This window comes from Komagataeibacter diospyri, assembly GCF_043995075.1.
GTDB classification, from domain to species: Bacteria; Pseudomonadota; Alphaproteobacteria; order Acetobacterales; family Acetobacteraceae; genus Komagataeibacter; species Komagataeibacter diospyri.
Genome location: NZ_CP171836.1, coordinates 1 through 57,671, shown reverse-complemented (window position 1 = coordinate 57,671; position 57,671 = coordinate 1). Strand labels below are relative to the sequence as shown.

Sequence of the window (57,671 nt, the reverse complement as noted above, 5' to 3'; positions counted from 1 at the left end):
TGGTACGCAGGGCCTGCACCGCCAGCTGGAAGAACGGCTCTGCGCATTCTTCCGCCGTCGGCACGCCATGGTGTTCTCCACCGGGTATCAGGCCAATCTGGGCACGATTTCCGCTCTGGCGGGCAAGGATGACTACCTGCTGCTTGATGCGGACAGTCATGCCAGCATCTATGACGGCAGCCGCCTTGGCCATGCACAGGTCATCCGCTTCCGTCATAACGACGCCGATGACCTGCACAAACGCCTGCGCCGCCTTGATGGCACGCCCGGGGCGAAACTGGTCGTGGTTGAAGGCATCTATTCCATGATGGGCGACGTCGTGCCCATGGCGGAATTCGCGGCCGTCAAGCGGGAAACAGGCGCATGGCTGCTGGCGGATGAAGCGCATTCCGTTGGTGTAATGGGCGAACATGGCCGTGGCGTGGCGGAAGCTGATGGCGTGGAAGACGATGTCGATTTTGTTGTCGGCACCTTTTCCAAAAGCCTTGGCACGGTTGGCGGCTACTGTGTTTCCAATCATGACGGGCTGGACCTGATCCGGCTTTGCTCGCGCCCTTACATGTTTACTGCGTCCCTGCCCCCTGAAGTCATTGCTGCAACCATGGCAGCACTGACCGAACTGGAAAACAGGCCGGAACTGCGCGTGCGGTTGATGGACAATGCCCGCAGGCTACATGCCGGGCTGCAGGCCGCCGGCCTGCGTACCGGTCCGCAGGCCAGTCCTGTCGTATCCGTCATTCTGGATGATGTGGCGGTTGCCGTGGCATTCTGGAACCGGCTGCTGGACCTGGGGGTTTACGTCAACCTCAGCCTGCCGCCCGCAACGCCTGACCAGCACCCCCTGCTGCGTACCTCCGTCATGGCGACACATACGCCGGAGCAGATAGACAGGGCTGTAGAAATCTTCGCCGTTGTGGCGGGCGAGATGGGTATCAACCGCGCCGCCTGAAAAAACCTGCCTGCCGTAATTTCCACAGAAGATACGGCAGGCAGACCAGTGGATGCCGTTCCGAAAATGGCCCCAGCGGCAGTTCAATGCCGGAATGCCGCTTTATCTTCCATGCGATATAGCGTGCCCCACCTTCAAACGTGAAGGCGCCCTTGAGCAGGCGGCTGACATTCAGCACGCGCCCCAGTCGGCCACGCAGCCACCAGCCTTCGCGCATGTTCCGACGCAGTTCAGGTGTCAGCTGGGGCATCAGCTGATCTCCCTCATACCGGAACGGCAGGCCATCCGCGCGCCATACATCCGGTAGCAGGCTCCTGTATCGCCCTTCCTGTCCCTGCAGCAGGCTACGCGGCCTGCGACCGTTCTCGACACGCAGTTCCGCACCATAAGTATGGGCAAACAGGGCCAGCCAGTAGTCATCAGCCGTGCCCTGCGCCGGCCCCAGGGCTGCGGCCCAGCGACCTGCCTGCCCCACTGCACGGATAATGCAGGCCAGGATGGCATCAGCCGCCTCCGGCCCCCTGACCCATACCAGCCGCACGGGCTGACAGAAACGTGCCCAGACCGTGGTATCCAGCGTGGCGCGGCCCGTCATCCGCCGGAACTGCGCGATGGACAGGATGGCAACCTTGGCCCGGATGGTCCGTCCCTCGATGGGAATTTCATGATATTCCACATTAGGGGGCAGGATACGGTTGGCTTCGCGTGCCAGGTAGCCTGATGTCCAGTCGTCCAGACGCTCGACAATCACATAAAAATCCAGAATGCCCTCAGGATCGGGCACGCGCAGGGCGGAACCATAAAAAACCACACCCAGTGGCTGTGCCCCGCCCAGCAGGCGGGTGACAAACTGCGTGACGAAAGGGGCGACAGGCTGGACCAGATCATGCGCCAGCAGATGGGCGACCCGTCCGGCTGCGGCAGTACGGTCTGTGAGGCTGAACTGAGGCATGCTCGCCATTCCTTACGCGTGGATGAAATCTATCGGGGCGGTCGCCGACAGAATGATCCGACCGGTCGCACCGGGAGACATGACTTCCCCATCCAGCACGAAATCGGATTTCATCGTCATTTCGATACGGTCTTCGCACCCGCTGCAATAATCCGGGTTATTCTGCAGCCATGTCGGATGCCGTCCCCGCAACAGTGCCCATGCCGCGGCGGCAAGGCGGGAAGGCTGTCCTGCCACATGCAGGAAATTGATGACGTCATCACGCGCCCCACATGCTGTCCAGAACGGCCATATGCCATAGGGCAGGTGCTGGAGTGTCGTGGACAGGAAAAGGAAACAGTTGCCCTGCCGCTGGATGGTCTTGCCAGCATGCATGACCATCTGGTCACCGCGCATCCAGTCCTGCCGGGAACGCTTTGTCAGCAGATGCGCCACCGAAGACAGGAAGGAGACGATAACAGCCATTTCATGGGAATAATTATTCAGGATCGCAGGCTGATGAGCCAGTTCGATCCCCCGTGTAAATGCGGCCGCCCCATGGAACATGCCCACAACCGGTGGCGGTCCGTCGGGTTCGGGCCATTCCACCACCAGACCGCAGCGCCTGCGTACATTGCGCCGCAGCAGGCCTGACGCGTCAAGCCGCTGCAGATGTTCCAGCGCCCTGATGCCACGCAGTCCGAAGCCGACATCCCCCGCAATCAGGTTGGTATTGCCAGACGGCAGGATGGCAAGAGCAGGCAGCCTGTCGGGCGCATAGTGGCGGTGAATGGCGGTCAGCACGTCACTGACGGTGCCATCACCACCATCTATGACGATACAGTCCATGCCGCAGGATGCGAATTCCGCGATGTTGGCATCCAGACGGGAACGGTCAGCCGGATCAACGAAGTTTTCTCCCAGCAGGTTCCGGGCCGTCTGGGCGTATGCACTCCTGTCCCCCATGTTCCGCCGGCTGCGCGGGTTGTAAACAAGCGCAAAACGTCCGGTCACTGAATATTCCATCCCTGTCTGAAATTTGACTTACAGGCCATAAGCAACCATCTGCCTTCTATTGCAAGGCACGAAAAGATGGAGCGTCCTTCCGCGCGGGCAGGCATAACACATGTCCCAACCGTTCCCGGCGGGCATGAGGCAAGGAAATGAGGTCAGCTTGAACACCGTCACCATTGCGCATCTGTCTGACCCCCACCTGCCCACTGAAATGGCGCCGCCCCGCATTGGGGAACGCCTGAACAAGCGCATGTTCAGCTATTTTTCGTGGAAAGGCCGCCGCCGCTTCCTGCATCGCCCCGAAATTCTGGCCCATGTCATGGCCGACATCGCCGCCAACAGGGTCAACATGATTGCCGTCACCGGGGATCTGACCAACATGGGCCTGCCGGGGGAATGCCGACAGGCGATGCGCTGGCTGGAGCAGATGCCCGCACCCTGTACAGTCATACCGGGGAATCATGACACCCTTGTGCATGACAGATGGCATCAGACCGTAGGTCTGTGGCAGCCATGGATGGGGGCACTTCCCTTTCCCTTTATCCGCAGGGTGGGAAATGTGGCGCTGATTGGCGTCAGTTCAGCCGTGCCGACACCATGGTTCCGTGCAACCGGGACGGTTGGCGCACGACAGGCCGTACGCCTGCGTGACATACTGCGTGAAACCGCGCGTCAGGGACTGTGCCGCATTGTCATGATCCATCACCCACCTGTTCCGGATCTGGCCATACGTCGTAAGGCACTGACGGATATACAGGCTTTCGCCACCTGTATCGCACAGGACGGTGCGGAGATGATCCTGCACGGGCATATCCATACCTCGACCCTGTCCTCCCTCCCCGGCCCGCAGGGGCCGGTGCCGGTAATGGGGATCGCATCGGCTTCAGCACGATCGTGTGATCCGTTGCGCGCGGCGGGATGGAACCATATTGCGATCACCCCGCATGCCACCGGTTACAGGCTGGGTGTCACGCGTCATTTTTTCATGGAAGATGCAACGACAGGCACCAGTCAGGAAACTATTTTTGACCTTCCCTCTCCATCAGGGTGTTTTTCCGGTGTAAGCACGCCTGCATGAGTCGCATGTCCTTTTCGCACCGGATAATGAGAAAGCTCGCTCCCAGCACAATGGACCGCTACCTGCTGCGTCAGGTTGTGCCGCCATTTTCCATTGCGCTGGGTGTGGTCATGGCCGCCCTGCTGCTGGAGCGGCTGCTGGTGCTGTTCGACATGCTGGCTGCCAATGGCAGTTCGATGAAAACCTTTGTCGCGCTGCTCAGCGACCTTGTACCGCATTACCTGGGGCTGGCGTTGCCCGCAGCCATGTGCGTGAGTGTATTTTCCGTGATCCGGCGCATGAGCGCCAACCACGAAATCGACGCCCTGACCGCAAGCGGGGTCTCCATCTTCCGCATCTGCCAGCCCTTCGTCCTGACGGGCGCGGTATTCGGGCTGCTGGCCTTCTCGCTCTACGGGTTCATCCAGCCCTATGCACGTTATGATTACCGCTCGGCCTTCTATTTCGCCAGCCATGCAGGGTGGACACCCCATCTGCAATCAAAGATGTTCGCGATTTCGGACAATATCGTGCTTACGGCGGAAACGGTCGATCATGCCGGGTCCCGCCTGTGGCATGTCTTCATACGCGACCAGTCGGACAAGACCCATACACGCTATATTTCCGCCCAGAAGGGCTATCTCTATAACCCCGCCGATGGATCGCAGATACGCCTTGACCTGATAGATGGCACCATCGTGACGGACAGCGGTGACAAACAGCCTTCCGTTACGGGGTTCACCCGTACCACCCGCATGATCTCGAGCAATGGCAAGCTGGATAATGAAGCCTATAATGGTCGTGGCGAGACCGAACGCGAACTGACGGTCCCTGAACTGTATTACGGTATACGACATGGCAACCCGTCCATCAGCCACTCCTACATGATTGCCGAACTGCATTTCCGCCTGGCCCGTACGGCGGCCATTCCGTTCATCCCCATCCTGGCCTGCGCGCTGGCAGGCGTGCGCAAACGGCAGCGGGGCAATCCCGGCCTGGCCATCGCCGCGATCACGCTGGTCGGTTTTGACCATACGCTGCAGATGGGGATGAGCTTTGTCGCCAACATGCATATGTCTCCGCTGCTGGTCATCTGGCTGCCGACCGTCGCCTTTGCCATGATCTGTGTCGCCATGCTGATCCGTCAGGCAGGCGGGATCCGTATCCTCCTGACCCGTGGGCCGGCCCTTGCGCCACGCGAACTGTCAGCTGACGGCCTGCCCCGCCGTATCGTGGAAACCGGGACATGAAGCGGCGGTTATGCCTGGCCAGCGGTACGGTCCTGCTGGGCTATCTGTCGCGCGAGCTGCTGACCAAGGTCTTTACGACCACCATCATCGTGGTGGCCCTCATGGAAATCCTGGCGCTGCTGGAGCAGGTGACGGAAATCATGCACCGCAAGCTGGGCCTGACGGGGGTGCTGTACTACGCCGTGCTGCATCTGCCGCTGCTGCTCGGTAACGCCATGCCCATCGCGGTGCTGATCGGTACGCTGCTGACCCTGCTGCAACTGACCACATCAAACGAGATCTCGATAATGCGCGCAGCCGGGCTGTCAACGCCCGGGCTGATCAAACTGCTGCTGCCGACCACCGTGGCACTGGGCTTGCTGTGCGGCATCGTGGATGACCAGATCACCCCCCGTACCGAACAGGCACTGGCACAATGGTGGAACGCCACCACGCCTCATGCCGCGAAAAACAGGCATAACTACTGGATCCGTTCGGGTAACGACCTGATAAACATCATTTATCTGAGTGCTGGCGGCACGATGCTGAATACGGTGACCGTTTATCACCGCGACCAGCGAAGCCTGCTGCAGAAAGTCACGACACTGGCGGATGTCCATTACATCCATGGCCACTGGTATGGCACCCCGACACATGTACTCAGCGTCATAAGCCCCACACGCGTGGACCTGCTTGATACCCCGCCTGACCAGAGCATTCGGCTGGACTGGCCCGCATCACTGACGCCGGGATATATCATTCAGTTGACGGTCAGCTTTACACAGTCCATCAACACAATGCTGGATGAACAGCGCGGCGCGCTGCCTTCCAGCCAGTCTCCGTCCTTTTTCCTGACGGAAATACTGGGACGCATCATGTTACCCGTGACGTTCACGGTAATGCTGTTACTGGCCGTGCCGGTGGTCTATATCCCACCGCGGGCCGGAACGCGCAGCTGGCTGCCAATCTGGTGTCTGGGCGCGGGCCTGCTATTTATCGTATTCCAGGGGCTATTGCGCGCACTGGGAAATGCGGGAACATTGCCCTCGCTTATGGCGATATTCGTCGGGATCCTTATTTTCATCCTCGGCGTCATCACCGTGCTACTGAGGATCGAAGAGCGATGATTACGAATACCCTCAAAAACAGTTCCATCCGAACAGGCCGCAGCTTTGACCTGGGCAAGATGAACCTATCCCAGCTCTGGATTGCCTATCTGACCTATCCCACCATCCTGCTGTATTTCGCACTGGCATTGGTCAGTTACGCGCTGATGGTATATAATTTCGCTTCCCTCGCACCAGTGGCGATCAGCATCATATCCGTCATGCTGGTCTATCCGCTGGTATGGTACTGCATTCACCGTTTCATCCTGCATGGACGCTTTCTCTATCGCATGAAATGGACCGCCACGCTGTGGAAGCGCATCCATTTCGATCACCACCAGGATCCCCACCTGCTGGATGTGCTGTTCGGATCCCCGCTCAACACCATCCCGACCATTGCCATCGTCACCATTCCCATCGGTTACGCCATCGGCAACATAGCCGGCGCTGCGGCAGCTTTCGGTGCGGGTCTGACCATCACATGCATCTATGAATTCTTCCACTGCATCCAGCACCTGAACTACAAGCCGCGCATGGGCTGGATCCAGCGGATGAAACAGCGCCATGTGCTGCACCATTTCCATAACGAGAACGGTAATTACGGCATTACCAGCTTCGTGGCGGACCGCCTGTTCCGCAGCTATTACGTTGATGCCCGTGGCTGCCCGCGCAGCCCGACCGTGTTCAACCTTGGTTATGACGTGAACGAGGCCAAGCAGTACCCGTGGGTGATGGAGGAAACCGGTTCCCCCCCGCGTGACCGGCCCGATGGCGCGAACACCACCCGTAACGCGGCGTGACCGCACAGATGGGACTAAATGTTCTGATACTGGCGGGCAGCAGGCCGGGCCGTCCCGACCCGATGGCCCAGGCGGCGGGCATTTCGCACAAGGCCATCCTGCCGATATGCGGCGCCCCGATGATCAGCCGGGTCATCACGGCCCTGCAGGCGGTTGAAGGCATTGGCAAAATTGCCGTCTGTATCGAACAGCCCGATGTCCTTTCCGGCATCGTGCCCGACAATGTCACCTTCATTCCCCCTGCCGCCGGTCCCAGCGCCAGTGTCATGCGGGCGCTGGATACGCTGGGCACGCCCCTGCTGGTCACGACTGCCGATCATGCACTGCTGGAACCGGGCTGGATCCGTGACTTCGTACAGGGCGCGCGGAACAACGGATGTGATGTCGCGGCCGGTATCGCCATGGAGCCGGATATCCTGCGTGATGTGCCGGGTACCAAGCGCACCATGATCCGGCTGGCGGATGGTGCGTTTTCAGGCTGCAACATGTTCCTGTTCCGCACGCCCGCCGCCCGTGGCGTGATCCGGCTGTGGCAGAAACTGGAAGCCGACCGCAAGCACCCATTCAGGATGGCGCGCACACTTGGGCCGGGAGTCCTGCTGCGCTTTGTCCTGCGCCGCCTGACGCGCGCGGATGTCTGCCGCCGCATCGGGCAGTTGTCACATGCACGGGTAGCCCTGATTCCCCTGCCGAACGGACGCGCTGCAGTGGATGTAGACAAGCCTGCGGATCTTGAACTGGTGACCCGCCTGCTTTCCGCAACGCCTGCCACCTGATCGTCCTTATTCGCCCCATGCCCCGCCCGCCTGCACCGCAGATCCAGTCCGCAATCCGCACGGGTACAAGCCAGATGTGCAGGCTGCATGGCTGGACGGTGTTGCATGAATTCACCCTGCCGGGGCGCAGGCGCGCGGATATCATGGCGCTTACGCCCAGGGGCCATTTCATCTGTATCGAAATCAAGTCCGGCCTGCCCGATTTCCGTGCTGACCAGAAATGGCAGGATTACGTACCGTGGTGCGACCAGATGTATTTTGCCGTCAACCAGGATTTTCCACAGGCTGTCCTGCCAGATACCACGGGCCTGATCCTGGCCGCGACGGGTTATGGTGTGGAAGGGGGCGCAGCCTGTGTTGACTGCGCGATCCTGCGTCCATCCCCACATACCGCACTGGCCCCCGCGCGACGGCGGCAGCTTACACTCCAGTTTGCCATGCAGGCCGCAGAGCGGTTAGGCAGGATGGAAATGCCACAGGTGGAGCACGCGGTGAAAACGGCGCTCCGTGTGGAATGATATTTTCTGACCCTGAAAAAAGGTTACCCGATGACACAGGCCATTCTGACCCGTTTTGAAGCCGCCCGTTCGGTCGTACGTGATGCAGCGGCCCTTGCCATGAAAATGCGTCCTGCCCCCGGCGGCCCAAAGGGCACGCAGAAAAGCGCGCAGGACTGGCTGACGGAAACCGATGGCGCGGTGGAAGCCTTCATTTCCGAACGAATCGGCACGCTGTTCCCCGAGGATGGCTTTCAGGGCGAGGAAGAAGGTCGCACCCGCACCGGCACCCTGCGCTGGGTGGTGGACCCGATTGACGGCACGTCCAACTATGCCCGCGGTCGCAACCGCTGGTGCATCTCGCTTGGGCTGTTGGATGGCGACACACCAGTTGCCGGTATTATCGAAGCGCCCGCACTGGGTGAAACCTATACGGCGGTACGTGGGCACGGGGCGTTCCTCAATGGTCAGCGCATCCATGCATCCCCCGTTACCGATACCGCGTCTTCCCTGATCGAGATGGGATGGAGCAACCGCGTGCCTGCCGGCGTATTCCAGCAGAAGATCGATGCGATCCTGAACCTTGGCGCCATGCCGCGTTCCGGTGGTTCGGGTGCCATTGCGCTTGCGGAAGTCGCCTGTGGCCGTCAGGACGGTTATCTGGAAATCTGCATCAACCTGTGGGATGTGGCCGCGGCCCTTGTCCTGCTGGATGAAGCCGGGGCGCGGGTGTCTCCCTTCCTGCGCGATGGTGGCCTGACCGGTGGCATCCACATCCTTGCTACAGCTCCGGGCATTGCCGATGCGCTGTCCGACGCGGTGGGCGTCTCCCTTAAATAACCGCAATATATGGCTGTATCGTGCCACACGGTCTTGCCTTATGGACCATGATTCAGCCATGAAAACGGACCACTCCAAGGCACGGGCCGTTTTGGTGGATCTGCCGTTACGAATCGGAAAGGGAGCATGGGTTTGCACAAGTTTCATCTCATCAGGACATCATTCGCCACCCTGGCCCTGATGATGCCGCTACATGCCGCCATGGCTGCCAGCATGGAAGAAGAACAGAGCCTGGTGGACCGCGCCACCCTGACCGTTCGTGACATGTTTTCCACCGCAACTGCAGGCAGCAAGGTGACCCGTTACCTGGCCGAAGCGCGTGGGGTCATTGTCTGTCCGTCCGTCTTTCGCATGTCGATCGCCTTCGGCGGCGGCGGCGGTGGCTGCGTGTTCCTGACACGGGATGCCCATGGGTCATGGTCCGACCCTGCGTTCTACCGCATGTCCTCGGCCAATTTCGGTCTCCAGCTTGGCATGCAGGATGTCGAGGTCATGCTGTTTGTCATGACCGACGATGGCGTGCAGTCCCTGCTGGACAGCCAGATGAAGCTGAGTGCGGATGTCGGCACGTCCTTTGCGTCCTCCGGGTCGGGACTGGAAACCGGCACGGCGGGTGAGCACAACACGTCTATCCGGGGCGTGCAGAAATCCAAGGGACTGTTTGCCGGTGCGGCCCTTGGCGGCTCCAAGATGCGGGTAAACAGTGCCGCCAACCGTGCCTATTACAACCAGATCGTGGGACCGGAAGACATTGTGGTTTCCATGCGGGTCAACAATTCAGGCGCAGACCCGCTCCGCTCCGCCCTGAGCGAGGTCCTGACCGCAGCGCAGGCCCGCCCGGACAAGAACGGCAAAACCGGCACCACAAATACGGATACCACCACAACGCAGCAGCCGATGGCAACGGCCCCATCCGGATCGGTCAGCAGCCAGAGCCTGCCGCCACAGTAATCACCCCACCAGACATCACCGCTTTCCTCTATTTGGGGGAAGCGGCCTGTGCATGCTTCCCTGCGCGGAACGCGGACACGTTGCGGTTATGATCCCCCAGGGTCGTCGCAAAATCATGGCCGCCATGCCCGTTCGCCACAAAATACAGCTGGTCACCCCGTGCCGGATGGGCGGCAGCCTCCAGTGCCGCGGCTCCCGGTGAACAGATCGGTCCCGGCGGAAGACCCGCTATCACATACGTATTATAGGCCGTAGGCTGCATGAGGTCGGCATGGGACAGGGCATGGCCCAGTGGCCCAGCGCCCTGATTCAATCCATAGACCACAGTCGGGTCGGACTGTAGCCGCATACCCTGTTGCAGGCGGTTGAGAAACACACGCGCCACCATGGGGCGTTCAGCCGGGTTGCCCGTCTCACGCTCGATCATGGATGCCAGAACCAGCAGATCATGACGGTTCATGATGGTGGGATCCACTTCCCGCCCTTCCCATGCCTGATCCAGCGCACGGTCCATGGCACGTTGCATGCGGGCCAGCATCTGCGCGCGCGGCATACCCCATTCATAATCATAGGTCAGCGGCATGACCGCCCCTTCGGCGGGGAACGGAAAGCTGCCATCCATATACGGCGCATGTTCAAGCAGATTTGCAATCTGGATGGCGGACAGACCTTCGGGCACCGTCAGTTTATGCACTACTGGTTTGCCATGCCGCAGAACGAACAGCACCTGCTGTATGGATGCATGCGCCGGAAAAACCAGCTCGGCAGCATGAAATGCCCCATCCACACGGGTCAGGGCGGTTGCAGCTTCAAACACCTTCCGGGTCAGCAGATCAGGGTCAAGGACGCCTGCCTGCTGCAATGTCAGCAGCACCTGTTCCGCGCCACCATGCGGAATCACGACCGTGCGCTGTTCGGTCAGGGGACCGGGGGCTTCGTAATGCCGACCGCCGACGAACGCGATGCCCAGGGCAGACAGGACCAGCACCAGAAATAACAGTCCAAGTGCAGCCAGAACCCTGCGCACGCCTTCTCCTTACCCGGTTTCTGAAATGGAAAGGGCGCCCGCAGGCGCCCCGGTCTTACACGCCGCGCAGGATCACGCTGGCATTGGTCCCGCCAAACCCGAAACTGTTGGACAGGATCGTATCAATCTTGCGCTCCTGTGCCGTGTGCGCGATCCGGTCGATCACGCTTTCACGCGACGGGTTGTCCAGATTGAGCGTGGGCGGTGCCACGTTATCGCGAATGGCAAGGATGGAATAGATCGCTTCCACCGCACCCGCCGCACCCAGCAGGTGTCCCGTGGCGGACTTGGTCGATGACATGGCCAGATTACGCGCATCATCACCGAACAGGCGTTCAACTGCATCCAGTTCCAGATCATCCGCCATGGTGGATGTGCCGTGGGCGTTGACATACTGGATGTCAGCAGGGGTCAGACCCGCGCTACGCATGGCGTTCTGCATGGCGCGGAATGCACCTTCGTGCCCGGCGGCGGGCGCCGTGATGTGATGTGCATCGCCCGACATGCCGTAGCCAATAACTTCAGCATAGATCCTGGCGCCACGGGCCTTGGCATGTTCATATTCTTCCAGCACCACGATCCCGGCGCCTTCACCCATCACGAAGCCGTCACGGTCACGGTCCCACGGACGGGATGCCTTTTCCGGTTCGTCGTTGAAATGGGTAGACAGGGCCTTGGCGGAACAGAAACCCGCGATGCCCAGCGGGCATACGGCGGCTTCAGCCCCACCGGCGACCATGACATCAGCATCACCCAGCATGATCATGCGGGCCGCGTCGCCAATGGCATGCACACCCGTAGCGCAGGCCGTAACCACCGAATGGTTCGGCCCCTTGAATCCGTATTTGATGGAGACATGCCCCGAGACCAGATTGATCAGGGCAGACGGGATGAAGAAGGGCGACAGGCGGCGTGCCCGTCCTTCCTTCACCGTCACCGATGCCTCGTAAATGGTCTGGAGGCCACCGATACCCGCACCAATCATGACACCGGTGCGGCAGCGGTCTTCTTCCGATTCCGGCTTCCAGCCCGAATCCTCGACCGCCTCGGTCGCCGCCACAAGACCAAGATGGATAAAGCGATCCATCTTTTTCTGGTCCTTGACGGGTATCCAGTCCGAAAGGGTCAGGCCGCCACTTTCCGTTGGCCCTGCGGGCACTTCACCCGCAACCTGTGCCGGCAGGTCGGACGCGTCGAACGAAGAAATGCGGCCAAAGCCGTTTTCCCCGGCCACGAGACGTGACCAGTTACGCTCCACACCCAGTCCCAGAGGGCTGACAATGCCCATACCGGTTACGACAACGCGCCGCTGTCCAGACGTTAATCCGGTAGACTGCATCAACCCGTCCTGCTCCTGAAAGTAACGATACCTGACTGAATTCGTGTAAATATGATCGGAAACAGACCGATCAGGCAGCTTTCTGCTTTTCGATGTAGTCGATCGCGTCCTTCACGGTCGTGATCTTCTCGGCTGCGTCTTCGGGGATCTCGACGCTGAAAGCTTCCTCGAACGCCATGACCAGTTCCACCGTGTCCAGGCTGTCGGCGCCCAGATCATCAATGAAAGAGGCGTCGGGAGTGACCTTGCTTTCGTCCACACCAAGGTGCTCGACTACGATCTTCTTAACCTTATCGGCGATTTCGCTCATCTGTCTCTGCTTCCTGTCTGCCCCTGAAAGAAACGGGCGGTTCGAAACGTGTTCGTCCTGTAACGTCCCTGCAAACCAGTGTTTCACACCAGCCCGCTTCGGACGAAGCTGCGGGCGATTAGCACGGTTTTGATGCGATCGCCAAGGCGGCGAATGCATTTCCTGTCTGCTCGCCCCGCAATTAAGGGGACAGCGCGGCCGTCAGGACTATCTTTTTTGTCACTTCCGGCCTGCTGTCCAGCAAAATATCACATCTGTCAGACCATCGCCATGCCGCCATTGACATGGATCGTAGCCCCGGTGACCCACCCGGCCTCATCAGAAGCAAGGTAAACCACGGCCGGGGCGATGTCCGCCGCCTGCCCCATGCGGCCAAGGGGAATGGATCCCACCAGCTTTTCCTTCTGTGCATCCGGCAGCACATCGGTCATGGCGGTCTGGACAAAACCCGGGGCCACGGTGTTGACGGTCACGCCACGGCTACCGGCTTCCTGCGCCAGCGACTTGCCCATGCCGATCACCCCGGCCTTGGCGGCGGCGTAATTGGCCTGCCCCGCATTGCCTGTCACCCCCACAACGGAGGCGATGTTGACAATCCGTCCCGCCCTGCGGCGCAGCATGCCCTTCAGGGCGGCGCGACACAGGCGGAAGGGGGCGGCCAGATCAACGTCCAGCACGCGGCTCCAGTCCTCGTCCTTCATCCGAATCGCAAGCGTGTCACGCGTCAGCCCGGCATTGTTGACCAGTATGGCCAGCGGGGCACCTGCCTTTTCCTCGGCGCTGGCGACCAGCGCGTCGGCTGCAGCCGCATCCGACAGGTCGGCGGGACAGACATGCAGCCGGTCCGCGCCACCTTCCGCGCCGATGGACGCCGCCACGTCCTCCAGCACCGCCTGCCGGGTACCCGACAGCACCACGACCGCACCCTGCGCATGCAGCGCACGCGCGATCTCGCGCCCGATTCCACCTGATGCCCCGGTAACCAGAGCAACCTTTCCGTCCAGCCTGAACATGACCTGTCCGTTCCCTTCGGTATCCATCAATTCAACATGATCCCACGACTGAAGTCGTGGGACAGATGCCTGTTTCAGCGCGCGGCCAGGCAGGCCTCGATATCGGCCGGGGTCCCGACCGAACGGGTGGCCACATCGCCATTGATCCGCTTAACCAGCCCGGCCAGCACCTTGCCCGAACCGATTTCCACAAAACTGTCGACCCCCATGGCCACCATGGCGTCAACGCTTTCACGCCAGCGCACCGTGCCGGTCACCTGACGCACCAGCAGGTCGCGGATCGTGGCCGGGTCGGTGACCTTGGCCGCCGTCACATTGGCCACCACGGGCACGACCGGGGCCTTGATGTCCGTGTCAGCAAGGGCCACACGCATTTCCTGGGCGGCAGGAGCCATCATCGAGCAATGGAACGGGGCAGAAACCGGCAGCCTAAGCGCCCGCTTGACGCCCTGCGCCCTGGCCAGGGCGATGACACGGTCAATGGCCGCCGTCTCGCCCGCCACGACCACCTGGCCGCCGCCATTGTCGTTAGCGACTTCAAGCACCTGCATGTGGGCCTTGCCCGCGTCGTCGGTAAAGGTCGCGGCTTCCGCGCACAGGCTGGCGGCGCGATCCATGTCCATGCCCACGCCAATCAGGGCGGCCATGCCTCCCTCGCCCGGCGGCACGGCCTTCTGCATGGCGTTGCCGCGCAGGCGCAGCAGGCGGGCCGTCTGGGCGATCCCCAGCGCGCCTGCTGCCGCAAGGGCTGAATATTCACCCAGCGAATGTCCGGCCACCAGCGCCACGTCACGCTTCAGGTCCACGCCCCCATCACGTTCAAGTACCCGCAGCACCGCCAGCGAGACCGCCATCAGCGCGGGCTGGGCATTGTCGGTACGGGTCAGATCCTCCATCGGCCCTTCGAACATGAGCTTCGAGAGGTGCTGGCCCAGGGCATCATCCACTTCCTGGAACACTTCCCGCGCAGGGGCGAATGCCTCGGCCAGATCGCGTCCCATTCCAACAGACTGACTTCCCTGACCGGGGAAAACAAAAGCTTGCACAGGCATGACTTCCATCCACACTCATATTGTTTTTCGGTTCCACCGCGTGATGGGGGTTGCGACAGGCAGTGTCAATCACCATCCCGCCCTGCGCGCAGGCGGTACCATGCCAGCAGCAGCCCATCCCACGGCAGCGCCGCCCCTTCGCGCAGGCGCCAGAACCAGCGTCGTCCCAACCGCTGCGCGGCAGGCGCATCTGGCGGGGGCACGCGCACCACCTGCCACCCCATCATCCGCATGAGCAGCAGGCAACGCGGCAGGTGATAGGCGCTGCTGGCCACGCCAACCGGCCCCACATATCCCCGTCGCCGCAATAGTCTTGTGCACCGGATGACGGAGGCCAGCGTATCGGGGGCCGCATCCTCCATCATGATGGCATCCGACGGGACGCCCCTGCCGCGCAGCATACCGGCCATGACGGCCGCCTCCCGCCGCCCAGAGGGAAGCGAGGGGCCTCCGGTGGGCACATACACCACCTTGCCCCATTGCCCGCCAAAGGCATGGGCCGCCGCCACGCGCAGCCGCAGCGTACGCGTGGGCATGCCGTCAGGTTTCAGTTTCGCGCCGAATATGACGACCGGCAGGCCGTCGTCCCCCCACGCCTGTCCCGCCATGGTCAGTGCGGCGCGCGCAGCAGCACCCGGTTCAGCGATTCCAGCGTGGTGAAGACCTGCTCCCAGACCTTTGCGAACCGACCGGCGGACAGGCCACGCGTTTCCATGATCGCGGCGATCTCCCCCACCGTGCGCTCCCCATCGATCAGGGGCAGGATGCCGCGCGTCTGCGGCGGCACGGCGATGGCGACCTGCAACGTGCCAAAGGCGAAAGGCAGCCGGTCATCGCCACCAATCATGCGGGCCAGTTCGATACCGGGGATTTCCCGCATGATGGGCACGGCATCCGCCGCCATGGGATCTGCGCGGACTACGGGCTCGCTGATCCGGCGCACATAGGCGACATGGGTGGCCATGTTGCCTGCCACGTCCTCCGCCACCGCCTGTCGGGCACGTTCGGGCAGGGCCGCAATCCGTTCGCGCAGGCGCGGGTCGGGCAGCAGCAGGGCGGGGTCGTAACGGGCCGGTTCCATCAGGCACGCAGTCGCCAGCCCCGCGCGGTCCAGCAGGCCGTGGAAGGCAGTGATGTCATACGCCCGGTCACGCGGGTTGAGCAGCAGGTCATACAGCCCTGCATCCCCACCGGTCAGGTGATCGCCAAAATTGCCGTTCTGCCGCAGCCACGCTGTGGCCGGCAGATGCCGCATGACACGACGCGCCACGTCCAGCCGCTGCTTCGGCGCATCCGCCACCGGGGCCAGACGCTCCAGCGCGTCCTGCAGCATGTACACGCCCGTGCGCCCGTAAGGCGCATAGACCATGAGGCCCATTCCCCCACCGGGGGCCAGCACGCCCTCCAGTGCCGCAAGCCCGGCATCGGGGTCTGGCAGATGGTGCAGCACGCCACAGCAGTCGATATAGTCGAACGGTCCGGAAGCTACCGCAGCAAGGTCGGTCAGGTCACCACGCACGAAGCGCATGTTTTCCAGCCCCCGCACCTGTGCCCGCGCCCGCGCCGTTTCCAGCGCCACGGGGGAGCGGTCGAGGCAAAGCACTTCCCCTGCCCGTCCCGCGCGCGCCATGTGGGTGGCCAGCATGACCGCGCCATCGCCCGTGCCGCATCCGGCCACCAGTACCCGCAACGGCAGTGATTGCGGCCGGGTGGCCCCGAAGACCCAGTAATCGATTTCACGCAGGTGACTGGGGCTGCCGATCAGCAGGCGGCTCTTTTCCTCACGCGGGTCGCGGGCGGGATAGGGATACTGCTCGTACTGGGCCTGTAGCCCGGCGTCACGCGCATCATGGGCGGGTGGGGCATCGGTTTCATGCTGGCTCATGATATGGGCCTCAGCGCGGCAGCAGCTTGCCGCGCTGCCAGGCCTCGGCGGCTTCGTCAGCACTCATGCCATCAAAACGCATGGCGTGGTCCAGCGCGCTGACCACCTTGTTGCCCAGCGTCAGTTCATCCAGCTCATCCAGCAGATCCTGATCCATGTCGGCCCGCACGGCGGAGCGTAGCAGGATACGCGCGTCCTGTTCGGCCCCGTACGCGCCCTTCGGGTCATCCAACTGCACCAGCCGCTGCCCGTAATGCAGGAAGGAGGGCTGCCATGTCGGGATAATTTCGGGCAGGCCACCGGCGAGGATATGAGCCGCGTGGTCGTACGCTTCCGCATCGGGGCGGCTGGCGATGGTGTATCCCGCTTCCGTCAGGTTGTAGGCCGCGACAACCTGACGCACGCGGTCCAGGATGGAGTCCGGGGTCACGATCTCACGACCGATGGGGCAGCCCTCACCCGCCAGCTGGGCCACCGACGTGATTCCGGTCGCCGCCGCTTCGGGCACGCACCAGCCAAAGGCAGGGCGGTACAGCTGGCCAAATGCTTCCATGCCCAGGTCGGGGGCAAGGAAGGCGGCATCAACATCAGGCAGCCATGCGGACACGAACAGGTCCACATCGCCACGGCGCATGTGTTCCACCATTTCGGCGCGGGCGGCCACGACGTATTCGATTTCAAGTTCATAGGCTTCAAGCACGCGCGCCACGGCTGCCGCTGATGCCTGCTGCAGGGTATTGTCCAGATGACCCAGGGTCACGGTTGTCATGTAATCTCACTCCTTGATGGATGGGGCCGACCCGTCAGCCCTGCTGCTGGGGCACACGCAGGCGGCCGGTCTGGACCGGGACCTTGCGCTGGGGATGCGTGGAAGGAACGGCATAATCGAACACGAGGGTGCTGATGATGAAGGGGGCCGCGAATTTCTTGAAGGCTTCATGCGCGGGATCGAAATAGGCCGGATCGGTCACGACCGGACGGCCAACGTAGTAATTGCGATCCCCTTCGGAATTGAACGTGACGATAAAGGCCTGCTGCAATCCCTCATCCTGCCCTTCCCCGCTCATCTGCGCACCTGTCTCGATGGAGGCGACGACAGGGCTGCCATCGCTGCGCCGGGAAATCTGGCGCAGCGCCATGAAGCGACGAACGACCTCCGCGCGCTGGGCGTCGGTAATGACCGGCAGAAAGCGGAACATGACGATATGCCGCACCGTGCCCGGATGGAAACCGGGGGATGTAAAGGTCACCAGTCCCACCTGGGACGCGATCAGCCGTTCGGCATGGGCGGCGTCGCTGATCTGGGCTTCGGGCGGGGTATCCGTCCCTGCCGTGTCGGGGGCCGCTGGCGCATCCGCCCGCGCCGTGCCCGCCAGCACAAGGCAGCCTGCCGCCACAACGGCAAGATACCGCATCTTCATGTCCCGAACCTTCATTATGTCTGTCTTCATTCCTGTCTGTGGGTGGACGGCGGTCAGGCCGCCGCCATGACGCGCGCGAATTGGCGCTGGCGCATCATGAGGAGGTGGTACACCCCCCTGGCAATCAGCGCATGCAGCCGTCCGTGCGGCGTCCACCCGATTGTCTTGAGGATCATGCCCGTCACCCGCACGGCATGCCGGGGCTGGTAAAAGCGCAGCGCGCGCGACATGTAGGCCGCGATGCAGCGTTTGTGGTCATAGGGCACGGTACTGGGTTCATTGGTGGTGTGGAAGGCGGAAGCCAGCTCATCATCCTCGCTTTCCGTCACCCGGCCCAGGGCAATGCGCGTGCGCTGCCATACCCCAAGGTGCTCGCGCCGCAGGTAGCGCCGCATGTGGTCATAGAACAGCTTGAAATGACGGTATTCATCCGCCGCGATCTGCCGGCATATCGCCTTGAGCACGGGTTCGTCCGTGGCGTCGGCCAGTGCGGTGTAGAATGAGGAGGTACCCGTTTCCACCATGCAGCGCGCGATCAGTTCCCCCGTGCGCGACCCACGGATGGAAGCATCCACATCCAGATCCAGCCGGTAGGACTGCCGATACCGGTCAAACGCCGCCATGTAGTCCCATGACGGGTCTGCCAGCATGGCCCACCGGCCCAGGGCATCGCCATGCTGCACCTCTTCCTGTGCCCAGTTATCCGCCGCCTGGCTGAAATCAGGATCATCGGCGAATACATTCTTCAGATAACAGGCATAATCCAGGCCATTCCGTTCAACGACCGAAGCGGCCTTGACCAATGGGACAATGTCAGGGTCCACACGTCGCGGATCGAAACGGTCCCAGTCCATCTGTTCAATGCGCCAGTGTTTCATCGCTACCTGTTCTTCTGCATTTTCTCCATGACGGCGCGCCGCGCGTGCCATTGCTGGAGACGACATGACACATGTTTCATGTTTACGCCAATCCCGCATCCATCCCACCCCTGTCATTCCGGGGCCATATCGTGCTAGGGGCGTAGCCCGACACCGCCAATAAGAACGACAGATTGGGTCGCCAAATGAATATTCACGAATATCAGGCAAAGGCGCTTCTGCGCTCCTACGGCATGCCCGTGCCTGAAGGACGTGCCGCCACCACCGCAGCGGAAGCCGTTGATGCCGCCCGCGCCCTGAATGCGCCGGTTACGGTGGTCAAGGCACAGATCCACGCGGGTGGGCGCGGCGCCGGGCATTTCGCGGGAAAACCCGAAGGCAAGGGCGGCGTACGTCTGGCCCGCGACACGGGCGAAGTCAGCGATGCCGCCACAGCCATGCTGGGTGAAGTGCTGGTCACCAAACAGACCGGCCTGATGGGCCGGCTTGTACGCACGCTATATATCGAATCCGGCTGCGATATTGCGCGTGAACTGTATTTTTCCATGCTGGTCGATCGCGGCACGGGCCAGATCGTCATTGTGGCATCCCCCGATGGCGGTATGGAAATCGAGGACGTGGCGGCCCGCACGCCTGAACGCATCCTCAAGGAATATGTCGACCCGGCCAAGGGGCTGTGTGACTACCAGTCGCGCGACCTTGCCGTGCGCCTTGGCCTGAAGGGGCGTGAGATCAGAGCGTTCCAGAACGTCGTGCGTTCCGCCTACAACGCCTTTACCGGCCTTGACGCCGCGATCGTGGAAATCAACCCGCTGGTCGTGACCGGTTCGGGCGACCTGCTGGCGCTGGACGCCAAGATGTCGTTCGATGAAAACGCGCTGTTCCGCCACCCCGAACTGGCGAAGCTGCGTGACGTGCACGAGGAAGACCCGCGTGAGCGCGAAGCCGCCGAATACGGGCTGGCCTATGTCGGACTGGATGGCAACATCGGCTGCATGGTCAATGGCGCGGGCCTGGCGATGGCGACGATGGACATCATCAAGATGGAAGGCGAGGAGCCTGCCAACTTCCTTGATGTCGGTGGGGGCGCATCCAAGGAACGGGTGGCGGCCGCCTTCCGCATCCTGATCGGCGATCCGAAGGTGCGCGGCATCCTTGTCAACATCTTCGGTGGCATCATGCGCTGCGACGTGATTGCGGAAGCCATCATCGCCGCATCGCACGAAACCGGGCTGAGCGTCCCGCTGGTCGTGCGCCTGGCGGGCACGAATGTCGAACGCGGCAAGGCGCTTCTGGCTGAATCCGGCCTGACGATCATCCCCGCCGATGACCTGGGCGATGCCGCCCGCAAGATCGTATCCGCCGTCCGTAATGCGGGAGCCTGAGTGAATGTCCATTCTTGTCAACCAGTCCACCAAGGTGATCACGCAGGGCTTTACCGGCGCGCAGGGCACCTTCCACACTGAACAGGCCATTGCCTATGGCACCCGCATGGTCGGTGGCGTCACACCGGGCAAGGGCGGCAGCCTGCACCTTGGCCTGCCGGTATTCGACACCGTAGCGCAGGCGCGTGAAGCGACCGGGGCCGATGCCTCCGTCATCTATGTGCCGCCCGCGGGCGCTGCGGATGCGATCCTTGAGGCAATTGCCGCCAGCATCCCGCTGATCGTATGCATTACCGAAGGCATCCCGGTGCAGGACATGGTGCGCGTGCGCGCGGCCCTCGAACGCTCCGACAGCCTGCTGATCGGCCCCAACTGCCCCGGCATCATCACGCCGGATGAATGCAAGATCGGCATCATGCCCGGCCCGATCCACCGCCGTGGCCATGTGGGCATCGTTTCGCGCTCGGGCACCCTGACCTATGAGGCCGTAGCCCAGACATCGGCCATTGGCCAGGGGCAGAGCACCTGTGTCGGTATTGGCGGCGACCCGGTCAAGGGCATGGATTTTACCGATGTTCTTGAACGCATGATCGCGGACCCGGACACGCATTCCATCGTCATGATTGGTGAAATCGGCGGCACATCCGAAATCGATGGCGCCGAACTGATCCGCGCCAGTGGCACGCGCAAGCCGGTCGTGGGTTTCATCGCCGGCGCCACCGCACCGCCGGGCCGTCGCATGGGCCATGCGGGTGCCGTGATTACCGGCGGGCACGAGACCGCCAGCGCCAAGATCGAGGCCCTGCGTGAAGCGGGCATCCATGTCGCCCCCAGCCCTGCCGAGCTGGGCACGACACTGGCCCGCGTGCTGGGCTGACCCATACTTCCGGCGATGGCCCCATAACAATAAAAGTATGGTCATCGCCGGTTTTGTATGGCACAGCCGGAAAAGTTTTCCACTTCACCGCCAGAGGATCCAGACCGATGCCCGATGGGAGCAGCCCGGACACCCTGTCCATGCACGCCGGGGCCACCAGCCTGCCCCCCATAAGGACAGACTGGACGCGTGACGAAGTCGCAGCCCTTATGGCGCTGCCCTTCCCGGACCTGATCTACCGCGCACAGACGGTGCATCGTGCCCGTTTCGACCCCACGGAAATGCAGATTTCCACCCTGCTGTCGATCAAGACCGGCGGTTGCCCCGAAGACTGCGCCTATTGCCCGCAGAGCGCCGTGCATGAGGATGGCGGCGTGAAGGCCAGCCGCCTGATGGCCGTGGAAGAAGTGCTGAAGGAAGCCCGCGCCGCCAAGGCCGCAGGCGCGGCACGTTTCTGCATGGGTGCGGCGTGGCGCAGCCCCAAGGAACATGATCTTGAGACCGTGTGCGCCATGGTCGAGGGCGTGAAGGCGCTGGGACTGGAAAGCTGCGTGACGCTGGGCATGCTCGATAACCGTCAGGCGCACAGGCTCAAGGATGCCGGGCTGGATTACTACAACCACAACATCGATACCTCGCCCGAATATTATGGCGACATCATTTCCACCCGCACCTTTCAGGACCGTCTTGATACGCTGGAAAACGTGCGCGATGCCGGGATCAATGTCTGCTGTGGCGGCATTGTCGGCATGGGGGAAGACATCACGGACCGTGCGGGCATGATCGCGACGCTCGCCAGCCTGCCCCGCCATCCCGAAAGCGTGCCGATCAACATGCTGGTGCGCGTGGAAGGCACCCCGCTGGCGGACAGGGCGGCAGCGGTTGACCCGATCGAATTCGTGCGCACCATCGCCGCCGCCCGCATCACCATGCCTGCCAGCCGCGTACGTCTTGCCGCAGGCCGCGAAGACATGAGTGATGAAGCCCAGACGCTGTGCTTCCTTGCTGGCGCCAATTCCATTTTTTATGGCGAACGCCTGCTGACAACGCCCAATCCGGCAGCCCTGCGTGACCGGCAGTTGCTTGACCGGCTGGGCATGCATACATCACACAAACAGGGCTGAACCCGACGCAGCCGGGCGCGGGACCGGCTGGGGCAGTTCCCACGCGTGGTGCCCTTTTTCCGGCCGCGTGCATTACGAAATCTGGAACATGTCCTATACCGTAAAGGAAATATTCCCCACCCTGCAGGGCGAGGGCGCGCAGGCGGGCCGTACGGCAGTATTCTGCCGGTTTGCGGGGTGTAACCTGTGGTCGGGTCTGGAACGCGACCGGGACCGGGCCACCTGCCGGTTCTGTGATACGGATTTCATCGGCAGCGACGGCCCCGGTGGCGGTCGCTTCGCGGATGCGGACCATCTGGCCGACGCCATTGCCGCACAATGGCCCGCACGGGACAGGAATGGGGCCTTCGTTGTCCTGACCGGCGGTGAACCCCTGTTGCAGCTTGATGATGCGCTGATTGCGGCATTACATGCACGCGGCTTTGAAATCGCGGTGGAAACCAATGGCACCATGGCCGCACCGGACGGGATCGACTGGATATGCGTCAGCCCCAAGGCCGGTGCGGATCTGGTCCAGACGCATGGACATGAACTGAAGCTGGTCTATCCCCAGCCGGACCTGCTGCCCGATCAGGTGGCCGGGCTTGATTTCCAGCAGTTCTGGCTCCAGCCAATGGATAATGCCAATCGTGCCCGCAACACCACCGATGCGGTCACGTATTGCATGTATCACCCGCAATGGCGGCTGTCATTGCAGACCCACAAGCTGATCGGGATACCCTGATATGAGCGTTCCCCCTCCCCCATCCCATCCTGAAAATGAAGCTGCACTGGTCCTGTTTTCCGGCGGTCAGGATTCAGCCACCTGCCTTGCATGGGCACTGGCGCGTTTTGGCCGGGTGGAGACGCTTGGTTTCGATTACGGGCAGCGCCATGCGGTTGAACTGGAATGCCGCGCAGCCCTGCGCGACGGGATGGCGACACAGAATGCCCGGTGGGCCGAGCGTCTGGGCGCGGACCATACACTCGACCTTGCCGCCCTTGGCACCGTATCGGACACGGCGCTGACGCGTGAAGCCAAGATCACGATGAGCGAAAACGGCCTGCCCAACACATTCGTGCCCGGTCGCAACCTGATTTTCCTGACCTTTGCCGCGGCCCTGGCTGCACGCCGCAACATCCGCCATATCGTGACCGGCGTGTGCGAGACTGATTATTCCGGCTACCCTGACTGCCGCGATGACACGATCAAGTCCCTGCAGGTAACGCTCAACCTTGGCATGGACGCCCACTACGTGCTGCACACGCCATTGATGTGGATAGACAAGGCACAGACATGGGAACTGGCCCACCAACTGGGTGGTGATGCGCTTGTCCACCTGATCAACCGCGAAAGCCATAGCTGCTACCTTGGCACACGTGGTACCCTTCATGCATGGGGACATGGCTGCGGCACCTGCCCTGCCTGCAGATTGCGCAAGGCGGGATGGGAGCAGTACATGGCGGCACGCCAGCATGTTTGAACTGGTTTTCACCCGGCGCTTTTCCATGGCGCACCGGCTGCTGGCGGGCGAAAGCGAACGCTGCGCCCTGCCCCATGGCCATAATGAATATATCCGCGTCCACCTGCGCGCCACGAACCCGACGGCACTGGACGGCCGCACCAACATGGTCATGCCCTTCCAGCGGGCGAAGGGCATCTGGCATGGCTTTATCGACAACCATGTCGACCATGCCCTGCAACTGTCGGAAGATGATCCCCTGCGCGCATGGTTTGCCCGGCACGAACCACAGCGTGCGCAGCGCATACTGGTCACACCCGGCGACCCCACGACCGAACTGCTGGCCTGCCTGCTTATGGCCAAGCTGAATGCCTTCCTTGCCGCCGATAACGGGACGCTGACCTGCGCCAGCATTGAAATCGAGGAAACACCCACCAACACGGTCCGTTACAGTGGCGACCCGCTGGCGGTCCTGCCCCAGCCGCGTCCCGCCCCGCACTGCTGGTGGCGGCGTGCGGACACGACCATTTCCGATACCTGATTACCCTTCTGCCCCGAAAGGCCCCGTTTTTTTCATGTCTGCACTCGCCCGTTACCGTCAGGAATGGTTCGGTAACATCACGCGCGACACACTGGCCGGTATGGTCGGCACGTTTGCGCTGATCCCCGAAGTCATTGCTTTTTCCTTTGTCGCGGGGGTCGATCCCGCAGTCGGGCTTTATGCGTCTTTTGTCATAAGCGTCGTGATCGCCTTTACCGGCGGCAGGCCGGGCATGATATCCGGGGCAGCCGGGTCCGTAGCCCTGGTGGCCGCAGCCCTGGTTCGCGCCCATGGGGTGCAGTATCTTCTGGCCGCGACCCTGCTGTGTGGCCTGTTGCAGGTTGTGTTCGGTATCCTGCGGCTGCATGTGCTGATGCGCTATGTCTCGCGCCCGGTGCGGACCGGGTTTGTCAATGCGCTGGCCATCCTGATCTTTTCAGCGCAGGTCCCGCATATGCTGCATGTGACATGGCATACCTATGCCATGATCGCGCTGGGGCTGGTGATCATCTACACCCTGCCCCGACTTTTCTCCGCCATCCCGTCACCACTGATCTGCATTGTTGTGCTGACCGTGGTGTCGATGCTGTACCCCATGCCGCTGCATACGGTCGCCGACCTTGGCCGCCTGCCTGACAGCCTGCCGCATCTGGTCTGGCCTGATGTACCGTTCTCGCTTGATACACTCAACATCATTGCACCCTTTGCGCTGGCGATGGCCAGCGTAGGTGTGCTGGAATCCATGATGACGGCCCGCGTGGTGGATGACCTGACGGAAACCCACAGCAGCAAGCGGCAGGAATGCATGGGGCTGGGTATCGCCAATATCGCCGTCGGCCTGTTTGGTGGCATCGCGGGTTGTGGCATGATCGGGCAGACCGTGGGTAACCTGCGTTATGGCGGGCGGGGACGGCTTTCCACTTTCGTGGCGGGCGCCTTCCTGCTGCTGCTTATGGTGGCGCTGCGCCCATGGGTGGCGCAGGTGCCGGTGGCAGCCCTTGTGGCGATCATGATCATGGTGTCGGCCAGCACGTTTTCATGGTCATCGCTGCGTGACCTTGTCCATCATCCCCGCACCACCAGTGTCATCATGCTGGCGACGGTGGCAGTTGTCGTAGGCACGCATGACCTTGCTGCAGGTGTTGCCGTGGGCGTACTGCTGAACGGGCTGTTTTTTGCCTTTCAGGTATCCAGCATGCTGTCAGTCAGCAATACGCTTTCGGCTGATAACCAGACGCGGACCTATATCGTGAACGGGCAGGTCTTCTTTGCCTCATCCGACAGCTTTGCCGATGCATTCGACCTGCATGATACCGCCCGCCACATCACGATCGACCTGACCCATGCCCATTTATGGGACATGACGGCCGCCGGCATGCTGGAAGAGCTGATTGGCAAGATGGAGGCACAGGGCATGGATGTACAGCTGATCGGACTGAATGGCGCCAGTACCCGACTTCTGACCAGGCATACACGGCTGCAGCCGGCACAATGACAGGTATGGTGGGCTGGATGGGCCCACCCCATTAATCTGTTGAAAATTTCAGGGAGTCACCTTTTTGAAAAAAGGTGACACTCTTGCCTGATTACGAACCCGGCACACGCAACGGATGCCCTGCCGGGCAAAAGGCGGGTCCCTATTTTTTCTTTGTCGTCGTCGCAGCGGCAGGCAGGGCAAAAGGATCTGCGACGGTGGTCGTGCCCGCCCGCTTTGCCCAGCGATCAGCCGCAGCCCTGTCACCCGCCTGTCGCGCGCTCTGGCTGGCACGGGCATAAAGCTGGGCCGCTACCTGCGTATTTCCCGCCTTGTCAGCCGCACGGGCGGCAACGCCAAGCGCACGGGCCATATCACGGTAATCCACCTGCGTCTGGCGAATGGTCGCCGCCTGCATGGCGTCCTGCATGGCGGTCTGTGTGCTACCGCCTGTGGCCAGCAGGTTACGGGCTGCAATTTCCTTTGCATCCGCCGTCCAGCCTGTCGGTACCTTTCCGGTCAGGTTCGCGAAATAGGCATCGACGGATGCCAGCGTGGTCTGATCATTGCTGTCATCGGCAATCAAGCCACGGATCAGCTGGGCTTTTTCCACAATATCCGGGTCCTGTGCCGCCGCAGCACGTGTAGCGGCATCTGCTGCTTCGGTATCGCGACCCAGTCGACGCAGGGCACCCGCCTGCACCAGATCCAGCCCGGCATCATCACCCGTCTGCCCCCGCATCGCGAGAGCCGAACGCGTCGCGGTTACCGTGGACAGCGCATCCTGCGCCTTGTCCTCATCCAGCTGGACAGTGGCAAGGTTATAGCCCGCATCACCTATGGCCGTGACATCATCACGCGCGATAGCCCGCTGGCCTGCGGCACGGTACTGCTGTTCCGCCACCGAAAGACGTTCGAGGCCCACGGCATCCTTCGCGGTATCCATATCCTGCGACAGGGTGGTGTCGCCCGGCTGGGTAACTGCCTGTCCCCCACCACATCCTGCCAGCGCAAAGGCAAGGCCGAGGGCTGCATATTCCTTCTTCATTCTCATGGCTGCACCTTCTGCGCCGGAAGGCGGGCATGGTTATGCTTCGCCGCCTTGTTGCCATTACCGCCCAGTATCCACAGACCGCGCATCTGATCGACCAGCTTCTGCAGGCTGCTGGCGGTTGTCTGCGCCTGAACCAGAAGCACCGGCAGCTGCTGGCTGGCATCCTGCAGGTTATGGGTAATGGCCGGTGTCGCGTTGCTCAGGTCGCCCGTGGCCTTCTGCACGTTGGTCATGCTGGCGCTCGCCTTGTCCATGACACCCGCAAGCTGTTTTTCGATCGGTGTCAGCTGTGCAATGGTGGCGTTAAGGCTGGTAATCATCTGTTCAGCCTGACGGATCAGGTCGTCATTGGTCATGAGACGCCCGATGGAGCCCTTGCCCGCATGCATGTCCGTAATGGTGGCGTCCAGCGTTGCCATCATGTGCTGGGCATTGTCCAGAACCGGGATGACACGGTCACGGATGTCACTGAAGGTCTGGGTAATGGTGTCAGCCGGGTTGGGCGCGTTGGTGGCGCTCAGCACAGCATAGCTCCAGTCCAGCTTGTCCCCCGTCCCGCGTGAAACATCGATGTAGCTGGCCCCGGCCACCACGAAGCGCTTGCGGATGATGGCCGTGCTGTCACGACGGATATAGGGTTCAATATCGGGATCGATCTCGGCAATGGCGTACATGCCCCCCGACGGATTGATCCGCACGCGCCGCACGGTGCCCGCATGGATGCCCATGACCTCCAGATCGTCACCAACCGACAGGCCACTGACACCGTTTTCGGGCAGCACGATCCGCAGCCTGCCCGCCGGCGTCAGCCAGTCACGCAGCACGCCGGCCTCGATCACCGCACCAAGCAGGATGACAAGGGCCACAAGGACCAGTATCCCCACCCATTCATCGGCGTAACGGACGCGCACAAGCTGCCGGATTCCGTCTGACTGTTGTTTCTGGACCATTACACCACCCGCATGGGAAAAAGACCTTCGTCAAGAAGGCGCATGTGGATATTCACCGCCTTGCGATATTCATGCCAGGCCGCCGCGGAACGGACGAACCATAACACGCCACAGCCACGATCCCGCGCCGTGGTCATCATTTCAAGAAACGGCAGGACATTCTCCTCTGGCAGCGTGTCGGATATATCCTCCAGCACCAGCAGGTCCGGCCGCCCCATGAAGGCACGTACACACGCCGCCCGAGCCAGATCCGCACCCGACAGCCGGTCGGGCGCGGACGTTGGCAGGCCGGGAAAACCAAACCGATGCCCCAGTTCAGTGGCATGCAGGACCACGTTATCAAACGGGTCCATGGTATGGTACAGGTGTGGCAGCATGATATTGAGATGCGTGCCAAACAGGTTGAGCCAGCTGCTGTTGCGCGAAATGCGGCCAATACGCCCACGCAGCGCATAGAGCTGCCGGTCGTGCAGGGCGCTCCAGTCCAGCCCCATGAACCTGATATTGCCCTGCGTCAGCGAAACCATGCCTGAACACAGGTCGGCAAACATGGCGGCCCGTTCAAAATCGCGACAATCGATCACCGCGCATTCACCGGGCATGATGCGCAGGTTGTATGGCGCAGGCATGAGGCCGGTTTCCTCGAACGACGGCACGACGTCACGCAGTTCCAGCAGGGGAGCGTTGGCTGTCATGTCAGAAATCCAGCATGAAGAGGATATTGACCACCAGCACCAGCATGATCCCGCGCGCAAATCCACGCGGCATGATGGTGGCCATCGTGTCATTGCTGCTGACGGTCAGGCCCGAAACACATGACCCCACCCCGACAAAGAAACCGACCAGCACGAATTTCAGCGGAATGATCAGGTAATCCCATGTAGTCATCGCAGCAAGGACATTGAAGAAGAATGTCCAGACCGAGGACGTGATGGCCCCCGTGGAATGGGCGACCACAAACCCCATCAGCAGCGATACAACGGCAAAGATCATGCCCAGCGTAAAGCCACCCAGCGTAAAGGCGAACGTACGCGGCATGATCAGCGCCAGAAACGGGTCAATACCGCGCGCCTGTAACGCCCGCACTTCTCCACCCAGCACCATCATGCCGATTTCGGTCAGCGACAGCATGCCGCTGCGCCCCATGATGATGATGCCAACAAGGATGGGAGAGATTTCACGCACCAGCACGGAAACAAGGATCGACCCCGTCATCTGCGCCATGCCTGCGTAACCCAGCCAGTACGCAGCCTGTGACACCACCATAAGACCCGTCAGCGTCGCGGTGATCACGATACTGAGGAAACCGCCACTGACAACCTGCCGCAGGGTGGCGCGGAATTCATAGATAACCGGCCTGCGCCATGAATTGGACCGCATGCTTTCGCGCAGTACGCCCCACCCCGCGCCAATCACCAGCAGGGTGTAACGCACCTGATGCCGCGTCAGCCGCCCAAGGGCTGCAAGCCACGGCGCAAAACGCCGCAGCAGATGCACCAGACGACCGGCGTCATCCGGCTGGGGAACAGCCATGGGGCCAGTCTGTGGCGCCGCGCGCTCAGGGGCCTGGGTTGGCGTATCGGTCATCGCCGTCCGGCCAGCACATAAGTACGTGTCAGCCCCATGCCAGGAATGAAGAACCGGCCACGTTCACGAAACAGGAAGTACTGACGCAGGCGTTGGTAAACATTTTCCGATACCTGGATCGTGCCGACATCCGGCGCGCCCTGCGCCATCATCTCGGCCATGCCCATGGCATCCCCCCACAGGTTGAACGCCTGCGGGTTCTTGCCCAGCATGCCGCCGAATACCGGCCCGACATCAATACCGATGCGGAAGACCGGGTCCAGATCCGCTTTCGACAGCATGGCCAGCACGTTTTCACGCATCATGAGCGCCGCATTCGCCATGCGGAACACCGCGCCCTTGTCCGGCGTGCGCGAACACCCCGCTATACAGACGACGCGATGACCCAGCATGCGGATGGAATACAGCCCGCACTGGTGGGCAATATCCTGCAACGCAGCCGCCATGTCATCAATCAGCTTGATATTGGCGGCCGGATCATTCTGGGCCGTCATGATCATGTCAGACAGGCTGATGACCATGATGGTGACGGCGGGATAGAATCCTTCCATCTGGCTCAGGTCCGTAGCGTTCGGCTGTCCGTTTATGGACAAAGCACCCGGGGCCAGCAGGAATCCCTGGCTGGGATCGTGAAGTTCCTCTGTGGCTGCGGGCTCCGTTTCCAGTTCCTCACGTGCGGCGGCCACCGCAGTATAATGCTGGGCGGAAAAACGGACCGCCGCCACACCTGCAACCATCTGCACGAAATGATAGACCATTTCCGCCTGAGGCGCATCTTCCAGCGTGATGACCCCGACCGGACCACCATTCCCCACGATCGGGCAGCAGACCAGGGATTTACTGCCAAAAGCACGCATGTACACACGGTAGAATGCTGTCGTGTGCTCATCCGTATCGGCAGCGGTCGTGGCCAGGCGGTCACCATGGAATACGGCGTCGAAAAAGCTTTTCAGGTCCGTGGTGGACATTTCAAAGCCACCGGAATGCACGTCCTGCAATCGATCATAGGAATCGATGCACATGAGCGTATGGCCATCATGCAGGATCCGCCAGATGGCGGCCCTTCTGGCCTCGGACTGTTCAGCCAGCTTCTTGGTCAGAATCAGGGCATTGTCTTCGGGATTGAACAGTTCCTCGTATTGCGCGACCTCCTGCAGGGCATCACTTTCGTGACCGGCGACCCGCCTCATCCTGGCGATCAGGTTACGCAGGCCGTCACTGCGGCGCGCCTGCAGGAACAGCAGCAGCCCGAAGCCCAGCGCCATGATCACAACCAGAACGAAGAAGATCAGGTTCTGCTGTCCGCCCGCCATGGCGAAACGTGAGAAATCATCCTCGGGCGCCACCAGCAGCAGCACCCAGCTATCCTTGCCGACCGGCAGGTTGGCGGTAATGGTCACATACCGTCGACCATTCACCTTGATGGTACGTGCGCCATAACCATGGACGCGGTATTCATCAAATGCCTTGGTCATGACCGGATATTTCACGGGATCCAGCGTCATCTTGGCCGGATCACCCTGCGCCTTGGTCTGGGTTTCCTGCATACCGTGACCGGCGACAACATTCCCGCCCTGCTGAAGCAGGATCGCGTTACCACTTTCACCGATTTTCAGCGAATTGAGAAAATTGTTGAGGTGATTGAGGGACATGTTGATGGCATAGACATACGTCTTGTCATTACTGCCCTTGTACGGAACCGCCGCCGTAATGGTGATCTGCTTGGTGACTTCCACAAGGTAGGGAGGGGTCCAGATTTCCTGCCCGGCCTTGACCGCATCGGTAAACCATGCATGCCCGCGGGGGTCATATGTCCCTGCCGGGGTCTGCCACTGCTTCAGCAGCTTGCCATCGCCGTCACGCAGTTCATGCGTGAAGATCGCCTTGGGCGTACCCACATCATGCAGGGTTGTAAGTGCGGTCTGGCCGGGCTGTTCACCATGTTCCAGCGTACTGAAATTGCCGTCGCTGTCGGCAATGTAGAAGGACTGGATCTGCGGAACATTCCGCATCATGGTGCTGCTGTAGCCGTTGAATATCTTCTGTTCGACCGCTGGGGCACCATGCTCGAGCATGTCGCGCGCCACGATCGCCCCGGCGGAGGCGGGCATGAGGAAGGAACTGACTTCCTTGGCAATATACTCCTGCTGGCTGACCAGCAGGTCATGCGTCAGGGTCAGCGCGCCAGTGCGGACGGTCTGGTAGGAATGCCACCCCACCCCGGCAATGACGGCAATGACCGTAACCACACCGGCCACCGGAATGCCGATATGATAGAGGAAGCGCCGGAACTGGTCGGAAGGGGCAATCGTGGGATCGACAATCTCGTCCGTGGACAATGCTCTCTTCCTGTTTCAATACAATCAGGTACGGCTAACGGGCGCAGACTAACCCAAACGTACCACCGGGACCACTCCCTTTAGTTACATACCGCCCATTCAGCCCAGCCACAACGGTTCGGACAGGCGGCTGACAAAGGCCTGATGGGCTTCCAGTTCGGCGGTATCCGGCCTGACACGTACACAGACATGTCCCGTCGGCCGCACATAGGTATAGGTGGCGATGCCGCCGCCGCCTTCATCCACCGACAGGCTCAGCCCACGCTGGCGGCCCCCGGTCAGTTCCAGATACACCGCGGCCAGCAGCCTGCAGTCCAGCAGCGCGTTATGGGTCGTACGTTCCGACAGGTCGATGGAAAAGCGGCGGCACAGCGCATCAAGGCTATTGGGCATGCCGGGGAAACGCTCACGCGCCATGTCCAGCGTATCGACCATGCGCCCCATATCCAGTTCAGGCAGCCGTGCCCGCGCCAGTTCCGCGTTCAGGAAGCCGAAATCGAAGCGGGCATTATGCGCGATCAGGGGATCTTTGCCTATGAATTCAAGGAATTCAGGGGCGACCTCCGCGAATTTCGGCTTTCCTTCAAGGTCCGCGCGGGTAAAGCCATGCACGCGCGATGCCTCTTCGGGCACATCACGCTCGGGATCGATCAGGACACGGAAACTGCGCCCGGTGGGCAGGTCACCAATCAGTTCAAGGGCCGCGATTTCAATGATCCTGTCCCCCTTCAGCGGATCAAGACCGGTGGTTTCCGTATCAAACAGGATGGTGCGTTTCATGCAGGCTTTCCTCCGGCCGCAGCCCATGCGGCTGGACTGCCTTCGCGCATCGCATACAGCAAACGCCTGACCTGGCGCACCGTTTCATGGCGCGACAGGCCGGTTTCGATAATCACATCGGCCTGTCGCCGCCGCGCGGCATCAGGCATCTGACGGGCAATGACAGCGTCAATCTGGGCCGGCGTCATCCGCCCCCGCCGCAATACACGCTGGCGCTGTATCGACGCGGGCGCGCTGACCACCACCACCCGGTCGCATATCCGCTCAGCCCCGGTTTCGAACAGAAGCGGGATATCCAGCACGACCCACCGGCAACCATCGCGTCGCGCACGCTGCACAAACCGCTGTCGTGCCCGACGCACCAGCGGGTGGATGATGGCCTCCAGTCCCTGCATCACGGTTGGACTGGACAGCGCCGCCTGCCGCAGCACCGTCCGGTCCAGCACGCCATCACGCACCGAACCGGGGACCAGCCGTCCGATGGCAGGCAGGGCCGCCCCATGCGGGGCCTGCAGGGCAGCGACGGTGGCATCAGCATCAAACAGCCGTATGCCCGCGCGTTTGAGCAGGGCAGCCGTAGTGGACTTGCCCATGCCAATCCCGCCGGTCAGTCCCAGTATGCGCATGAAAGATCCCGTTCAGCCCGCATGTGCGCGATGCAGGTCGGCATCCAGCAGGGCTTCGACCGCAGGCCCGATCTCCGGCGCCGCACCAAACCATTTCTCAAACCCCAGACCGGCCTGATGAATCAGCATTCCCAGCCCGTCGACAGTGCGCAGCCCATGACTGGCCGCCTGCCGGAGTAGTGCTGTCTGCCGCGGCACATAGACAATATCGCATACGACCAGCCCTGCATCCGCCCGCCCCAGGTCCAGCGGGAAGGTGGCATCTGCCCCCCCGTCCATGCCAATGGACGTGGTGTTCACCAGAAACTGGCACGACGGCAGCACATCACCCGCCTGCGCCCAGTCAATGACCGCAATGCCCGAAAGCTGCGCGGCTAGCGCATCGGCCCGCGCACGGGTGCGGTTGGCCACAGCGACATCTACCCCCCGGTCCAGCAGGCTTGCGGCAATGGCGCGCGCCGCCCCCCCGGCCCCCAGCAGCAGGGCACGGCCGCTTTTGACGGGAATGCCATGCGCTTCCACATTGGCCACGAATCCGTCGCCATCGGTGGAATAGCCCTCGATCTGGCCATCAGGGGCGAAAACCAGCGTGTTGACCGAACCCGAACGCTGCGCCGAACGGTCCAGACGGCCGTGTTCCTCCACGATGCGATAGGCCGATTCCTTATGCGGGATGGTCACGTTCACGCCACGGAATCCCGCGGCCTGCAGCCCCCGGACCGCGACATCAAACGAACCCGGCGCCACCGGCAGCGGCACGTAAGCCCCGTTTATCCCGCGTTGCTCCAGCCAGAAATTATGCATGAGCGGCGAGCGCGAATGCGCTACCGGCCAGCCGGTCACCCCGGCCAGCAGGGTATGGCCGTCAATGCGTAACCTGCGTTCCATTATCTTCAATCCATCTGATCCGGTGTGTTCGTCTTACACGGGCAGGAACATTAGTGCCTGAAATCTTCCCAAGCCTGCGGCAGGACGCGCGCAAGGCGGTCGGCCCATTCCGCCTGCCCCTGTTCTGTTGCGATCAGGTCCTGGCGGATCTCGATTTCCAGATAGGGCACGCCGCGCCCTTCGGCATGGACGGGGACGGTATAATCACTGACATCCGTCAGGGCATAGGGTTCGTTGCTGCCAACCACCAGCCCGCCCTCCGCCACCAGCAGGTCGCGCACCCGCAGGCCGAAAGCGGGATTGCGGTTATGCAGCACGCCCGTATGCCATGGCCGTGCCATGCCGTTCATGCGGTCGGTAAAGCTGTGCAGGGACACCAGCACCACGGGCAGTCCCCCTTCCAGCCGCGTCGAGATCTCCCGGCTGATCCGATCATGATAGGGCAGGAAGATTTCTTCCACCCGCCTGCCTTCTTCCGCCGCCGTTATATCGATATTCGCCGGAACCCGCGTGCCATCACTTTCCCGCACGATGGATGTCGGATGCCCCGGCGCGCGGTTGCAGTCGATCACCAGGCGGGAATAGGCCTGTTCAATCAGCACGCAGTCCAGATTCCGCGCCAGCATCCGCCCGGTTTCGGCCATGCCCAGATCACAGGCGATATGACGCGCATGATCGGTGGCGCTGATCCCCATATTCCCCAGCGCGGATGGCAGGCTGCGCCCCGCATGGTCACTGACCAGCACGAATGGCAGGCCGGACGGTGGCATCACGCCATCAAGCGCGGATGTGCCGAACTGAATGACGGGAGCCGGGTCATCCTGCGTCAGCAACCGTAATGGCTCCTGCGCAAGGGCTGTATGCTGCATTGTGCGGGACATCCTGTGCCATGGGCGGGTAGGCGACCAATATTACAGATCCCCCCGCATGAGCGAAAGACCCCCCGCCGCAACCCACCCCGCCGCGTTGCCATACGAGGCTACCATACGGGACCGCCACCGGACACGGGAACGATTGTATCTGCAGCGGCAGATGGGTAGGGTGCGCGGCATGCGATGGCTTTATGCCGCGACGTATCAGACACAATCCTTTTCACACTTGGGGTAGCTGGAACACAGGATGCCGGGGAACGCAAAAACGCTGACGGATCAGGACGCGCAGAAGGCGAACGCGCAATGGGGCGGGCGCTTTGCCGGGGGGCCGGCGGCGATCATGCAGGACATCAACGCCTCGATCGGTTTTGACAAGGCCCTGTGGCGGCAGGACATCGCGGGATCGAAAGCCCATGCCGCCATGCTGGCGAAAACCGGCATCATTTCGAATGCTGATGCCAAAACCATTACCGAAGGGCTGGATCAGATCGGGCGGGAAATCGCGGCTGGCACCTTTGAATTCAGCACCGCACTTGAAGATATTCACATGAATATCGAAGCCCGCCTGTCCGACCGGATTGGCGAGGCGGGAAAACGCCTGCACACCGCGCGTTCGCGCAATGACCAGGTGGCAACCGATTTCCGCCTGTGGGTACGTGACGCGATCGACGGTCTGGACCAGCAGGCGGCGTCCCTCATGCGGGCACTTGCGCGGCGGGCGGCGGAACATGCCGACACCCCCATGCCCGGCTTTACCCACCTGCAGACCGCGCAGCCCGTGACCTTTGGCCACCACCTGATGGCGTATGTGGAGATGCTGGCCCGCGACCGGGGCAGGCTTGCGGATGCGCGGCGCAGGCTCAATGAATCCCCGCTGGGATCGGCAGCACTCGCGGGTACGTCCTTTCCCATCGACCGGAACATGACGGCGCATGCGCTGGGCTTCGACCGTCCTACCGCCAACTCGCTCGATGCCGTATCGGACCGTGATTTCGCTCTGGAATACCTGTCCGCGCTGTCCATCATCGCCGTCCACCTGTCGCGGCTGGCGGAAGAAATCGTGATCTGGTGTTCGGCCCCCTTCTCCTTCATCCGCCTGTCCGACGCGTTCACCACCGGCTCCTCCATCATGCCGCAGAAGCGCAACCCCGACGCGGCCGAGCTGGTCCGCGCCAAGGGTGGCCGCATTACCGGCGCGCTGGTCGGCCTGCTGACCGTGATGAAGGGCCTGCCGCTGGCCTATGCCAAGGACATGCAGGAAGACAAGGAACCGGTCTTCGCCGCGACGGATGCCGCGGCACTGAGCCTTGCTGCGATGGATGGCATGATCCGTGACCTCAGTGTCAATGCCGGGCAGATGCGCGCCTATGCCGGGTCCGGCTTTTCCACCGCCACCGACCTCGCGGACTGGCTGGTGCGGGTACTGAAGGTGCCCTTCCGCACCGCCCACCATGTCACGGGCCGTCTGGTCGGCAAGGCGGAGGCGAAGGGCGTGGGTCTGGCCGATCTTACGCTGGAGGACATGCAGGCGGAGGAACCGGGCATCACCGCCGACATCTTCACTGTGCTGGATGTCGATTCCTCCATCGCCTCACGCACCAGCCACGGCGGCACGGCGGCGAAAAACGTGCGCGCGCAGGCCGCGCGCTGGCTGGATACGCTCGGGACAGGAGAAAGCGGCAAATGAATATCCAACCTTCCCCGCGCGGGCGCGCCATCATGCTGCTGACGCTGGCGGGTCTGGTCATCGCCTCATCGCTGGGGGCGTGCGGGCGCATTGGCGCCCCACGCCAGCCTTCCAACTCCCACGCCTACTACACGACCTATCCCAGCCCCGATCGCTGACGGATCAGGTCAGGCTGTCCGGCCCGAAACTGTCGGGCAGCAGGTCCGCCAGCGTGCGGACCTGCAGGACCGCTCCCCCGGCTGAAACCATGGTGACAGATGTCCCGGGGGACGCGAATTCCCTGATTTTCTGCCTGCATCCCCCACATGGCGTGCAGGCGGCATCCCCACCCCCGCATACCACCACGCGGCGGATATGACGCCCGCCCTGTGCCACCATGGCGGCGATTGCGCCAGCTTCGGCGCAGGTTCCTTCGGGATAGGCCGCGTTTTCGACATTGCATCCGGCAAATATCCGACCGTCCGTTGCCTCGACCGCCGCACCGACCTGAAAGCGCGAATACGGCGCATATGCCCGCAGCCGCGCGTCAACGGCGGCCTGCACCAGGGGGTCATTGCTCATTCCGGTCTGTCCTTCGTGTTCTTTCATGCGTCAAGCACCTTGGAAGCGACAGGGCAAGGCGGTATCGTGCGCGCATCATGGCTGATGCTTTCCCTACCTGTCGTGGACAGGACCCATCCGTTGCCGATCTTCTGGCCGTCCGTCCGGCGCTGTCCATGCATGCCATGGACGGGCTTGTGCTGGAAGATGTCCCCCTCAATGCCATTGCCGACGCGCTTGGCACGCCCACATGGGTCATGAGCGCGGGTACCCTGCGCGCACGCTACCACAGGCTTGCCACAGCCCTTGCCGCCACCGGCCGGCCAATTTCCATTCACTTTGCCGTCAAGGCCAATGACCATCTGGCCGTGCTGCGCGTGCTGGCAGCCGAAGGGGCCGGGGCGGACGTGGTCAGTGGCGGTGAACTGCGCCGCGCCATGATGGCGGGCATCCCGGCAGGAAAAATCGTCTTTTCAGGCGTGGGCAAGAGCCTTGAGGAAATGCGCCTCGCCCTGCAGGCGGGCATTGCACAGATCAATGTCGAAAGCGCGGAGGAACTTGAACTCCTCTCCGCCGTGGCGGAAGCCGAAGGGCTGGAAGCCCGGGTGGCCCTGCGCATCAACCCGGATGTCGATGCAGGCACCCATGCCAAGATCACCACCGGCCTCGCCACCAACAAATTTGGCATTCCCTATGACCGCGCGGTTGAACTTTATGCGCGTGCTGCCACTTTACCAGGTATCCGGCCCGTCGGGCTGGCAATGCATATTGGCAGCCAGATCGTACGCATGCAGCCCTACCGTACCGCCTATGCCAGACTTGCCGACCTCGTGCGGGCCATCCGCGCGCGCGGGCTTGCGGTCGAGGTACTGGATTGCGGCGGCGGACTGGGCATTTCCTACCGTGACGAAACCGAAGGCGCGCCCGAAGCCCTTGCCGCCGCCATCCATGCCGAACTGGGCGATCTGGGTACGCGGCTGGCTGTTGAGCCAGGGCGCTGGCTGGCTGGCCCCGCAGGCGTGCTGCTGTCCACCGTGATCCTGCGCAAGCAGGGCTATGACGGCATGCCGCCATTCCTTGTGCTGGACGCTGCGATGAATGACCTCATGCGCCCCAGTCTGTATGACGCGTGGCATGGCATCATCCCCCTTTCCGCCGCGACGGCCACAGCGCCCGTCGAGCAGGTGCATGTGGTGGGACCGGTCTGTGAAAGCGGTGATACTTTCGGCCATGACCGTACCCTGCCACACATGGATGCGGGATCGCGCCTGGCGCTGCTGGACTGCGGGGCCTATGGCATGGTCATGAGTTCCACCTATAACGCCCGCCCGCTGGCAGCACAGGTGATGGTGGACGGCACCCGCTGGTCCGTCATCCGTGAACGCCAGCAGGTTGAAGACCTGTGGGCTGCCGACCGCATTCCCGACTGGGTGGAGAACACCCTTCTCCCTGCTGGCGGAGGCCTATGACAGCCGGGCAGGACATCACCCAGCCCGGCGGCAGCCTGCCGCAACGCCTGGCCCGTGCGCGCCAGCAGGCGCGCCGTGCCCTGTGGGTGGAACAGCTATGGCCGCTCATGCTGCCCACGCTTGACGCAGCCATGGGTGTTGCGCTGCTGGGACTTGCGCGCCTGCCCCAATATATGCCCGACAGCCTGCATGCTGTCCTTCTGGCCGGGGTGGCAGGTAGTGCTGCCTATGCCACATGGCGGCAGTGGTGCGGCATCCATGCCCCCACCGCATCCGAAACCGATCGGCGGGTGGAACAGGCGTCCGGCCTGACCGGCCAGCCGCTGCGCACGCTACATGACAGACCCGCCAATACCCCCACGCCTGAAATCACCTATCTGTGGCAGGTCCACCTGCACCGCACCACGGCGGCGCTGGGCCGTCTGCGGGGCGGGTGGCCACGACCATGCCTGCCCGACGGCATCACATGGTGGGCGCCCACCCCGGTCCTTGCCGTGCTGCTGGCTGGTGGCATGATGTGGACCGGCGATCATGCCGCAAGCCGGATTACGGCCGCCTTCCTGCCAGGCATGGATGATGCCGACACCCCTGCCCCGCAGGTCAATGCATGGATCACCATGCCTGATTACGCACCCGGCGCGCCGGTCTTCCTTGATGCGACGCACACCAGTGCAGCCATTCCCGCCGGTGCGCAGCTGACCGTCACGCTGAACGGGCTGAATGGCCATCCGGCCCTGCGCATGCATGCCAGAGGATCGCTACCTGCCATCGGCCCCCATGATTTCCGCGCCCTGGGCAACGCAAGCTGGAATGCGCAGGCTACCCTTCTGGCCAGTGGCACGCTGCGCCTGCGCGGCCGGGGCCGCACGCTGGGACAATGGAACCTGAACGTAACCCCCAACCCCGCGCCAGAGATCGCATGGGGCAAGGAGCCGGGCAGCCATGAAGGGGAATGGCGTACCCGCCTGCCCTATCACGTAGCCCAGCCATACGGCATCGCATCAATGCATGCGGAACTGGTCATGCCGGACAGTCCGCATGATATCGTAACCGTCCCGATCCCGCTGAACGGCCATCCGCGCGTGGCCGATGACGTAGCAACACCCGACCTGTCGCAAAATCCATGGGCGGGGGAAGACGTGACCGCGCGACTGGTTGCCACCAGCACCAGTGGCATGACCGCGACCTCCGCCCCCATCCGGCTGCGCATGGGCGCGCGGCCTTTCAACAACCCGTTGGCCAAGGCGGTACTGGATATCCGCAAGCGTGTTGCCCTGCACCGCGAAAACCGCGCGCAGGCGGCGCGCGAACTGCTGGCGCTGGGTCAGGCCGACACCATGCTGACCCACCATGTCGGCCTGCTGCTGGCATTGACCAGTGTGGCCGCCGTGCTGGGGGATGCAGATGACGTAACCGACGATTACGCCATTACGCAGGCTACCGGGCGGCTGTGGTTCCTTGCGCTGGATATCGAACATAACCGTCGGGACATAGATAACGAACAGGCTGATTTTGGCGTGCAGGCAGCACAGGACGCCGTGCGTGAACAGCTCGAACACATGCGCGAAATGGGAGCCAAGGGTCAGGGGCCGGAGCAGCAGGCCGAACTGCAGCACCGCATGCAGGCACTCAAGGACGCGATTTCGCGCAAGATGCAGGCACTGGCGCAACAGGCCATGCGCGATCATTCCGCCATTCCCGCGATTCCCGAAATGACATCGCGTGGCGAACAGAACATGGCCCAGATGATGCAGCAGTTACAGGATGACGCCGCCAATGGCCGCGATGCCGATGCCATGCAGAAACTGCAGCAGATGGAGGACATGGCCAACGGCATCCGCAACGCCACCCCGCAGGACATGATGCAGCTGGCCCGGCAGATGCAGGCCCGCCAGCAGGCGAAGGAACTGCGCCGTGCGCTGCGCGATCTGGTCAGTCGTCAGTCGCAGTTGCTGGACCACGCCCAGTCACGCATGGACCAGACCCAGCGCCAGCAGGAACGTGATGCCGCCAGCCACCAGACCGACATGGATGAAGATGGCGGCGACCTGTCATCCATGTCCACCGCCGACCTGCTGCGCCAGCTGGGCATTACGCCGTCGGGCAGCGCGCCACAGCCACAGGCAGCGTCCCCTTCACCGCCGGAAAGCATGACGCCCGAAGCACACACGGCGCAACAGCATGCCGACCGGGCCGTGCAGCACGCCCTGTCGCGCGCCCTGCATGAGCTGCAGCGCGAATTCAGGCAGGCCAGCGGCAAGGACATGCCTGCACTGGACAAGGCTCAGACAGATATGAAAGCCGTGCGCGCGGCCCTTGGCGCAGGCAAGGATCCCGATGCAGCTACGGCTGAAAAGAAGGTTCTGGCCGACCTGCAGCAGGGTGACCAGCAGATGCGTCAGTCCATGCGCAGCCAGAGTACGCATGGCGGCATGACCGTGTTCCTGCCCATGATGTCGCAGGATAATGGCAAGGGCAGCCATGGCAGTGGCGGCAATCATCCCGGCGGGCAGGATGACGATGACGACACCGACCAGCAGGCCGAAGGCAAAGGCGATCGTGACCCGCTGGGCCGCAAGACCGGTGGCACCCATGCGGGCATGGACAACGATACCCACGTACCTGACAATGCCAGCCGCGAACGCGCGCGCGAGATTGAACAGGAACTGCGCCGCCGCGACGCCGACCGTACCCGTCCGCCGGAAGAACTGGAATACCTCGACCGCCTGCTCCGTGCTTTCTAGGGCTGTAATGACGTTTCTGGCGTGACTTGAGGCACTGTTTGAAACAGTCCGGAAATTACAAAGAAGTTTCTGATGAAGCTTTTTTCAGAATACGTCTGGAAACGCCACCTTCATGAAAGAAGCGGTCCCCATACCACAACCACCATCGCGCCCTGCATGGCAGCATTTGCTTGCACACAGCAGCAAGATAAGGCCCTGCAGGCCCCCAATCGCCATTCCAAGACAGGTACCTGAACTGCACCGGACCCGGCTACACGCAGCAGCCATATAATCAGATGGATCGGTATCGTCCCAAAAGGTCAGGCGTCACTGACCTGACCATCCTGCCGGACGGGAATGGCGCGGGTAACGGGTGCCGTGGCAAGGTCGATGGCATCATATGATGGAGGACTTTGCGGTGCGCCTTCCCCATCCTGCGGTAGAAGCTGGGCATCGGGCAGTTCACCCTTGTTACGGGCCTGTGCCAGACGTTCAAGGTTTTCGCCAATACGGGGGTAATCTTCCACCAGCTTGCGGAAGTTGCGTGCGCTCATCGTCATGAAATGCCCGAACTGCAGCGAACGGCTGGTCGCGGTGACACGTTCATCCTTCAACGCTTCTTCCCCACCCAGAACAGCCCCTGCGCCAAAGCGCACGTCGTGCTTGGGGTAATGGGTCTCCGCCAGACCCGCGCTGATGAAATAGACCGTGCGCACCTTCTGTCCCTTGCGGTACAGCCGCTCCCCGGGAGAAGAGAAGTGGATGGACATTTTCATGGCGATGTCATGCAGCACGCCATCGGCCATCCCTTCAAACAGGGGGAATTTATGGATGCGGCTTTCGATCCCCGCACGGATATTGAATTTCAGCCTGAAATCCAGCTGTTCGCGCCGGTGTTCCACATCGCGGTGGAGTTCCCGGTGCAGTTCCTCGCTCAACAGCGATTCGGACATCAGGGTATCGTATTTTTCTTCTTCCAGCCTTAGTGCAATCTGGCGCAGCATACGGTTTTCCAGCGCCTCGGAATACCCATGGTAATGCAGTCGCAGGGTCTGCAATGCCTCATCCAGCAGCTTGCACTGCCGCCCCAGCACTTCACCCACGATTTCACTGATACGTGTTCCCAGCGTCGGCTCCATGCGCTGGCGCATGAAGCGGGTCAGTGACAGGGAAACGAAATAGCCGATCATCAGCATCTCGAACCGCTCCATCATGCAATACATGAGGGGGGTGTCGAAATTGAACCGATGGTGGATGACCTGCGCCACACGGAAACGCAGCGATGGGCGCAGGCGGCGGCGCAGGGCGCGGACATAGCCAAAACGTCCCTCCAGCCGTGCGCCATCCACCATTGCCTCGGCCGAACGCAGCAGCGTTTCCATCACGCGGCGCGACAGCCCCTGTATGCGGAACAGGTCCAGCAGGATGGAGCGCTCCCGGTTGGCAACGACAATCAGCGCCAGCGTGACGCGCTGCCGGTCCCCCAGGGCGGTGTCAAAGGTATTGGCCTGTTCTTCCGAATGGACGCGGCGATCAATTACCTCCACCACCGTATTGGTGACGTTGGAGGAAAAGCCCAGTTCGCCCGCGACCTCCCGCGTCTGGTCACGCACTTCCCCCAGCCCTATGGCAAGGATCTGGTGACGCAGCGCCTGATCAATCAGCGGCAGTTGGTCCAGCTTGAGGAACAGCACGAGATACCGCAGCGACATCCCGTTCACGAACAGGGTAATCAGCACGAATCCCGTGGCGATAATACCGATGAAGTGGGCGATACTGCTGGAAACATGTTCGTTTTCCGTAACGGCCAGCGCCAGCGCCAGCGTAATGGCGCCACGCAGCCCCCCCCATACCATCGTGACCTTGAACGGGGTCGGCACGGGCGGCGACAGCTTGGTGGCGGCAAGGATGGGCAGCATGCCAAACACCACCGCTCCGCGCGCAAGCAGCCCCGCGCCTGCAGCCAGCAGGATCAGCACGCAGTCCCACTTGGTCATGCCCACCAGCAGGCGCGGCACCAGCATGGATGCCAGCACGAACACCAGCGACCCGGCCCAGAAGACAAGCTGCTGCCACAATTCGTTAAGGAATCGCCAGGTCTGTGGCCGGAAAGTGGACGGGCCGTAGATCGAAATCGTCAGGCCAGACGCAGCCGTGGCCACCACGCCGGAAAAACCCAGGAATTCGTCACATACGATATAGGACAGGTATGGCAGCGCCACCGTCAGCGTGACCTCCGCCGCGGGTGCCGCCCCCAGAGCCGGAATGACCATAAGGGTCAGGCGGCCGAACACGATGCCGATAATCAGCGCGCCAATGAAGGAGACAAGGAACTCCAGCACCGCGCCACCCAGCATGATCTTGTGATGCGAGGTGATGGAGCCAAGCAGGATGGTGAAAATGGAAATGGCGGCCGCGTCATTCAGCAGCGCCTCCCCTTCCACCAGTCGCGTCAGGCGGCTTGCCGCACCGATTTCCTTGAAGATTCCTGCGACTGCCGAAGGGTCCGTCGTCGCGACAATGGAACCAAGCAGCAGACACACCGCCAGCGGCATACCCGCAAAGGGATATAGCGCGAATCCAATAGCTGCGGTCGAGACCGCCACCGCCACCACTGCCAGCAACAGCACGGTCGCGGTTTCATGCGCCAGCCTGCGCACATCAATGCCCAGCGCCCCCTGGAATACCAGTATGGGCAGGAAAATCAGCAGGAATGCTTCGCTGTTAAGGGGAAAATCCAGCAGCGTCTGTGCCGCGCCATTGAAGATTTCCAGATGGGAATTGCGCAGCACAAGGTCGGCGGCGCCACCGATCACGATACCCACAATGGCAAGCAGGACGGTTTCGGACAGTTCCAGACGGCGGGCAAGCGGCTGGACCGCGCTGACCACGACAAGCAGCACGGCAATTGCCATCAGAATTGCTGCCAGACCCGCTATCTCCATTCAAAATCCCCGATTTCCGGCCATATTGCGCTTACAGCCCGATCCTAATGGCTGACCATGAACAGATTATGTCCACCACGTTTCAGATCAACAGAATCCGGCTTACAAGACCAACATCTGGCCGTGAAAGACGTTCCTTCGCAGCCCCATATGCCAAGTATCAATAATGCCACACCAACGTTGCATCAACAACACATGATGCATCACATTATGTTCCAGAATTTCACATCCTGACCGCGTGGTCAGTGGCGGTCAGCCATGCCCTGACCTGTGCCTGCGGGTCCGGCATGCGGATGAAATCGGACACTGCCGATACGCAGTCGGCCCCCGCCGCAATACACAGCGGCGCGCGCGCAAGGGTAATCCCCCCGATGGCGACAAGCGGAATATCGCCAATGCGCTGCTTCCATATCGACAGTTTTTCCGTGCCCTGCGGTCCCCAGGGCATTTTCTTCAGTTTCGTGGGCCAGACCGGCCCCAGCGCCACGTAATCGGGGGCAACCGACAGCGCGCGTTCCAGTTCAGCATCACTATGGGTGCTGACCCCCAGCTTCAGTCCCGCCGCGCGAATGCCCGAAAGGTCCGCCGTATCCAGATCTTCCTGTCCCAGATGAATGAAATCCACCCCTTCCTCAATCGCAAGCTGCCAGTAATCATTCAGCACCAGGCACACATCATGCGCACGGGCCAGGCGGATACCTTCACGGATTTCACGGCGCAGATTGTCTTCCGCCATATCCTTGAGCCGCAACTGGATCAGTCGTGCGCCCGCCTGTCCCAGACTGCCAACCCAGTGCGCCGCGTCCACGACCGGATAGATGCGCGACGGGAGAGCGGTGTTCATAGTACGGCCTGCCCGATCACGGGGGTGGAGGGCACGGCCATGTCACGTTCCTCCATCGGGTCGGCAACATAGGCCATGCGGCCTGCTTCCACCGCCATGGCAAAGGCCCGCGCCATTTCCGCGGGGTTGCCTGCCTTGGCTACCGCCGTATTGATCAGCACCGCGTCATATCCCAGTTCCATCGCCTGTGCTGCGTGGGATGGTACGCCAATCCCGGCATCAACCACCATGGGCACATCGGGAAAATGTGCGCGCAGTGCGCGCAGCCCGAACAGGTTGTTCAGCCCCTTGCCTGACCCGATGGGCGCACCCCATGGCATAAGTACCTCACATCCCGCGCGCAGCAGGCGTTCCGCACCGACCAGATCCTCGGTCATGTAGGGAAAGACCTTGAACCCGTCTTCCGTCAGGATACGGGCAGCTTCGACCAGTGCAAACATATCGGGCTGCAGGGTATCGGATTCACCAATCACCTCCAGCTTGATCCAGTCCGTGCCGAACACTTCACGCGCCATCTGTGCCGTGGTCACCGCTTCACGCACGGTATGACAGCCCGCCGTATTGGGCAGGACGGGCACATCCAGTTCACGGATCAGCGCCCAAAACGCCTGTCCCGCGCGCGTCCCCGCCGCCTCGCGCCGCAGTGACACGGTAACCACTCCGGCCCCGGCGCGACGGACGGCATCAGCAAGTATTTCGGGGGACGGATACTGCGCCGTGCCCAGCATCAGGCGTGACGACAGTTCAGTGCCGTAAAAAAGGGTCATTGCGGTTATCCTCCCTGCATGGGGGCCAGAATTTCCACCCGCGCCCCATCATGCAGGGGATGGGCCGCACGCCTGCTGGCCGCAACAAAGCAGCCATCCACCGCAGTGGCGATACGGGCAGTGGCATCATAACCCAGTTCATCAAGCAACGCAGCCAGGCTTGCTGCCGTAACATCATGATGTTCGTCATTCACCAGAATCTGCATGTCCATTCCCCCTTCTGCCGGGTTCAGCCTTCACCCAACACGATATCAGCCGCCTCGGCCGCGCGAACAGGGGAAAGCAGGAAGCCATGGCGATACATGCCGTTGATATGGATATGCCGTCCCGACTGCCTGACGGCGGGCATGTTGTCGGGATAGGACGGGCGCAGGCCGGTGCCGGTTTCCAGTATCTCGGCCTCCCCGAATGCCGGGTGCAGGGCATAGACCGCCCCCAGCATCTCCACCATCGAACGCAGGGTCATGGGGCCTGCGTTCTCGCTTTCAATCATGGTTGCCCCTACCATATATACATGTCCCGCACGGGGCACGATGTAGATGGGAATACGTGGGTGCAACATGCGCACCGGGCGATGCAGCGTGACATCGGGACAGCGCAGCAGCAGCATTTCACCCCGCACCCCACGCATGTCCGCCATCTGGTCGCGCGCCGCTATACCGGTGCAGTCCACCACCCAGTCATAGCCTGCCGTACTGGTGTCAGGTGGCACATTGAACTGCAGGCTGCCCCCCAGTTCCACCAGCCTTACAGCCAGTGCCTGCAGGGCGTCGCGCGGGTTGACGTGTCCTTCGCCCGCGAAGAACAGCGCACGGGAAAAACGGTCGGCAAGGTCAGGTTCAAGCTGCGCGATCTCACCTTCGCCAATCGTGGAATAATGTGAGGTACGGCGCGCGAAACGCATGATTTCGCGCACGTCACGCGGCGGCGCCAGCACAAGGGTTCCATTGCGGTCCACGCCGGGCACATGCGCGTCCCACCAGTCAAGGGAAGCAAGGGACTGTGCGGTTACGTCCGGGGTGGCGGACTCGGCCTCGCACCATGGGGCCAGCATGCCGCCAGCCTTCCATGACGCCCCCCAGCCGACACGCCCGCCGCATTCATGCACGCTGACCCGCGCGCCGCGTTCAGCCAGGGTCACGGCCGCCGTCAGACCCGACACGCCCGCACCGCGCACAAGGACAGACGGTCCTGCCCCATGGGGGATTGCCGTTTGTACTGCCATGTGCGTCATGCCCCTGTTCCGGTTGTATGTACTAGCGGTGATTGTGCCGGTTATGGCCCTTGTGTCTATTCAACAGTCACGGATTTGGCGAGGTTGCGTGGCTGGTCCACATCCGTGCCCTTCAGCAGGGCGACTTCATAGGCCAGGATCTGCACCGGGATGGTCTGCAGGATCGGGGCCACGAATTCATCTACTGTCGGGATCGCCACCACGCATTCCGCGATTTCACGTAGCCGCGGCGCACCCGCCATGTCCGTGAACACCAGCAGGCGACCACCACGGGCCCTGGCTTCCTGCAGGTTGGACAGCGTTTTTTCAAACAGAGGCCCGGACGGCACGGTCGCCACCACTGGCACCGTACTGTCGATCAGTGAAATCGGGCCGTGCTTCATCTCGCCCGCGGCATAGGCTTCAGCGTGGATATACGTGATTTCCTTAAGCTTCAGCGCCCCTTCCAGCGCCACGGGGAACATTGCCCCACGACCAAGGTATAGCACGTCACGCGCATCCGCCACGATGGTGGCCATGCGGCGGATTTCGTCATGACGTTCGAATATTTCGGTCGCCTTGCTGGGCAGGTCCAGCAGGGCGGTCACCATGCCTTCTTCCTGCTGCGCGGTAATCAGCCCGCGCGCACGCCCCAGGGCGATGGTCAGACACGCAAGGACGGAAAGCTGCGCGGTAAAGGCCTTGGTGCTGGCAACCGATATTTCCGGGCCCGCCACGGTGCCCAGCACGGCATCGCTTTCCCGTGCCATGCTGCTCTGTTCCACATTGAGAACCGAGACAATATGCTGCCCCGCCGCCCGCATGCCACGCAGGGCCGCCAGCGTATCCGCCGTCTCGCCCGACTGGGAAATCAGCAGCCCAAGCCCGCCCGTGGCCAGTGGCGGGTTGCGGTAGCGCATCTCGCTCGCTACATCGATATCGACTGGCAGGCGCGCATATTGCTCGATCCAGTACCGCCCGATCATGCCAGCGTAAAAAGCCGACCCGCAGGCCGTCAGCACCACGCGCGGGATGGTGGCGAGGTCGAATGGCAGGTCCGGCATCACGACGCGCCGGGTGGCCGGGTCGATCAGGCGCTGCAATGTCTGCCCGATCACGACGGGATGTTCGTGCAGTTCCTTTTCCATATAATGCCGGTAGCCATCCTTGCCGACCGATGCCGCAATCAGCGCGGTCAGCCTGACCGGGCGTTCAACCGGATTCCCCGCCATGTCAAAGAACGCAGCGCCCGCGGGTGTCACCACGGTCCAGTCCCCATCATCCAGATAGGCGATGCGGCGTGTCAGCGGCGCAAGGGCCAGGCTGTCGGAACCAAGGAACATCTCGTTATCGCCAAAGCCCACCACCAGCGGCGCACCATGGCGCGCACCGATGACCATGCCATCATGACCCGCGAAAATCATGGCCAGCGCATAGGCTCCTTCAAGCCGCTTGAGACATTCATGCGCCGCCTCCCGTGGGGAAAGGCCGCGCTGTAGGTGGTAATCAACCAGCTGGGCGATCGTCTCGCTGTCCGTATCGGTTGAAAAGACCTGTCCGGCCGCCTCCAGTTCCTGACGCAGTTCCTCAAAATTCTCGATAATGCCGTTATGGACGACCGATACGCGTTCCGTCCCATGGGGGTGGGCATTGTTTTCGGTGGGCGCCCCATGCGTGGCCCAGCGTGTATGGCCAATACCTGTCACACCCGGCAGCGGCATGCGCGCCAGAAGGGTGGCCAGATGGTCCAGCTTGCCTGCCGCGCGACGGCGTTCAACGTGACCTTCTTCCAACGTGGCGATACCAGCGGAATCATAACCGCGATATTCCAGCCTGCGCAGGGCATCCAGAATAACCGGCGTGGCCTGACTGCTGCCGACAACCCCTACAATGCCACACATCAGCCCCGTTCCTTCCTGTTCTTCAGCCGTTCGCGAAACGATCCGGCATATCCCGCCTTGTTGGCCTGCCGTGCCCGACCAATGGCCATGGCGTCATCAGGCACGTCATGGGTAATCACGCTGCCAGCCGCCGTAATCACGCCCGCACCCAGTCTGACCGGGGCAACCAGCACGGAATCCGAGCCAATGAAGCTGCCCGCGCCAATTTCGGTCCGGTGCTTGAACACGCCATCATAATTGCAGGTGATGGTGCCCGCGCCGATATTGGCCCCGCTGCCCACCGTGGCATTGCCCAGATAGGTCAGGTGATTGGCCTTCGCACCCGCGCCCAGCGTCGTAGCCTTGATTTCAACGAAATTGCCAACCCGCGCCTTTGCCCCGACATCACTGCCAGGACGCAGGCGGGCATAGGGGCCGATCTGCGCATCCGGGCCGACAACGGCCCCTTCGATATGCGAAAAGGCATGGATTTCCGCACCACTTTTCACATGCACGCCGGGGCCGAACACCACGTTGGGATGCACCACCGTATCGGGTTCCAGTACGGTGTCGGCACACAGGAAAACCGTATCGGGGGCGACAAGCGTCGTGCCACCATCCATCACCGCCCGGCGCAGGCGGGCCTGCACGCAGGCTTCCGCCTGCGCCAGTTCGGCGCGTGAGTTGATGCCGCGCAGTTCGTCTTCCGCCGCAACGACGGCCCGCACGCTGCGGCCATCCGCCACGGCCCGGGTCACCACGTCGCCCAGATAGTACTCGCCCTGTGCATTGTCGTTATTGATTTCGTCCAGCCAATGGCGGAAATCGACCGCGTCGGCACACAGCACGCCAGCATTGCACAGCCGGATTGCCCGCTCCGCCGGGGTGGCATCCGCCCATTCCACGATCCGCTCGACCCGCCCGTCATGCGCCACCACCCGGCCGTAACGCGCCGGATCGGCCGGTTCCATGGCCAGCAGGGCAAGGTCCGTATCACCATTACGGCGCTGCGCCAGAAGGCCGCGCATCGTATCGGGCGTAATCAGGGGATTATCGCCATACAGGACCGCGACATCACCATCGCCAAACAGGGTTTCCGCCTGTCGTGCTGCATGACCGGTGCCAAGGCGGTCTACCTGCACCACGACCTGATGCGGGGCGGCAAGGGCCGCCACATCGTCCATGTCCGGCCCCACGACTACCACGATGCGGTCAAAGACTTCAGCCGCATTATCCAGCAGGTAGCGCAGCATGGGTTGCCCCGCCAACGGATGCATGACCTTGGGACGCTGCGATTTCATGCGCGTGCCACGCCCCGCGGCCAGTATGACAGCGGTCGACAGGACGCGTGTGGGGGCGGATACTGCGGTATCGGTCTGGGTATTCATGGCAGTGTGCGGGTACTCCGCACCTGCGTACCCTGTCAAACCCTTATGCGTGCGCGATACCATCACTTAGAATTTCCGATTGCTACTTCATTCACACACTCAAAGGCGTTCATGATGAACTCTTTCCCACCCCGCCTGGCCGTTTTTGACATGGACGGCACGCTGATCGACAGCCTTCCCGATCTTGCGGCCTGCGCCAACCGGCTTCTGGCCCATTACGGCCTGCCCCCCATCGCAGTGGAACAGGTCCGTCCCATGATCGGCGATGGCGTGGCAGCCCTGGTCAGCCGCCTGCTGGTGCATGCAGGGGCTGCCGCCACCGGCATTGACGTGACGGATGCCACGACACGCTACATGGCCGATTACACGCCTCATTCAACCGACCTGTCCCGCCCCTTTCCCGGCACGGCAAGCATGCTGGAAGACATGCAGGCCGCCGGATGGCACATGGCCGTATGCACCAACAAACCCGTTGCCGCAGCACGCCACATCCTGCAGGTCCTTGATCTGGAAAAATGGTTCGTGGCCGTGGGCGGGGGCGACAGCTTCAGCGTACGCAAGCCCGACCCGCGCCACCTGCTGGGCACGATTGAAATGGCGCATGGCAGTCCAACGCGGACGATCATGACCGGCGACCATCACAACGACATGGCCACGGCCATCGGGGCGCATGTCCCCGCCATTTTCGCCCGCTGGGGATATGGCCGCCCCGAAATGGAAGCGGGTGCCACGATCGGCGCCGATTCCATTTCCGAGATCCCTCATCTGGCTGCCGAACTGGTGCCGGCGTAACCGGTCAGACGTCGAGGTTGGCAACCTTCAGCGCGTTGCCAACAATGAAGTCACGGCGGGGTTCGACCACATCCCCCATAAGGGTGGAAAAGACCTGCGCCGCGTTTTCCACATCGCCAACCTTGACCTGCAGCAGGGTGCGCATGGCGGGGTCCAGCGTGGTTTCCCACAGCTGTTCGTCATTCATTTCCCCCAGCCCCTTGAAGCGGTTGATGGACAGCCCCTTGCGGCCCTGCGCCAGAATCCGTTCATACAGCGACGCCGGTCCGTTGAAGGGCTGGGGCTGCCCGTCAATCACCAGTTGCACCGGACCTGTAAAATCCGCCACCAGACGGTCATGACGGTCAGCAAGCCAGCGCACTTCCGCGCTGCGCAGCGCCAGGGCCTCAAGGCGGTAAACCTCGCCTACTCCACGCACACTGCGGGCCATTTCCAGGCCGCTGTCACTGACGGCGACCTTCCATCCGCGCTCGGTAGGGGGCGACACCGCATCCAGCCGTGCCTGCAGGTCGACCACCCGTTCCGGCACCGCCTGCGGGTCGGCCTGCAACACGCCCGCAATGGCAGCCTGTTCAAGAATCCAGACCGGCACCCGGGCCGACAGGCGCGACAGCGCACGGGTCACGTCACGGATGAACGTCACGTCGGAACGCATGGCCTCACCCTCAACCTCCCGCCCGTCGGCATAACGCAGCGTGGCATTGGCCAGCGCCTTGTCCAGCAGGTAGGACTCCAGTGCAGCGTCATCTTTCAGGTACCGTTCATCGTTGCCACGCTTGGCACGGTACAGCGGCGGTTGGGCGATATACAGGTACCCGTTTTCAATCAGTTCGGGCATCTGCCGGAAGAAGAAGGTCAGCAGCAGCGTGCGGATATGCGATCCATCCACGTCAGCGTCAGTCATGATGACGATGCGGTGGTAACGCAGCTTTCCGATCGAAAAGCCACCATGTTCCACATCACCCCGGCCAATACCGGTGCCCAGCGCCGTAATCAGCGTTCCAATTTCAGCTGAACCCAGCATGCGGTCGAAACGCGCGCGTTCAACATTCAGGATCTTGCCCTTCAGCGGCAGGATGGCCTGGAACCGCCGGTCACGTCCCTGCTTGGCGGTGCCCCCAGCCGAGTCACCCTCAACGATGAACAGTTCGGATTTTGCCGGATCACGTTCCTGGCAGTCGGCCAGCTTGCCCGGCAGGGAGGAGATGTCCAGAACGCCCTTGCGCCGCGTCAGTTCACGCGCGCGCCGCGCCGCCTCACGCGCGGCGGCGGCATCCATCACCTTCGCCACGATGTGTCGGGCTTCCTTGGGGTGGGTTTCAAACCAGTGGGAGATCATGTCGGCAGCAGCCGCATGCACCACCGGCTGCACCTCGGACGAGACCAGCTTGTCCTTGGTCTGTGACGAGAATTTGGGGTCCGGCACCTTGACCGACAGCACGGCGGTCAGACCTTCGCGCATGTCCTCGCCATTCAGGGCGTGGCTGTCCTTCTTGCTGGCGTTCGCTTCGGCATAGCGACCGACCACGCGGGTCAGCGCCTGACGGAAACCGGCCAGATGCGAACCGCCATCACGCTGGGGAATGTTGTTGGTGAAGCACAGCATGGTTTCATGGAAGCTGTCGTTCCATGTCAGGGCGAATTCGACCTTGATGCCGTTTTCTTCATTCTGCAGGCTACCGGTGATCGGCGGTTCGACAATCGCGTTCTTGCCCTGGTCCAGCCATTCGACAAAGGCGCACAGGCCGCCCTCGTAATGGAATTTCTCCTCTCGCGCCGGGGTATGGCGTTCGTCGCGCAGGACGATTTTCAGCCCGGAATTGAGGAAGGCCAGTTCACGCAGGCGCCGTTCGAGAATCGGGAATTCGAATTCCACCCTGGCGAACGTCTCGGCACTTGGCTTGAAGGTGACCTGCGTGCCGGTCGGATCACTGCTATCGCCCACCACGCGCAGCGGTTCATCCCGTTCGCCCGCGCGGAAGCGGATCACATGTTCCTTGCCATCACGCCAGATACGGACTTCCATCCATTCCGACAGTGCGTTGACCACGGCGGCACCCACGCCATGCAGGCCACCCGATACCTTGTAGGAATTCTGGTTGAACTTGCCACCCGCATGCAGCTTGGTCAGCACGACTTCGGCCGCACTCACCCCTTCTTCATGGTGCATGTCGGTCGGGATGCCGCGTCCGTCATCACGCACGCTGACGCTGCCATCCCCATTGAGGGTGACGATACAGGTGGTCGCAAATCCGGCCTGTGCTTCATCCACGGCGTTATCGATGATCTCGAACGCCATGTGGTGCAGGCCCGACCCGTCATCGGTATCACCGATATACATGCCGGGCCGCTTGCGCACCGCGTCCAGCCCCCGCAGAACCGAGATGGATGCCGCATCATAGTCCGCGGCGGGTGTTACACCGCCCACGGCCTCGGCATCGTGTTTCTGATCGGGACTGGATTGATCGGACATGCCGGCAGATGCTCCACAGCGGATAACAACAAAATAACAGAATGCATTATAGCCTGAACCACCCCGCGTAACCAGCATTCCCCATCGAAATCATGCATGCGGCGCAAGATTACCCATACCCGGCGTCACGAATTCGGCAATCCGCTGCAACGGCGCAAACTGTTCATCGTCCGTTCCGGTCAGAAACACGCCGGTATCCATCCGTCCGATAGCCTGAAACAGGGCGTCGCGCCGCACATCATCCAGATGCACCAGTGGTTCATCCAGCAAAAGCATCGGCATCTGCCCCCGGCACGCGGCAAGGATGCGCGCATGTGACAGGACGATGCCCAGCAGCAGCGCCTTCTGCTGGCCGGTGCTGGACTGGCTGGCCGGGCGTCGGCTCAGCCGGTCGGCCATGCGCAGGTCGGTGCGGTGCGCGCCAAAGCGACTTCCCCCGCGCTGGCGGTCGATCATGCGCATCGCCGCGATCTGTTCCGCCAGCCAGTCCTCCACCGCAAGGGCGGGCATTTCGCGCAACCGGCCGGCAATCGGACAATCCAGCTCCAGCCATGCCGCAGGAAAGCCGTCAGCTACCGCCTGTTCATCCGAATTCAGGCGCACCACCATATCCACCCGGGCCGCAACCGTAGCGACAGCATGACGCGCCATGGTGCGTTCAAGGGCAGCCAGCCAGTCCTTATCCGCCCCATGCTGCGCCAGCAGGCGGCTGCGTTGCATCATTGCGCGGTCGTGAGCTGCCAGTTCACGTGCATGACCGGGTTCAAGCGCCAGCACCAGCCGGTCCAGAAAGCGGCGACGACCACCTGCCCCTTCCTGAAACAGCCGATCCATCTGTGGTGTCAGCCATACGGCAGAAAAATATTCACCTACGGCGTCACGATTGCGCAGGGCCTGCCCATCCACGCGAAACGCCCGCCGTTCGGGCCGGACGGGATCGGCCCCGGTGGCAATCTGGATGGACAGGGCATCATCACCCCACTGCGCCGCGACATCGGCTGCGACACCCCACAGGACCGCACCATGACGGGGCAGTTCGTCCATGCGCGCCCCCCGCAGGCCACGCCCTGGCACCAGCAGCGACACCGCCTCAAGCAGGTTGGTCTTGCCGCTGCCATTCGGACCGGTAATGACCGTGACCGGGCACGCCGGTTTCCATGAAAGATGGTGGTAATTACGGAAATCCGTAAGAACCAGCCGCGTTACGCAGGCCATGCGACCTGATGGCCGCGCGCGGTCACACGCGCATCGGCATCAGGACATACAGCGCGGACGGGCTGTCCACATCGCGTACGATGGTGGGGGCGGAGCTGTCGGAAAAGGCGAATTCCACTTCCCTTTCCACCTGATCGGTAATGTCGTTCAGATAGCGCGCCTGAAAGCCGATCTCGATGGGGGCGGCATCATAGGAGACATGGTTTTCGTCCAGTTCTTCCGTCGCGGTACCCTGGTCCTGGCTGGCGGCTGACAGTGTCAGCAGGTTATGCGCCATGCTCAGCTTGACCGGACGGGAGCGTTCCTGACTGATCGCGGCCACGCGGGACACGGCATCAGAAAAGATCTTCTTGCCCACGCGCAGGATGCGGTCATTCCCGTGTGGAATCACACGCTCATATTCAGGGAACGTGCCGTCAATCAGCTTCGACGTCAGCGTGATGTTGCCAATGGAAAACTGGATGCGGGTATCGGACAGGGCCACATCAACCTGCTCCGGGCCTTCGTCCAGCAGCTTGCGCAGTTCGGCCACCGTCTTGCGCGGCACGATCACGCCGGGCATGCCGGCGCTGCCCGCGGGCAGTTCGGTCTCGACCCGGGCCAGACGGTGCCCGTCCGTCGCCACCGCGCGCAGCACCTGTCCCGCATCGCCTTCGGCCACGTGCAGGAAGATACCGTTGAGGTAATAGCGCGTCTCCTCGGTGGAGATGGCAAACCGCGTGCGGTCGATCAGACCACGCAGCACCTGCGCCGGAATGCTGAATTCATGCGGCAGGCTGCCTGCCATCATGGACGGGAAATCATCCACGTCCAGGACGTTCAGGCTGGTCGCGAACCGGCCCGCCCGCAGGCCCAGCGGCGCATCGCCTCCGGCATGGTCCAGTTCGACATGCGCGCCATCGGGCAGTTTGCGCACGATTTCATACAGGACAGCCGCAGGTGCCGTGACCGCGCCATCACGCTGGGTTTCGGCCGCAACCCCTTCAACCACCGCGATTTCCATGTCGGTCGCCGTCAGTGTCATGGCGCCATCCACGACATTGATCAGCACGTTGGCCAGGATGGGGATGGTATTGCGCTTCTCGGCAACGCTCTGGATATGGGCCAGTGCCTTGAGCAGCGTTACGCGGTCGGCCTTCAACTTCATCGGTACGATATCCTCCACATCCCGTCACGTCAGGCACGTACAGACGGGGGGAGACCAGTCTAGCAGCGCGGGACGACGCTGGTAAAGAGGCCGTTAAATCCTAAATTCATTCAGCTTTCGAGCATGCGACGCAGCAGTTCCACATCCTCGGCAAAGGCCGGGTCCTGTTCCATCAGTTCCGTCACCCGCGTCACGGCATGCATGACCGTCGTATGATCACGATTGCCGAACTTGCGCCCGATTTCGGGCAGGGAGCGGCTGGTCAACTGCTTGGCCAGGTACATCGCCACCTGTCGCGGCCGCGCCACAGCGCGTGCACGCCGCGCCGAGGACATGTCGGTCAGGCGGATATTCCAGTGTTCAGCCACCTTGCGCTGGATTTCCTCGATGGTGACGCGGCGGTCATGGGCCTTGAGAATATCATGCAGCACATCCTGCGTCGCCTCCAGCGTGACCGGACGACCAAACAGGTTGGCATGCGCGATCAGGCGGTTTAGCGCGCCTTCAAGCTCACGCACGTTCGAGGTGATCTTGTGGGCAAGGAATTCCAGCACCTTGGCGGGCACCACCACGCCGGACGCACTGGCCTTGGCTTCAAGGATGGAAATACGCAGTTCGAACGTGGTGGCATGGATATCCGCTACCATGCCACAGCCCAGGCGGGTGCGCAGCCTGTCCTCCAGCCCCGACAGGTCGGAAGGCGACTTGTCGGCCGACACCACGATCTGCCGCCCCGCGTCGACCAGTGCATTAAAGGTGTGGAAGAATTCTTCCTGCGTGTTGTCCTTGCCGATCAGGAACTGCAGGTCGTCGATCATCAGCACATCGACCGAGCGCAGCTGTTCCTTGAATTCCATGGTGGACTGGGACCGGATGGCCGCGATGAAGCGGTACATGAACTTTTCCGCCGACATGTAGGCAACGGACACCCTGCCCTCGCGCAACAGTTCGGCCCCGATCGCGTGCATGAGATGCGTCTTGCCCAAACCCACGCCACCATACAGGAACAGCGGGTTGAAACCGGGGCTGGACGGCCGTTCCGCAACCCGGCGGGCACAGGCATAGGCAAATTCGTTGGGCTTACCCACGACAAAGGTATCGAAGGTGAAGCGCGGGTCCAGGGGGGCGGCAAGGTCGCTGCGCACTTCAGCGTGGCGCGGTTCTTCCGCGACCGGGGCGGGGACTGCCGGACGGGGAACCGCCTCCTCACGCGCCTCTGTCGTGGCGGCGGGGACGGTCACACCATCTGCGGGGGACGTTGCGGATGCGCTGCCGGGGCGTGCGACCTGCAGTTCAACGCGACGGATGGCGGGCACCTCGGCATTCCACAGCGTGCCCAGCCGGTCGCCATACTGTCCACGCACCCAGTCGCGCAGGAATCGGGTGGGCAGGTAGAGGGTAATCTCATCCTCATCCACCGGACCGACCGTGATCTGGCGCAGCCATGTGCGGTATTCGACTTCCCCGACCTCGGCCTTCAGCCGTTCGCAGATGCGCGACCAGTGAATGGCGAGCACACTTTTCTGCGCATTGGCTTCCGCAACCGCGTCATAGCCTTCCAGTCCGCCCGTCAT

54 protein-coding genes (1 of these 54 running past the window's edge) are annotated in these 57,671 nt (G+C 62.2%); 21 read left to right on the top strand and 33 right to left on the bottom strand.

The genetic code is table 11. The features are described 5' to 3' along the window. On the top strand, positions 1-949 hold the 3' portion of the coding sequence (spt, locus tag ACE2AA_RS00270; protein WP_141259388.1) for a serine palmitoyltransferase. 254 nt of this gene lie to the left of the window's left edge; 949 of the gene's 1,203 nt are visible here — the last part of the coding sequence; its start codon lies beyond the left edge, outside the window; the stop codon is at positions 947-949. Here the strand turns inward: spt and ACE2AA_RS00265 are convergent. Both ACE2AA_RS00265 and ACE2AA_RS00260 read right to left on the bottom strand, forming a co-directional pair. Further along, positions 933-1,901 (bottom strand): hypothetical protein, encoded by a 969-nt coding sequence (locus ACE2AA_RS00265; RefSeq protein WP_141298670.1) that lies wholly within the window; start codon positions 1,899-1,901, stop codon positions 933-935. The genes spt and ACE2AA_RS00265 overlap by 17 nt on opposite strands. A 12-nt stretch (positions 1,902-1,913) precedes the next feature. Continuing rightward, positions 1,914-2,894, bottom strand: a complete 981-nt coding sequence (locus ACE2AA_RS00260; RefSeq protein WP_141259386.1) for a diacylglycerol kinase family protein — start codon at positions 2,892-2,894, stop codon at positions 1,914-1,916. Between the two features lie 160 nt (positions 2,895-3,054). Between ACE2AA_RS00260 and ACE2AA_RS00255 the strand changes: the two genes are divergently transcribed. The 8 genes from ACE2AA_RS00255 to ACE2AA_RS00220 all read left to right on the top strand — a co-directional run bounded on the left by ACE2AA_RS00255 (position 3,055) and on the right by ACE2AA_RS00220 (position 10,150). Beyond that, positions 3,055-3,972: a metallophosphoesterase family protein gene (locus ACE2AA_RS00255; protein ID WP_395370559.1), complete on the top strand. Its 918-nt coding sequence runs from the start codon at positions 3,055-3,057 to the stop codon at positions 3,970-3,972. 50 nt (positions 3,973-4,022) lie between these two features. Next, on the top strand, positions 4,023-5,201 hold the full coding sequence (locus ACE2AA_RS00250; protein ID WP_141298685.1) for an LptF/LptG family permease: 1,179 nt from the start codon (positions 4,023-4,025) through the stop codon (positions 5,199-5,201). Continuing rightward, the gene (locus ACE2AA_RS00245; RefSeq protein WP_141259384.1) at positions 5,198-6,307 is read left to right on the top strand and encodes an LptF/LptG family permease; all 1,110 of its coding nucleotides are present in this window, start codon (positions 5,198-5,200) and stop codon (positions 6,305-6,307) included. The genes ACE2AA_RS00250 and ACE2AA_RS00245 overlap by 4 nt, the downstream gene beginning before the upstream one ends. Further along, entirely contained in the window at positions 6,304-7,086 is a 783-nt protein-coding gene (locus ACE2AA_RS00240; protein ID WP_141259383.1) for a sterol desaturase family protein, read from the top strand. The genes ACE2AA_RS00245 and ACE2AA_RS00240 overlap by 4 nt, the downstream gene beginning before the upstream one ends. Positions 7,087-7,094: 8 nt before the next feature. Next, the gene (locus tag ACE2AA_RS00235; protein WP_395370557.1) at positions 7,095-7,862 is read left to right on the top strand and encodes a nucleotidyltransferase family protein; all 768 of its coding nucleotides are present in this window, start codon (positions 7,095-7,097) and stop codon (positions 7,860-7,862) included. Between the two features lie 17 nt (positions 7,863-7,879). Continuing rightward, positions 7,880-8,380 carry an MmcB family DNA repair protein gene (locus ACE2AA_RS00230; RefSeq protein ID WP_395370556.1) on the top strand — a complete coding sequence of 167 codons (501 nt, stop codon included), beginning with the start codon at positions 7,880-7,882 and terminating at the stop codon, positions 8,378-8,380. Positions 8,381-8,410: 30 nt separating this feature from the next. Then, on the top strand, positions 8,411-9,199 hold the full coding sequence (locus tag ACE2AA_RS00225) for an inositol monophosphatase family protein (RefSeq protein ID WP_141259380.1): 789 nt from the start codon (positions 8,411-8,413) through the stop codon (positions 9,197-9,199). 126 nt (positions 9,200-9,325) lie between these two features. After that, positions 9,326-10,150 (top strand): lipid-binding SYLF domain-containing protein, encoded by an 825-nt coding sequence (locus ACE2AA_RS00220; protein WP_193557596.1) that lies wholly within the window; start codon positions 9,326-9,328, stop codon positions 10,148-10,150. A gap of 28 nt (positions 10,151-10,178) precedes the next feature. Here ACE2AA_RS00220 and mltG read toward each other — a convergent pair whose 3' ends face one another. The 10 genes from mltG to ACE2AA_RS00170 form a co-directional block, all read right to left on the bottom strand. Next, positions 10,179-11,177, bottom strand: a complete 999-nt coding sequence (mltG, locus tag ACE2AA_RS00215) for an endolytic transglycosylase MltG (protein ID WP_141259379.1) — start codon at positions 11,175-11,177, stop codon at positions 10,179-10,181. Between the two features lie 55 nt (positions 11,178-11,232). Continuing rightward, the gene (gene fabF, locus ACE2AA_RS00210) at positions 11,233-12,516 is read right to left on the bottom strand and encodes a beta-ketoacyl-ACP synthase II (RefSeq protein ID WP_141259378.1); all 1,284 of its coding nucleotides are present in this window, start codon (positions 12,514-12,516) and stop codon (positions 11,233-11,235) included. A gap of 70 nt (positions 12,517-12,586) precedes the next feature. Beyond that, positions 12,587-12,826, bottom strand: a complete 240-nt coding sequence (locus ACE2AA_RS00205) for an acyl carrier protein (RefSeq protein WP_003618476.1) — start codon at positions 12,824-12,826, stop codon at positions 12,587-12,589. Positions 12,827-13,083: 257 nt separating this feature from the next. Continuing rightward, complete coding sequence (gene fabG / locus ACE2AA_RS00200; protein WP_395372243.1) at positions 13,084-13,839, bottom strand: 3-oxoacyl-[acyl-carrier-protein] reductase; 756 nt, start codon at positions 13,837-13,839, stop codon at positions 13,084-13,086. Positions 13,840-13,913: 74 nt separating this feature from the next. Continuing rightward, positions 13,914-14,891, bottom strand: coding sequence for an ACP S-malonyltransferase (fabD, locus tag ACE2AA_RS00195; protein ID WP_141259377.1), 978 nt, complete (start codon positions 14,889-14,891; stop codon positions 13,914-13,916). A 65-nt stretch (positions 14,892-14,956) separates the two neighbouring features. Then, positions 14,957-15,499, bottom strand: coding sequence for a YdcF family protein (locus tag ACE2AA_RS00190; protein WP_395370554.1), 543 nt, complete (start codon positions 15,497-15,499; stop codon positions 14,957-14,959). Positions 15,500-15,501: 2 nt separating this feature from the next. Continuing rightward, positions 15,502-16,776 (bottom strand): class I SAM-dependent methyltransferase, encoded by a 1,275-nt coding sequence (locus tag ACE2AA_RS00185; protein ID WP_395370552.1) that lies wholly within the window; start codon positions 16,774-16,776, stop codon positions 15,502-15,504. Positions 16,777-16,786: 10 nt separating this feature from the next. Next, positions 16,787-17,545 (bottom strand): glycine betaine ABC transporter substrate-binding protein, encoded by a 759-nt coding sequence (locus ACE2AA_RS00180; protein WP_395370550.1) that lies wholly within the window; start codon positions 17,543-17,545, stop codon positions 16,787-16,789. A 34-nt stretch (positions 17,546-17,579) separates the two neighbouring features. After that, complete coding sequence (locus ACE2AA_RS00175; protein WP_141259373.1) at positions 17,580-18,197, bottom strand: Dabb family protein; 618 nt, start codon at positions 18,195-18,197, stop codon at positions 17,580-17,582. 53 nt (positions 18,198-18,250) lie between these two features. After that, positions 18,251-19,075, bottom strand: coding sequence for an acyl-ACP desaturase (locus ACE2AA_RS00170; RefSeq protein WP_141298683.1), 825 nt, complete (start codon positions 19,073-19,075; stop codon positions 18,251-18,253). A 185-nt stretch (positions 19,076-19,260) separates the two neighbouring features. Between ACE2AA_RS00170 and sucC the strand changes: the two genes are divergently transcribed. The 7 genes from sucC (at position 19,261) to ACE2AA_RS00135 (ending at position 25,939) form a co-directional block, all read left to right on the top strand. Further along, the gene (gene sucC / locus ACE2AA_RS00165) at positions 19,261-20,460 is read left to right on the top strand and encodes an ADP-forming succinate--CoA ligase subunit beta (protein ID WP_141259372.1); all 1,200 of its coding nucleotides are present in this window, start codon (positions 19,261-19,263) and stop codon (positions 20,458-20,460) included. A 4-nt stretch (positions 20,461-20,464) separates the two neighbouring features. Then, positions 20,465-21,337 carry a succinate--CoA ligase subunit alpha gene (gene sucD / locus ACE2AA_RS00160; protein ID WP_395370548.1) on the top strand — a complete coding sequence of 291 codons (873 nt, stop codon included), beginning with the start codon at positions 20,465-20,467 and terminating at the stop codon, positions 21,335-21,337. 107 nt (positions 21,338-21,444) lie between these two features. Continuing rightward, on the top strand, positions 21,445-22,461 hold the full coding sequence (bioB, locus tag ACE2AA_RS00155; protein WP_141298656.1) for a biotin synthase BioB: 1,017 nt from the start codon (positions 21,445-21,447) through the stop codon (positions 22,459-22,461). Between the two features lie 88 nt (positions 22,462-22,549). After that, positions 22,550-23,185 carry a 7-carboxy-7-deazaguanine synthase gene (queE, locus tag ACE2AA_RS00150; RefSeq protein WP_395370547.1) on the top strand — a complete coding sequence of 212 codons (636 nt, stop codon included), beginning with the start codon at positions 22,550-22,552 and terminating at the stop codon, positions 23,183-23,185. Position 23,186: 1 nt separating this feature from the next. Then, complete coding sequence (gene queC, locus ACE2AA_RS00145; protein WP_395370546.1) at positions 23,187-23,924, top strand: 7-cyano-7-deazaguanine synthase QueC; 738 nt, start codon at positions 23,187-23,189, stop codon at positions 23,922-23,924. Continuing rightward, positions 23,917-24,444, top strand: coding sequence for a 6-carboxytetrahydropterin synthase (locus tag ACE2AA_RS00140; protein ID WP_141259367.1), 528 nt, complete (start codon positions 23,917-23,919; stop codon positions 24,442-24,444). The genes queC and ACE2AA_RS00140 overlap by 8 nt, the downstream gene beginning before the upstream one ends. A 34-nt stretch (positions 24,445-24,478) precedes the next feature. After that, complete coding sequence (locus tag ACE2AA_RS00135; protein WP_395370543.1) at positions 24,479-25,939, top strand: SulP family inorganic anion transporter; 1,461 nt, start codon at positions 24,479-24,481, stop codon at positions 25,937-25,939. A gap of 142 nt (positions 25,940-26,081) precedes the next feature. On the opposite strand, the gene ACE2AA_RS00130 is transcribed toward ACE2AA_RS00135, so the two are convergent. The 9 genes from ACE2AA_RS00130 to ACE2AA_RS00090 all read right to left on the bottom strand — a co-directional run bounded on the left by ACE2AA_RS00130 (position 26,082) and on the right by ACE2AA_RS00090 (position 35,011). After that, positions 26,082-26,972, bottom strand: a complete 891-nt coding sequence (locus tag ACE2AA_RS00130) for a hypothetical protein (RefSeq protein ID WP_395370541.1) — start codon at positions 26,970-26,972, stop codon at positions 26,082-26,084. Further along, positions 26,969-27,922 (bottom strand): MlaD family protein, encoded by a 954-nt coding sequence (locus ACE2AA_RS00125; protein ID WP_141259364.1) that lies wholly within the window; start codon positions 27,920-27,922, stop codon positions 26,969-26,971. The genes ACE2AA_RS00130 and ACE2AA_RS00125 overlap by 4 nt, the downstream gene beginning before the upstream one ends. After that, positions 27,922-28,617, bottom strand: a complete 696-nt coding sequence (locus tag ACE2AA_RS00120) for an ABC transporter ATP-binding protein (RefSeq protein ID WP_141259363.1) — start codon at positions 28,615-28,617, stop codon at positions 27,922-27,924. The genes ACE2AA_RS00125 and ACE2AA_RS00120 overlap by 1 nt, the downstream gene beginning before the upstream one ends. A 1-nt stretch (position 28,618) precedes the next feature. Then, entirely contained in the window at positions 28,619-29,509 is an 891-nt protein-coding gene (locus ACE2AA_RS00115) for an ABC transporter permease (RefSeq protein ID WP_141259362.1), read from the bottom strand. Beyond that, positions 29,506-31,848: an adenylate/guanylate cyclase domain-containing protein gene (locus ACE2AA_RS00110; protein WP_141298647.1), complete on the bottom strand. Its 2,343-nt coding sequence runs from the start codon at positions 31,846-31,848 to the stop codon at positions 29,506-29,508. Before ACE2AA_RS00110 ends, ACE2AA_RS00115 begins: the two co-directional genes overlap by 4 nt. A 99-nt stretch (positions 31,849-31,947) precedes the next feature. Then, a complete protein-coding gene (gene dnaQ, locus ACE2AA_RS00105) occupies positions 31,948-32,628 on the bottom strand; it encodes a DNA polymerase III subunit epsilon (protein WP_395370540.1) in 681 nt (226 codons plus the stop codon). Beyond that, entirely contained in the window at positions 32,625-33,254 is a 630-nt protein-coding gene (coaE, locus tag ACE2AA_RS00100) for a dephospho-CoA kinase (protein ID WP_141259359.1), read from the bottom strand. The genes dnaQ and coaE overlap by 4 nt, the downstream gene beginning before the upstream one ends. 12 nt (positions 33,255-33,266) lie before the next feature. Further along, a complete protein-coding gene (locus ACE2AA_RS00095; protein ID WP_395370538.1) occupies positions 33,267-34,142 on the bottom strand; it encodes a shikimate dehydrogenase in 876 nt (291 codons plus the stop codon). A 50-nt stretch (positions 34,143-34,192) separates the two neighbouring features. After that, on the bottom strand, positions 34,193-35,011 hold the full coding sequence (locus tag ACE2AA_RS00090; RefSeq protein ID WP_141259357.1) for an N-formylglutamate amidohydrolase: 819 nt from the start codon (positions 35,009-35,011) through the stop codon (positions 34,193-34,195). A 250-nt stretch (positions 35,012-35,261) separates the two neighbouring features. Between ACE2AA_RS00090 and argH the strand changes: the two genes are divergently transcribed. Then, a complete protein-coding gene (gene argH, locus ACE2AA_RS00085; protein WP_141259356.1) occupies positions 35,262-36,701 on the top strand; it encodes an argininosuccinate lyase in 1,440 nt (479 codons plus the stop codon). Then, positions 36,698-36,859 (top strand): hypothetical protein, encoded by a 162-nt coding sequence (locus ACE2AA_RS00080; protein ID WP_162851894.1) that lies wholly within the window; start codon positions 36,698-36,700, stop codon positions 36,857-36,859. Before argH ends, ACE2AA_RS00080 begins: the two co-directional genes overlap by 4 nt. A 4-nt stretch (positions 36,860-36,863) precedes the next feature. Here the strand turns inward: ACE2AA_RS00080 and ACE2AA_RS00075 are convergent, their stop codons facing one another. After that, positions 36,864-37,262: a cytidine deaminase gene (locus tag ACE2AA_RS00075; RefSeq protein WP_395370535.1), complete on the bottom strand. Its 399-nt coding sequence runs from the start codon at positions 37,260-37,262 to the stop codon at positions 36,864-36,866. 77 nt (positions 37,263-37,339) lie between these two features. On the opposite strand from ACE2AA_RS00075, the gene lysA reads away from it, so the two are divergent. Together lysA and ACE2AA_RS00065 are read left to right on the top strand one after the other, a co-directional pair. Then, positions 37,340-38,710: a diaminopimelate decarboxylase gene (lysA, locus tag ACE2AA_RS00070; RefSeq protein ID WP_395370533.1), complete on the top strand. Its 1,371-nt coding sequence runs from the start codon at positions 37,340-37,342 to the stop codon at positions 38,708-38,710. Beyond that, complete coding sequence (locus tag ACE2AA_RS00065; protein WP_395370531.1) at positions 38,707-41,454, top strand: DUF4175 domain-containing protein; 2,748 nt, start codon at positions 38,707-38,709, stop codon at positions 41,452-41,454. Before lysA ends, ACE2AA_RS00065 begins: the two co-directional genes overlap by 4 nt. A gap of 299 nt (positions 41,455-41,753) precedes the next feature. On the opposite strand, the gene ACE2AA_RS00060 is transcribed toward ACE2AA_RS00065, so the two are convergent. From ACE2AA_RS00060 to glmU, 7 genes are all read right to left on the bottom strand, one after another. Beyond that, a complete protein-coding gene (locus tag ACE2AA_RS00060) occupies positions 41,754-44,378 on the bottom strand; it encodes a cation:proton antiporter (RefSeq protein ID WP_141298629.1) in 2,625 nt (874 codons plus the stop codon). 223 nt (positions 44,379-44,601) lie between these two features. Beyond that, a complete protein-coding gene (locus ACE2AA_RS00055; RefSeq protein ID WP_395370530.1) occupies positions 44,602-45,222 on the bottom strand; it encodes a thiamine phosphate synthase in 621 nt (206 codons plus the stop codon). Continuing rightward, positions 45,219-45,989: a thiazole synthase gene (locus tag ACE2AA_RS00050; RefSeq protein WP_141259350.1), complete on the bottom strand. Its 771-nt coding sequence runs from the start codon at positions 45,987-45,989 to the stop codon at positions 45,219-45,221. Before ACE2AA_RS00050 ends, ACE2AA_RS00055 begins: the two co-directional genes overlap by 4 nt. A gap of 5 nt (positions 45,990-45,994) precedes the next feature. Beyond that, a complete protein-coding gene (gene thiS / locus ACE2AA_RS00045; RefSeq protein WP_141259396.1) occupies positions 45,995-46,195 on the bottom strand; it encodes a sulfur carrier protein ThiS in 201 nt (66 codons plus the stop codon). Between the two features lie 23 nt (positions 46,196-46,218). Further along, positions 46,219-47,214 carry a glycine oxidase ThiO gene (gene thiO / locus ACE2AA_RS00040; protein WP_141259395.1) on the bottom strand — a complete coding sequence of 332 codons (996 nt, stop codon included), beginning with the start codon at positions 47,212-47,214 and terminating at the stop codon, positions 46,219-46,221. Positions 47,215-47,279: 65 nt separating this feature from the next. After that, the gene (gene glmS, locus ACE2AA_RS00035) at positions 47,280-49,103 is read right to left on the bottom strand and encodes a glutamine--fructose-6-phosphate transaminase (isomerizing) (RefSeq protein WP_141259349.1); all 1,824 of its coding nucleotides are present in this window, start codon (positions 49,101-49,103) and stop codon (positions 47,280-47,282) included. Beyond that, entirely contained in the window at positions 49,103-50,470 is a 1,368-nt protein-coding gene (gene glmU / locus ACE2AA_RS00030; RefSeq protein ID WP_395370528.1) for a bifunctional UDP-N-acetylglucosamine diphosphorylase/glucosamine-1-phosphate N-acetyltransferase GlmU, read from the bottom strand. Before glmU ends, glmS begins: the two co-directional genes overlap by 1 nt. Before the next feature lie 111 nt (positions 50,471-50,581). On the opposite strand from glmU, the gene gph reads away from it, so the two are divergent. After that, on the top strand, positions 50,582-51,262 hold the full coding sequence (gph, locus tag ACE2AA_RS00025; protein ID WP_395370526.1) for a phosphoglycolate phosphatase: 681 nt from the start codon (positions 50,582-50,584) through the stop codon (positions 51,260-51,262). 4 nt (positions 51,263-51,266) lie between these two features. On the opposite strand, the gene gyrB is transcribed toward gph, so the two are convergent. From gyrB to dnaA, 4 genes are all read right to left on the bottom strand, one after another. Beyond that, the gene (gene gyrB / locus ACE2AA_RS00020) at positions 51,267-53,735 is read right to left on the bottom strand and encodes a DNA topoisomerase (ATP-hydrolyzing) subunit B (protein ID WP_395370525.1); all 2,469 of its coding nucleotides are present in this window, start codon (positions 53,733-53,735) and stop codon (positions 51,267-51,269) included. Between the two features lie 90 nt (positions 53,736-53,825). Then, positions 53,826-54,950, bottom strand: coding sequence for a DNA replication/repair protein RecF (gene recF / locus ACE2AA_RS00015; protein ID WP_395370524.1), 1,125 nt, complete (start codon positions 54,948-54,950; stop codon positions 53,826-53,828). Between the two features lie 22 nt (positions 54,951-54,972). Beyond that, the gene (gene dnaN, locus ACE2AA_RS00010) at positions 54,973-56,097 is read right to left on the bottom strand and encodes a DNA polymerase III subunit beta (protein WP_141259344.1); all 1,125 of its coding nucleotides are present in this window, start codon (positions 56,095-56,097) and stop codon (positions 54,973-54,975) included. A 110-nt stretch (positions 56,098-56,207) separates the two neighbouring features. Continuing rightward, positions 56,208-57,671: a chromosomal replication initiator protein DnaA gene (gene dnaA / locus ACE2AA_RS00005; RefSeq protein ID WP_395370521.1), complete on the bottom strand. Its 1,464-nt coding sequence runs from the start codon at positions 57,669-57,671 to the stop codon at positions 56,208-56,210.

Bases quoted from the DNA above. Each gene is read 5' to 3' on its own strand.
- ACE2AA_RS00265 (WP_141298670.1), bottom strand. From the start codon at position 1,901: ATGCCTCAGTTCAGCCTCACAGACCGTACTGCCGCAGCCGGACGGGTC.
- ACE2AA_RS00250 (WP_141298685.1), top strand. From the start codon at position 4,023: ATGGACCGCTACCTGCTGCGTCAGGTTGTGCCGCCATTTTCCATTGCG.
- ACE2AA_RS00245 (WP_141259384.1), top strand. From the start codon at position 5,198: ATGAAGCGGCGGTTATGCCTGGCCAGCGGTACGGTCCTGCTGGGCTAT.
- ACE2AA_RS00240 (WP_141259383.1), top strand. From the start codon at position 6,304: ATGATTACGAATACCCTCAAAAACAGTTCCATCCGAACAGGCCGCAGC.
- ACE2AA_RS00235 (WP_395370557.1), top strand. From the start codon at position 7,095: ATGGGACTAAATGTTCTGATACTGGCGGGCAGCAGGCCGGGCCGTCCC.
- ACE2AA_RS00230 (WP_395370556.1), top strand. From the start codon at position 7,880: ATGCCCCGCCCGCCTGCACCGCAGATCCAGTCCGCAATCCGCACGGGT.
- ACE2AA_RS00225 (WP_141259380.1), top strand. From the start codon at position 8,411: ATGACACAGGCCATTCTGACCCGTTTTGAAGCCGCCCGTTCGGTCGTA.
- ACE2AA_RS00220 (WP_193557596.1), top strand. From the start codon at position 9,326: ATGGGTTTGCACAAGTTTCATCTCATCAGGACATCATTCGCCACCCTG.
- fabF (WP_141259378.1), bottom strand. From the start codon at position 12,516: ATGCAGTCTACCGGATTAACGTCTGGACAGCGGCGCGTTGTCGTAACC.
- ACE2AA_RS00205 (WP_003618476.1), bottom strand. From the start codon at position 12,826: ATGAGCGAAATCGCCGATAAGGTTAAGAAGATCGTAGTCGAGCACCTT.
- fabG (WP_395372243.1), bottom strand. From the start codon at position 13,839: ATGTTCAGGCTGGACGGAAAGGTTGCTCTGGTTACCGGGGCATCAGGT.
- fabD (WP_141259377.1), bottom strand. From the start codon at position 14,891: ATGCCTGTGCAAGCTTTTGTTTTCCCCGGTCAGGGAAGTCAGTCTGTT.
- ACE2AA_RS00190 (WP_395370554.1), bottom strand. From the start codon at position 15,499: ATGGCGGGACAGGCGTGGGGGGACGACGGCCTGCCGGTCGTCATATTC.
- ACE2AA_RS00185 (WP_395370552.1), bottom strand. From the start codon at position 16,776: ATGAGCCAGCATGAAACCGATGCCCCACCCGCCCATGATGCGCGTGAC.
- ACE2AA_RS00180 (WP_395370550.1), bottom strand. From the start codon at position 17,545: ATGACAACCGTGACCCTGGGTCATCTGGACAATACCCTGCAGCAGGCA.
- ACE2AA_RS00175 (WP_141259373.1), bottom strand. From the start codon at position 18,197: ATGAAGATGCGGTATCTTGCCGTTGTGGCGGCAGGCTGCCTTGTGCTG.
- ACE2AA_RS00170 (WP_141298683.1), bottom strand. From the start codon at position 19,075: ATGAAACACTGGCGCATTGAACAGATGGACTGGGACCGTTTCGATCCG.
- sucC (WP_141259372.1), top strand. From the start codon at position 19,261: ATGAATATTCACGAATATCAGGCAAAGGCGCTTCTGCGCTCCTACGGC.
- sucD (WP_395370548.1), top strand. From the start codon at position 20,465: ATGTCCATTCTTGTCAACCAGTCCACCAAGGTGATCACGCAGGGCTTT.
- bioB (WP_141298656.1), top strand. From the start codon at position 21,445: ATGCCCGATGGGAGCAGCCCGGACACCCTGTCCATGCACGCCGGGGCC.
- queE (WP_395370547.1), top strand. From the start codon at position 22,550: ATGTCCTATACCGTAAAGGAAATATTCCCCACCCTGCAGGGCGAGGGC.
- queC (WP_395370546.1), top strand. From the start codon at position 23,187: ATGAGCGTTCCCCCTCCCCCATCCCATCCTGAAAATGAAGCTGCACTG.
- ACE2AA_RS00140 (WP_141259367.1), top strand. From the start codon at position 23,917: ATGTTTGAACTGGTTTTCACCCGGCGCTTTTCCATGGCGCACCGGCTG.
- ACE2AA_RS00135 (WP_395370543.1), top strand. From the start codon at position 24,479: ATGTCTGCACTCGCCCGTTACCGTCAGGAATGGTTCGGTAACATCACG.
- ACE2AA_RS00130 (WP_395370541.1), bottom strand. From the start codon at position 26,972: ATGAGAATGAAGAAGGAATATGCAGCCCTCGGCCTTGCCTTTGCGCTG.
- ACE2AA_RS00125 (WP_141259364.1), bottom strand. From the start codon at position 27,922: ATGGTCCAGAAACAACAGTCAGACGGAATCCGGCAGCTTGTGCGCGTC.
- ACE2AA_RS00120 (WP_141259363.1), bottom strand. From the start codon at position 28,617: ATGACAGCCAACGCTCCCCTGCTGGAACTGCGTGACGTCGTGCCGTCG.
- ACE2AA_RS00115 (WP_141259362.1), bottom strand. From the start codon at position 29,509: ATGACCGATACGCCAACCCAGGCCCCTGAGCGCGCGGCGCCACAGACT.
- dnaQ (WP_395370540.1), bottom strand. From the start codon at position 32,628: ATGAAACGCACCATCCTGTTTGATACGGAAACCACCGGTCTTGATCCG.
- coaE (WP_141259359.1), bottom strand. From the start codon at position 33,254: ATGCGCATACTGGGACTGACCGGCGGGATTGGCATGGGCAAGTCCACT.
- ACE2AA_RS00095 (WP_395370538.1), bottom strand. From the start codon at position 34,142: ATGGAACGCAGGTTACGCATTGACGGCCATACCCTGCTGGCCGGGGTG.
- ACE2AA_RS00090 (WP_141259357.1), bottom strand. From the start codon at position 35,011: ATGCAGCATACAGCCCTTGCGCAGGAGCCATTACGGTTGCTGACGCAG.
- argH (WP_141259356.1), top strand. From the start codon at position 35,262: ATGCCGGGGAACGCAAAAACGCTGACGGATCAGGACGCGCAGAAGGCG.
- ACE2AA_RS00080 (WP_162851894.1), top strand. From the start codon at position 36,698: ATGAATATCCAACCTTCCCCGCGCGGGCGCGCCATCATGCTGCTGACG.
- ACE2AA_RS00075 (WP_395370535.1), bottom strand. From the start codon at position 37,262: ATGAGCAATGACCCCCTGGTGCAGGCCGCCGTTGACGCGCGGCTGCGG.
- lysA (WP_395370533.1), top strand. From the start codon at position 37,340: ATGGCTGATGCTTTCCCTACCTGTCGTGGACAGGACCCATCCGTTGCC.
- ACE2AA_RS00065 (WP_395370531.1), top strand. From the start codon at position 38,707: ATGACAGCCGGGCAGGACATCACCCAGCCCGGCGGCAGCCTGCCGCAA.
- ACE2AA_RS00060 (WP_141298629.1), bottom strand. From the start codon at position 44,378: ATGGAGATAGCGGGTCTGGCAGCAATTCTGATGGCAATTGCCGTGCTG.
- ACE2AA_RS00055 (WP_395370530.1), bottom strand. From the start codon at position 45,222: ATGAACACCGCTCTCCCGTCGCGCATCTATCCGGTCGTGGACGCGGCG.
- ACE2AA_RS00050 (WP_141259350.1), bottom strand. From the start codon at position 45,989: ATGACCCTTTTTTACGGCACTGAACTGTCGTCACGCCTGATGCTGGGC.
- thiS (WP_141259396.1), bottom strand. From the start codon at position 46,195: ATGCAGATTCTGGTGAATGACGAACATCATGATGTTACGGCAGCAAGC.
- thiO (WP_141259395.1), bottom strand. From the start codon at position 47,214: ATGGCAGTACAAACGGCAATCCCCCATGGGGCAGGACCGTCTGTCCTT.
- glmS (WP_141259349.1), bottom strand. From the start codon at position 49,103: ATGTGTGGCATTGTAGGGGTTGTCGGCAGCAGTCAGGCCACGCCGGTT.
- glmU (WP_395370528.1), bottom strand. From the start codon at position 50,470: ATGAATACCCAGACCGATACCGCAGTATCCGCCCCCACACGCGTCCTG.
- gph (WP_395370526.1), top strand. From the start codon at position 50,582: ATGATGAACTCTTTCCCACCCCGCCTGGCCGTTTTTGACATGGACGGC.
- gyrB (WP_395370525.1), bottom strand. From the start codon at position 53,735: ATGTCCGATCAATCCAGTCCCGATCAGAAACACGATGCCGAGGCCGTG.
- recF (WP_395370524.1), bottom strand. From the start codon at position 54,950: ATGGCCTGCGTAACGCGGCTGGTTCTTACGGATTTCCGTAATTACCAC.
- dnaN (WP_141259344.1), bottom strand. From the start codon at position 56,097: ATGAAGTTGAAGGCCGACCGCGTAACGCTGCTCAAGGCACTGGCCCAT.
- dnaA (WP_395370521.1), bottom strand. From the start codon at position 57,671: ATGACGGGCGGACTGGAAGGCTATGACGCGGTTGCGGAAGCCAATGCG.